Annotated in this window: 54 protein-coding genes; 35 read left to right on the top strand and 19 right to left on the bottom strand. The window is 60.3% G+C overall.

The genetic code is table 11. From position 1 onward, the window contains the following. Positions 1-218: 218 nt before the first annotated feature. Positions 219-1,040 carry a peptidoglycan DD-metalloendopeptidase family protein gene (locus tag LD28_RS0113910; protein WP_033137553.1) on the top strand — a complete coding sequence of 274 codons (822 nt, stop codon included), beginning with the start codon at positions 219-221 and terminating at the stop codon, positions 1,038-1,040. A 103-nt stretch (positions 1,041-1,143) separates the two neighbouring features. Here the strand turns inward: LD28_RS0113910 and LD28_RS0113905 are convergent, their stop codons facing one another. Next, a complete protein-coding gene (locus tag LD28_RS0113905) occupies positions 1,144-2,481 on the bottom strand; it encodes an MATE family efflux transporter (RefSeq protein ID WP_033137552.1) in 1,338 nt (445 codons plus the stop codon). Positions 2,482-2,636: 155 nt separating this feature from the next. Between LD28_RS0113905 and mscM the strand changes: the two genes are divergently transcribed. From mscM to LD28_RS0113855, 10 genes are all read left to right on the top strand, one after another. Further along, on the top strand, positions 2,637-5,918 hold the full coding sequence (gene mscM / locus LD28_RS0113900) for a miniconductance mechanosensitive channel MscM (protein WP_033137551.1): 3,282 nt from the start codon (positions 2,637-2,639) through the stop codon (positions 5,916-5,918). Between the two features lie 24 nt (positions 5,919-5,942). After that, on the top strand, positions 5,943-6,626 hold the full coding sequence (locus tag LD28_RS0113895) for a glycerophosphodiester phosphodiesterase (protein WP_033137550.1): 684 nt from the start codon (positions 5,943-5,945) through the stop codon (positions 6,624-6,626). 153 nt (positions 6,627-6,779) lie between these two features. After that, the gene (locus LD28_RS0113890) at positions 6,780-8,657 is read left to right on the top strand and encodes a methyl-accepting chemotaxis protein (protein WP_033137549.1); all 1,878 of its coding nucleotides are present in this window, start codon (positions 6,780-6,782) and stop codon (positions 8,655-8,657) included. A gap of 509 nt (positions 8,658-9,166) precedes the next feature. Next, positions 9,167-10,951 carry a fumarate reductase (quinol) flavoprotein subunit gene (gene frdA / locus LD28_RS0113885; protein ID WP_033137548.1) on the top strand — a complete coding sequence of 595 codons (1,785 nt, stop codon included), beginning with the start codon at positions 9,167-9,169 and terminating at the stop codon, positions 10,949-10,951. Continuing rightward, on the top strand, positions 10,944-11,678 hold the full coding sequence (locus tag LD28_RS0113880; RefSeq protein WP_033137547.1) for a succinate dehydrogenase/fumarate reductase iron-sulfur subunit: 735 nt from the start codon (positions 10,944-10,946) through the stop codon (positions 11,676-11,678). The genes frdA and LD28_RS0113880 overlap by 8 nt, the downstream gene beginning before the upstream one ends. A gap of 16 nt (positions 11,679-11,694) precedes the next feature. Next, complete coding sequence (locus tag LD28_RS0113875) at positions 11,695-12,093, top strand: fumarate reductase subunit C (RefSeq protein WP_033137546.1); 399 nt, start codon at positions 11,695-11,697, stop codon at positions 12,091-12,093. Positions 12,094-12,103: 10 nt separating this feature from the next. Beyond that, the gene (gene frdD / locus LD28_RS0113870) at positions 12,104-12,460 is read left to right on the top strand and encodes a fumarate reductase subunit FrdD (RefSeq protein ID WP_033137545.1); all 357 of its coding nucleotides are present in this window, start codon (positions 12,104-12,106) and stop codon (positions 12,458-12,460) included. Positions 12,461-12,713: 253 nt separating this feature from the next. Beyond that, positions 12,714-13,445, top strand: coding sequence for a nucleoside recognition domain-containing protein (locus tag LD28_RS0113865; protein ID WP_033137544.1), 732 nt, complete (start codon positions 12,714-12,716; stop codon positions 13,443-13,445). After that, positions 13,442-13,909 (top strand): YjiG family protein, encoded by a 468-nt coding sequence (locus LD28_RS0113860; protein WP_033137543.1) that lies wholly within the window; start codon positions 13,442-13,444, stop codon positions 13,907-13,909. Before LD28_RS0113865 ends, LD28_RS0113860 begins: the two co-directional genes overlap by 4 nt. A gap of 25 nt (positions 13,910-13,934) precedes the next feature. Next, positions 13,935-15,059, top strand: coding sequence for a M20 family metallopeptidase (locus LD28_RS0113855; protein ID WP_033137542.1), 1,125 nt, complete (start codon positions 13,935-13,937; stop codon positions 15,057-15,059). A gap of 93 nt (positions 15,060-15,152) precedes the next feature. On the opposite strand, the gene LD28_RS0113850 is transcribed toward LD28_RS0113855, so the two are convergent. The 3 genes from LD28_RS0113850 to LD28_RS0113840 form a co-directional block, all read right to left on the bottom strand. Next, entirely contained in the window at positions 15,153-15,938 is a 786-nt protein-coding gene (locus LD28_RS0113850) for a substrate-binding periplasmic protein (protein ID WP_033137541.1), read from the bottom strand. A gap of 55 nt (positions 15,939-15,993) precedes the next feature. Continuing rightward, entirely contained in the window at positions 15,994-17,220 is a 1,227-nt protein-coding gene (locus LD28_RS0113845) for a winged helix-turn-helix domain-containing protein (RefSeq protein WP_033137540.1), read from the bottom strand. A gap of 106 nt (positions 17,221-17,326) precedes the next feature. Next, a complete protein-coding gene (locus LD28_RS0113840; protein ID WP_033137539.1) occupies positions 17,327-17,920 on the bottom strand; it encodes a TetR/AcrR family transcriptional regulator in 594 nt (197 codons plus the stop codon). A 107-nt stretch (positions 17,921-18,027) separates the two neighbouring features. Between LD28_RS0113840 and LD28_RS0113835 the strand changes: the two genes are divergently transcribed. Together LD28_RS0113835 and LD28_RS0113830 are read left to right on the top strand one after the other, a co-directional pair. Further along, complete coding sequence (locus LD28_RS0113835) at positions 18,028-18,963, top strand: ABC transporter six-transmembrane domain-containing protein (RefSeq protein ID WP_033137538.1); 936 nt, start codon at positions 18,028-18,030, stop codon at positions 18,961-18,963. Positions 18,964-18,977: 14 nt separating this feature from the next. Continuing rightward, positions 18,978-20,366: an NAD(P)/FAD-dependent oxidoreductase gene (locus LD28_RS0113830; protein WP_033137537.1), complete on the top strand. Its 1,389-nt coding sequence runs from the start codon at positions 18,978-18,980 to the stop codon at positions 20,364-20,366. 30 nt (positions 20,367-20,396) lie between these two features. Here the strand turns inward: LD28_RS0113830 and LD28_RS0113825 are convergent, their stop codons facing one another. Next, on the bottom strand, positions 20,397-21,044 hold the full coding sequence (locus LD28_RS0113825) for a class I SAM-dependent methyltransferase (RefSeq protein WP_033137536.1): 648 nt from the start codon (positions 21,042-21,044) through the stop codon (positions 20,397-20,399). A gap of 130 nt (positions 21,045-21,174) precedes the next feature. Here LD28_RS0113825 and LD28_RS0113820 point away from each other — a divergent pair, with 130 nt between their 5' ends. The 7 genes from LD28_RS0113820 to LD28_RS0113790 all read left to right on the top strand — a co-directional run bounded on the left by LD28_RS0113820 (position 21,175) and on the right by LD28_RS0113790 (position 27,695). After that, positions 21,175-21,834, top strand: a complete 660-nt coding sequence (locus LD28_RS0113820; protein ID WP_033137535.1) for a thermostable hemolysin — start codon at positions 21,175-21,177, stop codon at positions 21,832-21,834. After that, entirely contained in the window at positions 21,831-23,297 is a 1,467-nt protein-coding gene (locus LD28_RS0113815) for an AMP-dependent synthetase/ligase (protein WP_033137534.1), read from the top strand. Before LD28_RS0113820 ends, LD28_RS0113815 begins: the two co-directional genes overlap by 4 nt. Next, on the top strand, positions 23,294-23,947 hold the full coding sequence (locus tag LD28_RS0113810; RefSeq protein ID WP_033137533.1) for an iron-containing redox enzyme family protein: 654 nt from the start codon (positions 23,294-23,296) through the stop codon (positions 23,945-23,947). The genes LD28_RS0113815 and LD28_RS0113810 overlap by 4 nt, the downstream gene beginning before the upstream one ends. Before the next feature lie 41 nt (positions 23,948-23,988). Continuing rightward, on the top strand, positions 23,989-24,858 hold the full coding sequence (locus LD28_RS0113805) for an SDR family oxidoreductase (protein ID WP_033137532.1): 870 nt from the start codon (positions 23,989-23,991) through the stop codon (positions 24,856-24,858). Position 24,859: 1 nt separating this feature from the next. Continuing rightward, positions 24,860-25,492, top strand: coding sequence for a tetratricopeptide repeat protein (locus LD28_RS0113800; protein WP_033137531.1), 633 nt, complete (start codon positions 24,860-24,862; stop codon positions 25,490-25,492). 83 nt (positions 25,493-25,575) lie between these two features. Continuing rightward, positions 25,576-26,262: a response regulator gene (locus tag LD28_RS0113795; RefSeq protein ID WP_033137530.1), complete on the top strand. Its 687-nt coding sequence runs from the start codon at positions 25,576-25,578 to the stop codon at positions 26,260-26,262. After that, complete coding sequence (locus LD28_RS0113790; RefSeq protein ID WP_033137529.1) at positions 26,259-27,695, top strand: ATP-binding protein; 1,437 nt, start codon at positions 26,259-26,261, stop codon at positions 27,693-27,695. The genes LD28_RS0113795 and LD28_RS0113790 overlap by 4 nt, the downstream gene beginning before the upstream one ends. A gap of 38 nt (positions 27,696-27,733) precedes the next feature. Here LD28_RS0113790 and rloA3 read toward each other — a convergent pair whose 3' ends face one another. Continuing rightward, positions 27,734-28,228 (bottom strand): retropepsin-like aspartic peptidase RloA3, encoded by a 495-nt coding sequence (rloA3, locus tag LD28_RS0113785; RefSeq protein WP_081959579.1) that lies wholly within the window; start codon positions 28,226-28,228, stop codon positions 27,734-27,736. Positions 28,229-28,609: 381 nt separating this feature from the next. Between rloA3 and LD28_RS0113780 the strand changes: the two genes are divergently transcribed. The 5 genes from LD28_RS0113780 to LD28_RS0113760 all read left to right on the top strand — a co-directional run bounded on the left by LD28_RS0113780 (position 28,610) and on the right by LD28_RS0113760 (position 33,681). Beyond that, on the top strand, positions 28,610-29,653 hold the full coding sequence (locus tag LD28_RS0113780) for a GMP reductase (RefSeq protein WP_033137528.1): 1,044 nt from the start codon (positions 28,610-28,612) through the stop codon (positions 29,651-29,653). Positions 29,654-29,854: 201 nt separating this feature from the next. Then, positions 29,855-31,069, top strand: a complete 1,215-nt coding sequence (gene earP / locus LD28_RS0113775; RefSeq protein ID WP_033137527.1) for an elongation factor P maturation arginine rhamnosyltransferase EarP — start codon at positions 29,855-29,857, stop codon at positions 31,067-31,069. A gap of 45 nt (positions 31,070-31,114) precedes the next feature. Continuing rightward, positions 31,115-31,681, top strand: a complete 567-nt coding sequence (gene efp / locus LD28_RS0113770; protein ID WP_033137526.1) for an elongation factor P — start codon at positions 31,115-31,117, stop codon at positions 31,679-31,681. Between the two features lie 133 nt (positions 31,682-31,814). Continuing rightward, positions 31,815-32,579 (top strand): DUF3530 family protein, encoded by a 765-nt coding sequence (locus tag LD28_RS0113765; protein WP_033137525.1) that lies wholly within the window; start codon positions 31,815-31,817, stop codon positions 32,577-32,579. A gap of 145 nt (positions 32,580-32,724) precedes the next feature. Continuing rightward, positions 32,725-33,681 (top strand): D-2-hydroxyacid dehydrogenase, encoded by a 957-nt coding sequence (locus LD28_RS0113760; RefSeq protein ID WP_033137524.1) that lies wholly within the window; start codon positions 32,725-32,727, stop codon positions 33,679-33,681. 95 nt (positions 33,682-33,776) lie between these two features. On the opposite strand, the gene LD28_RS0113755 is transcribed toward LD28_RS0113760, so the two are convergent. Next, positions 33,777-34,256, bottom strand: a complete 480-nt coding sequence (locus tag LD28_RS0113755) for a YMGG-like glycine zipper-containing protein (protein WP_033137523.1) — start codon at positions 34,254-34,256, stop codon at positions 33,777-33,779. 289 nt (positions 34,257-34,545) lie between these two features. Then, a complete protein-coding gene (locus LD28_RS0113750; protein WP_033137522.1) occupies positions 34,546-35,484 on the bottom strand; it encodes a LysR family transcriptional regulator in 939 nt (312 codons plus the stop codon). Positions 35,485-35,618: 134 nt separating this feature from the next. On the opposite strand from LD28_RS0113750, the gene LD28_RS0113745 reads away from it, so the two are divergent. From LD28_RS0113745 to dcuC, 3 genes are read left to right on the top strand one after another with little or no spacing between them, the layout of a single operon-like run. Continuing rightward, positions 35,619-37,418: an adenine deaminase gene (locus LD28_RS0113745; RefSeq protein ID WP_033137521.1), complete on the top strand. Its 1,800-nt coding sequence runs from the start codon at positions 35,619-35,621 to the stop codon at positions 37,416-37,418. Between the two features lie 16 nt (positions 37,419-37,434). Continuing rightward, positions 37,435-38,352, top strand: coding sequence for a ribonucleoside hydrolase RihC (gene rihC, locus LD28_RS0113740; protein ID WP_033137574.1), 918 nt, complete (start codon positions 37,435-37,437; stop codon positions 38,350-38,352). Positions 38,353-38,406: 54 nt separating this feature from the next. Further along, on the top strand, positions 38,407-39,768 hold the full coding sequence (dcuC, locus tag LD28_RS0113735; protein WP_033137520.1) for a C4-dicarboxylate transporter DcuC: 1,362 nt from the start codon (positions 38,407-38,409) through the stop codon (positions 39,766-39,768). Between the two features lie 79 nt (positions 39,769-39,847). Here the strand turns inward: dcuC and LD28_RS0113730 are convergent, their stop codons facing one another. Next, the gene (locus tag LD28_RS0113730; RefSeq protein ID WP_033137519.1) at positions 39,848-41,392 is read right to left on the bottom strand and encodes a sensor domain-containing diguanylate cyclase; all 1,545 of its coding nucleotides are present in this window, start codon (positions 41,390-41,392) and stop codon (positions 39,848-39,850) included. Positions 41,393-41,667: 275 nt separating this feature from the next. Between LD28_RS0113730 and LD28_RS0113725 the strand changes: the two genes are divergently transcribed. Continuing rightward, the gene (locus LD28_RS0113725; RefSeq protein ID WP_033137518.1) at positions 41,668-42,270 is read left to right on the top strand and encodes a nitroreductase family protein; all 603 of its coding nucleotides are present in this window, start codon (positions 41,668-41,670) and stop codon (positions 42,268-42,270) included. 41 nt (positions 42,271-42,311) lie between these two features. On the opposite strand, the gene LD28_RS0113720 is transcribed toward LD28_RS0113725, so the two are convergent. Together LD28_RS0113720 and LD28_RS0113715 are read right to left on the bottom strand one after the other, a co-directional pair. Beyond that, positions 42,312-42,989, bottom strand: a complete 678-nt coding sequence (locus LD28_RS0113720; RefSeq protein WP_050514330.1) for an HAD-IA family hydrolase — start codon at positions 42,987-42,989, stop codon at positions 42,312-42,314. 8 nt (positions 42,990-42,997) lie between these two features. Beyond that, positions 42,998-43,243 (bottom strand): hypothetical protein, encoded by a 246-nt coding sequence (locus LD28_RS0113715; RefSeq protein ID WP_033137517.1) that lies wholly within the window; start codon positions 43,241-43,243, stop codon positions 42,998-43,000. Positions 43,244-43,358: 115 nt separating this feature from the next. Here LD28_RS0113715 and LD28_RS0113710 point away from each other — a divergent pair, with 115 nt between their 5' ends. Beyond that, entirely contained in the window at positions 43,359-44,267 is a 909-nt protein-coding gene (locus LD28_RS0113710; protein ID WP_033137516.1) for a LysR family transcriptional regulator, read from the top strand. A gap of 91 nt (positions 44,268-44,358) precedes the next feature. On the opposite strand, the gene LD28_RS0113705 is transcribed toward LD28_RS0113710, so the two are convergent. The 5 genes from LD28_RS0113705 to LD28_RS0113685 all read right to left on the bottom strand — a co-directional run bounded on the left by LD28_RS0113705 (position 44,359) and on the right by LD28_RS0113685 (position 48,584). Then, complete coding sequence (locus tag LD28_RS0113705) at positions 44,359-45,297, bottom strand: sensor domain-containing diguanylate cyclase (protein ID WP_033137515.1); 939 nt, start codon at positions 45,295-45,297, stop codon at positions 44,359-44,361. A 198-nt stretch (positions 45,298-45,495) separates the two neighbouring features. Then, positions 45,496-46,197, bottom strand: a complete 702-nt coding sequence (locus LD28_RS0113700; protein WP_033137514.1) for an excalibur calcium-binding domain-containing protein — start codon at positions 46,195-46,197, stop codon at positions 45,496-45,498. Positions 46,198-46,329: 132 nt separating this feature from the next. Then, positions 46,330-46,896, bottom strand: coding sequence for a cysteine hydrolase family protein (locus LD28_RS0113695; RefSeq protein ID WP_033137513.1), 567 nt, complete (start codon positions 46,894-46,896; stop codon positions 46,330-46,332). A 102-nt stretch (positions 46,897-46,998) separates the two neighbouring features. After that, positions 46,999-47,394 carry a hypothetical protein gene (locus LD28_RS0113690; RefSeq protein ID WP_033137512.1) on the bottom strand — a complete coding sequence of 132 codons (396 nt, stop codon included), beginning with the start codon at positions 47,392-47,394 and terminating at the stop codon, positions 46,999-47,001. A 26-nt stretch (positions 47,395-47,420) separates the two neighbouring features. Next, the gene (locus LD28_RS0113685) at positions 47,421-48,584 is read right to left on the bottom strand and encodes an FAD-dependent monooxygenase (RefSeq protein WP_033137511.1); all 1,164 of its coding nucleotides are present in this window, start codon (positions 48,582-48,584) and stop codon (positions 47,421-47,423) included. A 265-nt stretch (positions 48,585-48,849) separates the two neighbouring features. On the opposite strand from LD28_RS0113685, the gene miaB reads away from it, so the two are divergent. The 5 genes from miaB (at position 48,850) to lnt (ending at position 54,545) form a co-directional block, all read left to right on the top strand. Beyond that, complete coding sequence (miaB, locus tag LD28_RS0113680) at positions 48,850-50,283, top strand: tRNA (N6-isopentenyl adenosine(37)-C2)-methylthiotransferase MiaB (protein WP_033137510.1); 1,434 nt, start codon at positions 48,850-48,852, stop codon at positions 50,281-50,283. A 54-nt stretch (positions 50,284-50,337) separates the two neighbouring features. Next, positions 50,338-51,411, top strand: a complete 1,074-nt coding sequence (locus LD28_RS0113675; protein ID WP_033137509.1) for a PhoH family protein — start codon at positions 50,338-50,340, stop codon at positions 51,409-51,411. After that, positions 51,408-51,872: an rRNA maturation RNase YbeY gene (gene ybeY, locus LD28_RS0113670; protein ID WP_033137508.1), complete on the top strand. Its 465-nt coding sequence runs from the start codon at positions 51,408-51,410 to the stop codon at positions 51,870-51,872. The genes LD28_RS0113675 and ybeY overlap by 4 nt, the downstream gene beginning before the upstream one ends. A gap of 95 nt (positions 51,873-51,967) precedes the next feature. After that, complete coding sequence (gene corC / locus LD28_RS0113665) at positions 51,968-52,852, top strand: CNNM family magnesium/cobalt transport protein CorC (protein WP_033137507.1); 885 nt, start codon at positions 51,968-51,970, stop codon at positions 52,850-52,852. A 148-nt stretch (positions 52,853-53,000) separates the two neighbouring features. Further along, positions 53,001-54,545, top strand: a complete 1,545-nt coding sequence (lnt, locus tag LD28_RS0113660) for an apolipoprotein N-acyltransferase (protein ID WP_033137506.1) — start codon at positions 53,001-53,003, stop codon at positions 54,543-54,545. 67 nt (positions 54,546-54,612) lie between these two features. Here the strand turns inward: lnt and nqrE are convergent, their stop codons facing one another. From nqrE to LD28_RS0113645, 3 genes are all read right to left on the bottom strand, one after another. Continuing rightward, positions 54,613-55,212, bottom strand: a complete 600-nt coding sequence (gene nqrE / locus LD28_RS0113655) for an NADH:ubiquinone reductase (Na(+)-transporting) subunit E (protein WP_033137505.1) — start codon at positions 55,210-55,212, stop codon at positions 54,613-54,615. A 202-nt stretch (positions 55,213-55,414) separates the two neighbouring features. Next, on the bottom strand, positions 55,415-55,807 hold the full coding sequence (locus LD28_RS0113650; RefSeq protein ID WP_033137504.1) for a hypothetical protein: 393 nt from the start codon (positions 55,805-55,807) through the stop codon (positions 55,415-55,417). A 276-nt stretch (positions 55,808-56,083) separates the two neighbouring features. Further along, on the bottom strand, positions 56,084-57,249 hold a 1,166-nt coding region (locus tag LD28_RS0113645), incomplete at its 5' end, for a DHHA1 domain-containing protein (protein ID WP_033137503.1).

Genomic DNA, 57,249 nt, shown 5'->3' with positions numbered 1-57,249 from the left:
CGACCACCACATAAAACCTGACGCAGCGCTGCACAAAAGAAGCGTCAGCCACGCCCCGCCTCTGGCTGCCCCGGCCATAACGAGGCACAATCTGCCCCCTCCCCCGGTCGCCATTGCCGTAGCCAACGTGTCGTGGTCACCTTTCGTGGTCCACCAATGCCGGACAAGGGGGTTGTCGTCCCGCCATCCCGGGCGTTTTAACATCGCGTGGTATCGTCATGAGAGTTGTTTGTTGTCTGTTGTTGTTACTGGCCAGCCAGTCGGCCCTGGCCGAGGGTTTTATCAGTCGCCTGCTCAACCATCCGGTGCCGGGTGGCGTTGCCGTGATCCCGTTGGGAGCTGAAGCAACAGCACCCACGGCCCGCTATCACGACAAGCCCGTGCTGGTGGTCCGTGAAGACAACCAGTGGATCGCCATCGTCGGCATCTCTCTCAAAAACCCGCTTGGGACCCAGCAGCTGACCACAGGTGATGGCCGCACTCTCAGCTTCACCGTCACCCCCAAGCACTACCGCGAACAGCACATCAAGCTCAAGAACAGCCGTCAGGTCAATCCGCTTGCAGAAGATATGACCCGCATCAACCACGAGCTGGCCGAGCAGACCCGAGCCTACCAGACCTTCAGCCCCAACCAGCCGAGCAACCTGATGTTCGACAAGCCGGTCAACGGCCCACTCTCCAGCCCGTTTGGCCTGCGTCGCTTCTTCAATGGTGAAGAGCGCAATCCCCACTCCGGGCTCGACTTCGCTGTCGGCGCCGGTACCCCGATCAAGTCCCCAGCCGCTGGCAAGGTGATCCTGATCGGCGACTACTTCTTCAACGGCAATACCGTCTTTGTCGACCACGGTCAGGGGCTCATCAGCATGTTCTGCCACATGTCGAAGATCGATGTGAAGCTCGGCCAGAGCCTGCCGCGCGGCGGCATTGTCGGGCGAGTCGGTTCGACCGGCCGCGCCACCGGCCCCCACATGCACTGGAACGTCAGCCTCAACGATACCCGGGTCGATCCCGCCATCTTTATCGGCGCCTTCAAGCCCTGAATCGGCAGAGCCCGTTAACAAAAAATCCTCTAACAAAAAGTCCGCTAACAAAACAGGCAGCCCATGGCTGCCTGTCTGCTATCTGCACGTCGTACCTGATTGTCTATCCGGCCAGCGCATGGGCGCCGGACTCCCGACGCATCGCGCGCCACATCACCAGCACCAGCAACGAGCTGCACGTTGGCAATGCCAGCCAGACCCCGGGCACACCCCACAAGGTCGAGAATCCCCACAAGAAGCCGCCGATCAGCACCAGCTTGCCGCCAGTGAGCAGGGAGGCGATGCGAGCCCGGTTGATAGCCTGAAAATAGGTGGCCCCCACCAGCAGCAAACCCTCCATCGGCAGCCCCCAGAAGTAGAGCCAGATCCCGAGGCTCGCCACCGGCAACAAGGTGGCGTTGTCCCCGGCAAACAGATAGACCGCCGCCTCCGGCCACAAATAGAGCGGGATCATGCCGCACAGAGCAATCCCCAACGTTACCCCGAGCGCCAGATTGCGGATCCGCAACACCCTCCGCCAGTGACCGGCCCCCGCGTTGAAGCTGGCGATGGGCTGGATGCCCATGGCGATCCCCTCGAACACCAGATAGAAGAAGGCCTCGGTGTAGCTGATCACCCCGTAGGCGGCCACATGCAGCGAAGTGCCTACCGCCAGCAGTGCCTTGTTGTGCAGCGCCAGCACTACCGACAGATAGAGGTACATCAGAAAACTGGAGATCCCGAGTCGCACCGTCTCGCCCATCAGCCGCAGATCGGGGCGCAGGGTGTCCCAGCCGATCCGCAACTGGCTGCGCGGCGTGAAGAAGTGCCACAGACAGGCGAGGCCCGTCACCGCCTGGGAGATCATGGTGGCCGTCGCCACCCCGGCAAGCCCGAACGGGAACACCACCATCAGCAGATAGTCGAGCAGCACGTTGAGCAGCCCCCCGACCACCATGATGATGGTGACAAACCCGGGGCGACCATCGTTGCGCAGCAGCGAGCTGAACGCCATCGACAGCACCGAAAAGAAGCCAAGCCAGGCGTAAGCCTGCAGATAGGAGAGACCGGCGGTGAAGATCTCCCCTTCAGCCCCCATCCAGGCCAGCATCGGCTCGCCATAGCGGATCCCGATAAAACTGAGCAGCGCCGAGGCCAGCAACACCATCACCAGCGCATTGCCGACGATATGGCGGGCTTTGGCCGGATTGCCTTGCCCCAGATAGAAGGAGACCAGCGACGAGGCCCCCATGCCGATAAGGGCACCCACCGCATAGAGCACGGCGCAGATGGGGTAAGCCAGCATCAGACCGGCCATGCCATCCTGACCCAGTACATGGCCAACGAAGATGCCATCGATGGTGACATAGATGCCGGTGATCAGCATGGCCGCCACGGTCGGGGTTACGTAACGCCAGAAAAGGCGAGATAGTGGGGCTGTGCCCAGATCAACAGCTGACATATTCGACTCGGTGGAGAGAGTGCGGCCGGGATCATAACGAAACGGCAGCCCGACTTCCTGCTATTTGTGTTATGAATCATTAATATAGACTTCTTTACCCGCCTCCCTGCCCTGTTTTAGGCTAGGGCCACCTCTTCTGAACGGAAACGAGCCTCATGTTGCAACGCCTGCTCACCCTCTTGCTGCTCTCCCTTATGCTGTTGCCGCCCACAGTGCGCGCCGACGATGCCATTGCCCAGGCTGAATCCCTGCTGCAGAGCGTGCCCAAGAGCGACACACCGGAAAACCAGAAGCTGCGGGAGAGCTACCAGCAGGCCCTGCAATTTGCCAGAGAGGCCGAGCGCTATCGGGAGCAGAGCAAAGCCTATCAGCAAATCCTCATCGACTACCCCAAGGAGTCGGCGCGCCTCAAGGATAGCCTGCACAACTATCAACCCGCCGCTCGCCCGCCGCTGGCGAGTCTCAAGGAGGAGGCGTTGCGCCAGGCCATTGGCCTGAGTAGCAACCGCCAGCTCAACCTGCGCAAGGAGCGGCAGGGGGTGATGGACAGTCTCAACCAATTGGAGAGTACCGGTCAGGAGTATCACCAGCGGGTGGACGATCTGCGCAAACAGCTGCAACTGACCCGCAGCCAGCTGGAGCGACTGAGCTTCAGCAGCGAATCGGATCGCCTGCAGGAAGCCCAGCTGCTGCTGACCAGAATGAAGGAGCAGAGTCTCTCTGACCGGATCCAGATGCTGGAGCTGGAGCAGCTCTCCGCCCAACAGCGCAACGATCTCGGCAAGCTGAAACTGCAGGAGCTCAATCTCGCCATCGCCGACGAGGATGAGTGGCAAGCCAGCCTGCTGACCCAGCAGAACCAGCTGCGGCGGGAGAAGACCGAGCAGGCGCTGGAGGAGAGCGAGCGGCTGCGCAAACAGCTCACCACCGACATGCCGCTGCTGCTGGAGCAGCAACAGCAGAATCAGGCGCTCTCCATCCAGCTCGGCACGCTGGAGGATCAGATTGAACGGGTGCAGGATGAGCAGCGCAGCGTCGACAAGAATCTGTTTGAACTGAATGAGCTGGTCAACTCGGTGCGCGAGCAGCTGGAGTGGCTGCAGATCAGTAATGCCTACGGCGAGAACTTACGCAGCAAACTCTCCGATCTGCCCGCCTACTTTCCCCTCGACAAGCTGGAGTCCGCCATCGTCAACGCCCGCATGGCCAAGTACCAGTACGAGAGCGAGCAGGATGGGCTCAAGGATACCCGTCAGCTGCGCGACAAGCTGATAGCCGAAGAAGAGGTGACGCTGGATCGACCGCAACAAGCGGTACTCGACAACCTGCTCAAAGCCCGTCGCCAACTGCTGACTCGGCTCAACGATGCCTCCGACACCCTCATTCAAGAGCAGACCCGTCTCAAGCTGCTCTACAGCCGCCAGAACAGCAAGATCGACGAGATCCGCGAAATAAGCGCCAGCCATCTGTTCTGGATGCCAGATGTGCGCCCCTTTACGCCACAGGTGATGCTCGGCATTCCCGCCGCACTGACCCTGGCCTTCAACCCGGACAACTGGCTGCAACTGCCCTATGCCATCGCCGAAAACAGCCCGCTGAGTCTTACCCTGGCCGGCATTGGTCTGCTGGTACTGGCCTGGAGCTGGTTCAAACTGGCCCGTCACCTGAACCAATACTGCGACCATATCGCGCCGCGGGTCGGCAAGGTAACCCAGGACAAATTCAGCCTCACCAGTCGTCTGCTGCTGCGCTCCCTGCTCGCCGCGCTACCGCTTCCCGCCATGGTGCTGATGGTGCGCGGCCTGCTTGAAGGGGCCTGGCAATACCCGTTTGCGGTGGCGGTGGCGCGCGGCCTTGGCGAGATCTGGTTTCTGCTGCTGGCGCTGGTGATGGCCCGCCATCTGACGCTGGAGCGGGGGATCCTGATCCACCACTTCCGCTGGCCTCGCGAACAGGTGCAAAAGGTGTGGGGCCAGTTTCGTACCCTGCTGCTGGTGCTGATCCCGAGTTTCTTCGTGCAGGGGATGGCCAACAGCTATCAGGAGCACGCCTTCTACGACTCCCTCGGCCGGATGGCCTTCATGATCGGCGCACTCTGGCTGCTACTCTTCTTCGCCCGCCTCAACCGGGAGCGGCTGCCGCTCACCTGGGGCCAGACCGACATGACCAAGCCTCATCTGCTACACCACTTCATCTGGAACAGCCTGATGCTGGCGCCGCTGCTGGCGGTGATCGGCGCCCTGTTTGGCTACTTCTATACCTCGCGCACCCTGCTGCGCCAGCTGGAGCTGAGCCTGTTGGTGGGGCTGGGTTGCCTGCTGGTCTACTATCTGGCCAGACGCTGGATGCTGATCCAGCGCCGCCGCCTCGCCTTCGAGCGCGCCAAGAGCAAGCGGGCCGAGATCCTGGCCCAGCGCGGGCGTGACGACAATCAGGAGGAGCTGAGTTCGGAGATCCCCGATGTGGTGGAAGAGAACGAGCTGGATCTCGATACCATCAGCGCCCAGTCGCTGGGACTGGTGCGCACCCTGTTGATGCTGGGCTTCACCATGCTGGTGGTGGTGCAATGGTCGGATCTCAACTCCGCCTTCAGCTTCCTCAGCAATATCGAGGTGTGGCAGGTAAGCAGCAAAATTGGCGGCATCGAGCAGCTCTCGGCCATCACCTTGCAGGATCTGATGCTGACCGCCTTCGTCTTCATTCTAACCGTGGTGACTGCCCGCAATCTGCCGGGGCTGATGGAGCTGACCCTGCTGCAGCACCTGAGCCTCTCCCCCGGAACCGGCTTTGCCCTCACCACCACCAGCAAGTATATGGTGATCCTGATCGGCGCCCTCACCGGATTCTCCATGCTCGGTATCGACTGGTCGAAGACCCAGTGGCTGGTCGCCGCCCTCTCGGTGGGTCTGGGTTTCGGCCTGCAGGAGATCTTCGCCAACTTTGTCTCTGGCCTCATCATCCTGTTTGAAAAGCCGATCCGGCTCGGTGATACCGTCACCATCCGCGATCTCACCGGTACCGTCACCAAGATCAAAACCCGGGCGACCACTATAGTGGATTGGGATCGCAAGGAGATCATCGTGCCCAACAAGGCCTTCATCACCGAGCAGTTCATCAACTGGTCGCTCTCCGACGCCATCACCCGGGTCAAACTGCGGATCCGGATCGGGCTGACCCGGGATCCGAAACTGGTACAGCGCATTCTGGAAGAATCAATACAGGCCTCGACGCTGGTGCTGGAGACACCGACCCCCGAGGTCTTCCTGATCGAATTCACCGACTCGGCGCTGATCTACGAGATCCGCCTCTACGTCAACAACATGGATCATCGGATGCCCATCACCCACGAGGTTCACTCGCTGGTGCTGGAGAAGATGCAGCAGCAGGGACTCCCCTTGCCCCATCAACAGATCGACATTCACCTGAGCCGGGGCTGACCCGCGAGGTAAAAGGAGCAGAGCATGCAGATTATTGCCCACCGAGGCGCCAGCGGTCTGGCGCCGGAGAACACCCTCAAGGCGATGGCCAAGGCGCTGGAGCTGGGCGCTGAAGCCATCGAGATCGACGTACAGGCGGCCGATGGCGAGTTGTGGGTCTTCCACGACCGGCGACTGGAGCGCTGCACCAACGGCAAGGGGGTGCTGACCGAGCAATCCCGCTCCTATCTGGAGCAACTCGATGCCGGTGAGGGTGAGGTGATCCCGACCCTGTGGCAGGTGATGGAGATCATCGCCGGACGCTGCGAGCTGCATATCGAGCTCAAGGGTGCGGATACGGCAGAGGCTGTCGCAGCCCTAACCAGGCGAGCAGAGGCGGAACTCGGCTTTACCGCCAGCCAATGGCTGGTCTCCTCCTTCCATCACCCGGAGCTGGCCCGATTTGCCGCCTTGCGACCCGATATCCGGCTCGGCGCCCTCACCGCCAACCTGCCGCTCACACTGACACAGTTTGCCGAAGAGCTGGGGGCCTGGTCACTTAATTGCGACGTGGATTTTGTAGATCAGTCGCTGGTTGCAGATGCCCATAGCCGTGGGCTCAAAGTGTTGGTTTATACCGTTGATTATCAAGAGGATTGTGACATGCTGAAAAGCATAGGAGTCGATGGCATCTTCACCAATCGGCCAGATCGTTTTCTGGTGCCATAAGGGCGCGATACGCGTATGGATAACCACTGATTTAGGCACTAACTTTAAATAGCTGACCGGGATACAAAGAGTTCAACTTCAGCCGATAAGAACAGGCTCATAACAATAACTAGATTCCACACACTTCAGACTGACGCTCACAAGGATGTAACTATGAACCTATCCATTAAAAACAAGCTTGCCCTAGCCATCGGAATAATCATCATGGTTATTACCGGCTTGCAGGTCTGGTACAACACCTCGCAGCTTCGCAGCGAAACCGAGCGATTGGTATGGAACAGTATTGATGAAAGCTCCATGGCTAACGTCAAGGGGATCTCCCGCTGGCTCGATGCCCGGATGAGCATTATATCCTCCACCAAGGAGGCCTTTGCCAAAGAACCAGAACCCATCAGCGCCCTGGCTCAGTCCATGAATTCAGGGGGGTTCGATCTGGTCTATGCCGGCACAACTGATGGCAAAATGCTCCAGAGCAAACCCACTGACCTGCCTGCCGGTTATGACCCGCGTCAGCGGCCCTGGTACAAAGATGCCATGGCTGCTGGCAAAATGGTTGTCACCGCCCCTTACGCTGATATCAGCACCGGTCAGCTGATCGTCACCATTGCCGAGCCGTTCCAGCGCGGCAATACCCAGGGCATCATCGCCGGTGACGTATCGATTAGCGCCCTTATCACAGATATTCTGTCGACCACCACCGAAGGCACCTACGCCATACTGGTTGACAGCAACGGTACGATCATCGCCCACCCGGATGCCTCTTTGTCTCTCAAGCCAACCACTCAGTTGGCCCCGGAAATGAACGCCTCCTACATCGATAAAGTCGCCCATGACGGCCAGATCAACGAACTGATTATCAGCGGCAAAAATATGGTGTATGACTTCAACCAGATCCCCAATACCAACTGGTATTACGGCATGATGGTAGACGCCGATACTGCCTATCAATCAGTGCAACGTATGGTGACCTCCGCCCTGATCCAGGGACTGATCACCATTCTTATCGTGGCTGGTTTCTCTTACGTTGCCATCAATGGCTCCCTCGCTCCGCTGAAAGTGCTGGGTGAGGCGATTGCCGATTTGTCGCGGGGTAACGGCGATCTGACCCGTCGCATCAAGATCGAACGGGAAGATGAGGTGGGCATCGTTGCCAAACACGTCAATACCTTCATAGACCGGATCCATGTGATGGTACAGGATATCTCCAACTCCTCCGGACAATTGAACCAGCAGGCCAAGTCCTCCCACAGCATGGCGGAAAAGGCCAATCAGGGGCTGGCACGCCAGCAAAACGAAATCTCCCAGATCGCCACTGCGGTGCATGAGATGTCAGCCACTGCGGTAGAGGTCGCTAGCAATGCCGAGCAGACGGCAGACGCAGCCCGCTCCTCCAGCAGCAGTTGCGAACATGGCAAACAGGTCATTGCCCGTAACCAGCGCTCCATCACCGATCTGGCCACCCAGGTAGAACAGGCGTCCAACATCATTCAGGAACTGGAGAAAAACGCGCAGGAGATCAACACCATCCTCTCCACCATTCAGGGGATTGCCGAGCAGACCAACCTGCTGGCATTGAACGCCGCCATTGAGGCTGCACGAGCCGGTGAACAAGGTCGCGGTTTTGCGGTAGTTGCTGATGAGGTGCGCGTCTTGTCACAGCGCACCCACAGCTCTACCGTCGAGATCCGCAGCATGATCGAAACCCTGCAGCGCAATACCCAGGGGGCAGTCAGCACCATGCACGAAGGGCAACTGTTGGCCCAAAACAGCGTAGATGATGCCAACAACGCCACCCATGCGCTGGAACAGATCACCGCCTCCATCAACCAGATCTCCGATATGGCGACCCAAATCTCCAGTGCGGCTGAAGAGCAGCGGGCCGTCACTGATGAGGTCAGCCGCAATATCCAGGCGGTGAAAGATGTGTCAGACGAGCTGGCTGTAGATGCAGACAGTTCACGCCATCTCTCTGAACAACTTAAAAATATTTCGGGTGAACTGAGTAATCAGGTTGGCATGTTCCGTATTTGAACATGATAGAAAAGGGGCCGTACAGGCCCCTTTAATTTTCTAAATTGCGCTTAATTATCAGTGAGTAATCTAATAATACCCGGATCCCGCCCTCACTATCCCCCCTCATCCAAGCTCTGATTTTTCAGTCACAGCCCCCCTCAAAACCACCGAGTTCGAATTACTTTTTCTCATCAACCTAACTAAACGACAATAATTATCATTAAAAAAATTTAATAAAAAACTTAAAATTTTTTTCTAGAGTACCTAAAAAGAGAGGTGATTCGCATTTTGTTGAAAGAAAACTACGTACAATCCAGACGTTAAAGTACTCGCAGCAAGGTGTTCGACTGCTCAATAACACCAAAAAATGACGAATATAACGACATTTTCATCCAGGGATTTGGGTGTTTTATAGAAAAATAACCAATAAAAATGGAATAAAACCAAGCAGTTTGACTTGCATCAAGCCTGAATTTTTTTCATAGAGCAAAATCGTGCCCAGCAAACCTATCCCTAAGGAGGCAGATGTGGATATTATCAAGACCGATGTGGCCATCATCGGTGCTGGCGGTACCGGCTTACGCGCCGCTATAGCTATAGCCGAATCACAGCCAGACCTGGACATCGCCCTGATTTCCAAGGTTTACCCGATGCGCAGCCACACGGTAGCTGCCGAAGGCGGCGCCGCCGGTGTCGTCCGTGATGACGACTCCCTCGAAAACCACTTCAATGACACCGTCTCCGGTGGTGACTGGCTGTGTGAGCAGGACGTAGTGGAATACTTCGTCAACAACGCGACCAAAGAAATGATCCAGCTGGAGCATTGGGGTTGCCCCTGGAGCCGCAAGCCGGATGGTAAAGCCAACGTACGTCCGTTTGGTGGCATGAAGGTTCCGCGCACCTGGTTCGCCGCAGACAAGTCCGGTTTCCATATTCTGCACACCCTGTTCCAGACCTCCGTCAAATACCCGAGCATCAAGCGCTTCGACGAGCATTTCTGCCTTGATCTGATCGTGGACGACGGCCGTGTCCAGGGCGTACTGACCTTCGACATCCAGAACGGTATCACCCGCTTCATCCAGGCCAAATCCGTGATCGTGGCAACTGGCGGCGCTGGCCGTGTCTATCGCTACAACACCAACGGTGGCATTGTCACCGGCGACGGCATGGCACTGGCCTACCGTCACGGCGTACCGCTGCGTGATATGGAGTTCGTCCAGTATCACCCGACCGGTCTGCCGGGCACCGGCATCCTGATGACCGAAGGTTGTCGTGGTGAGGGTGGCGTCCTGCTGAACAAGGATGGCTACCGCTACCTGCAAGACTACGGCTTGGGCCCGGAAACCCCGATCGGCCAGCCGAAGAGCAAATACATGGAACTGGGTCCGCGCGACCGCGTTTCCCAGGCATTCTGGCAAGAGCAGCAGAAAGGCCGCGTCATTCAGGGCCCGATGGGCGATGTAGTTCACCTCGACCTGCGTCACCTTGGCGAGAAGTACCTGAAAGAGCGTCTGCCGTTCATCTGCGAACTGGCCAAAGCCTACGTCAACGTGGATCCGGCCAAAGAGCCCATCCCGGTACGTCCGACTGCCCACTACACCATGGGTGGTATCGAGACTGACAACAAGTGTGCCACCCGTCTGGCCGGCCTCTACGCCGCTGGCGAATGTGCCTCCGTCGGTCTGCACGGTGCCAACCGTCTGGGCTCCAACTCTCTGTCCGAGATCGTGGTATTCGGCAAGCTGGCAGGTGAGCAGGCAGGTGAATTTGCCAAGACTCAGAAGCATGGCAACACCGAAGCGCTGGCCGCCAAAGCCGAGGCGCTCATCAAGCAGCACCTCTCGCTGATGGACATCGACGGTACCGAAAACCCGGCCGACATCCGCAATGAGCTGGGCATGTCCATGGAAGCCGGTGTCGGTATCTACCGTACCGAAGAGCTGATGCAGGGCACCATCGACAAGATCAACGAGCTGAAAGCCCGTTACAAAAAGGTCAAAATCAACGACAAGTCCTCTGTCTTCAACACCGATCTGCTGTACGCCATCGAACTGGGTTACATGCTGGACGTTGCCGAAGCCATGGCGCACTCCGCCATCAACCGGAAAGAGTCCCGCGGTTCCCACCAGCGTCTGGACGGTTATGAGGAGCGTGATGACGTGAACTTCCTCAAGCACACTCTCTCCTTCTATGCACCGGAAGAGTCCCCGACCATCGATTACTCCGATGTGAAGATCACTAAATCCCAACCGGCAAAACGCGTGTACGGTTCCGAGGGTGAGAAACAAGACGAGGCTAAGAAGAATGGCTGAGATGATTGAGATTGAGATCCTGCGCTACCGTCCGGAACAGGATAACGAGCCCTGGATGCAAACCTTCCAGGTGCCATACCAGAGAGAGATGTCTCTGCTGGATGCCCTGCAGTACATCAAGGATCACCTGGACTCTACCCTGAGCTTCCGCTGGTCCTGCCGGATGGCAATCTGCGGCTCCTGCGGCATGATGGTCAACGGTGTGCCCAAGCTGGGTTGCAAGGCGTTCCTGCGCGACTACCTGCCGGGCAAGATGACCATCGAGCCGCTCAACAACTTCCCGATCGAGCGCGATCTGGTAGTCGACATGTCCGACTTCATCGAGAAGCTGGAGAGCATCAAGCCGTACATCATTCCGTCCGAGCCACGCAGCCTGTGTGATGGCGAGTACATCCAGACTCCGGCGGATATGGCGAAGTACAAGCAGTTCTCCCAGTGCATCAACTGTGGCCTCTGCTACGCAGCCTGCCCGCAGTATGGCATCAACAAGAAGTTCACCGGTCCGGCGGCACTGGCTCTGGCCTATCGCTACAACGTCGACAACCGTGATGCCGGCGCCAAAGAGCGTATGCGCATCATCAGTCAGGACGAAGGCGTCTGGGGCTGTACCTTCGTGGGTTACTGCTCTGACGTGTGCCCGAAAGGCGTAGACCCGGCCGCAGCGATCCAGCTTGGCAAGGTCGAGAGCGCCAAGGACTACATGATCGCCATGTTCAAGCCAGATTGAGAGCAGGAATGAGACCATGAACAACACTGATAGCAAACGTAAACCTTACGTCCGCGAAATGAAGAAAGACTGGTGGCTGAAGAACGCCTTCTACACCGGTTACATGATCCGCGAAGGCACCAGTATCTTCGTCTCCATCTACGCCGTTGTGCTGATGTGGGGTCTGTTGCGTCTGGTTCAGGGTCAGGAAGCGTTCAACGGCTGGCTGGAATCCCTGCAAAGCCCGATCGCCATCCTGTTCCATGTCATCGCCCTGGCGGCGTGCCTGTTCCATGCTAAAACCTGGTTCGCCCTGGCGCCGAAAGCCATGCGTATGTTCCGTGGTGAAGAGCTGGTGCCGGAGAAGCCGATCGTACTCGCCCAATATGTGGCGCTGGCGGTGGTTTCCCTGCTTGTCCTGATCATCGTGGCCTGAGGAGAAAACAATGAGACGTTCTGACGAGCCAATTTACTGGGGTCTGTTTGGTGCGGGCGGTATGGTCGTTGCCATGCTGCTGCCTATCATTGTCCTCATCACCGGTCTGCTGGTACCCATGGGTATCATGGACGTGGAAACCATGAGCTACGATCGCGTTCACGCCTTCGCCAGCTCCTGGTGGGGTGCCTGCATCCTGCTGGTGATCATCGCCCTGCCAATCTGGCACGGAATGCACCGTATCTACCACGGTCTGCATGACCTGGGGATCCACACCACCAAGCTGCACCACTACGTGTTCTATGGCTTTGCCTTCCTGGTATCTGCCATCACCGTTGGCCTGCTGATGGTACTGGTACTCCAGTAATCAGCACGTGACTGATTGACCAAACCGGGCCTCGCGCCCGGTTTTTTATTGCCCCTCTCTTCTATCCCCGCGATTTATTCACTCAAACAATTCGATAAAAACCAGATTATCGTCCAATCACATGACGATCACCGTCACATAACCCCAACACATACCCCATCTGCAGTGAACCCTTTTGACCACCATCAATTTAGTGACATCTATATCAATTATAATTATTCAGATTAAATAATTATTCATATGGAGCTAACTAATGACAGACAAAACACGCTCGGTGAGCATAGGCAGTTACCTGGCACTGGCCTTCGCCGTGGTCTTCTTCTCCGGACTGCTGCAATCCGGCGAGTGGTATGGGGTATTCGATTTCACCACACTGAACGGCTCGTTCGGCACCATGGTGCAGAGCGTCAGCGAGAATGGTGACGGCATCAAGACCGCCATGACCGACATGCGCGGCAAAGGGGGCAATGGGGCGCGAGACGGCTTTCTGTTCGCCCTGACCCTGATCCCCACCGTGATGTTTGCCCTTGGCATGATCAACGTGCTGGAACACTACGGCGCGCTGGAAGCGGCCCGCAAGTTGCTGACCCCGCTGCTGCGCCCGCTGATGGGGATCCCGGGCAACACAGGCCTGGCGCTGATCGCCTCCCTGCAGAGTACCGATGCCGGTGCCGCCATGACCCGTCAGCTCAAGGATGAAGGGCTTATCACCAAGCGTGAAACCGACGTGTTCACCATGTTCCAGTTCTCCGCCGGTGCCACCATCGTCAACTTCTTCTCCTCCGGCGCCGTGCTCTTCACCCTGACACTGGCGGATGGCAGCCCGGCAGTCAGCTCCTCCATCGGTCTGGCAGTCATCGTGATGTTCGCCTTCAAGTTTGTCGGGGCCAACCTGTTCCGCGTCTATCTCAACATGACCGAAGGCAAGCAGACCGATAGCAGCAACCCCCAGCAGACCCTCACCACTCAGGAGCAAGCCAAATGAGCCAGGCCAACGTCAAAAAACCCATCGTCACCGATATCTTCGTCGAAGGGGCCAAGAAGGGCTGGGTCATCGCCACCACCTCCACCGTTCCCAACGTGCTGATGGCCTTCGTCATCATCAAGGCGCTGCAGATCACCGGCGCGCTGGATGCCATGGGCGCCATCTTCTCCCCTGTCATGGCCATATTCGGCCTGCCCGGTGAAGCGGCAGCCGTGCTGATCGGCGCCTGGATGTCGATGGGCGGCGCGGTCGGCGTGGTCATTACCCTGTTCGATCAGGGGATCCTCAACGGCACCCACATCGCCATTCTGGCGCCAGCCATCTACCTGATGGGCTCTCAGGTGCAGTACATGGGCCGCATCCTCGGCTGCATCGGCACCGAGGGGCGTTACATCCCCATCATGGTTGCCATCTCGGTACTCAACGCCTTCGGCGCCATGCTGGTGATGAACATCCTTCTCTGACCCGAACCTGATAGTGGAGCAAGCAATGACTTTTTCTCTGGATCAATACCTGACCGAACTGGCCCCGCTGATCAATCTGGATTGCGGATCCCTGCACCAGCCGGGCATTGCGGCAGTGGCCGACCTGATGGCCGCCAAATATGAGGCCATGGGCGGCTGGCAGATCAAGCGGGTCGACTGTGGCGCCGCCGGGGTCGGGCTGGAGATCCGCAACAAGCCTGATGCGGCGCAGATCGACGTAATGCTGATCGGCCATATGGATACTGTCTTCCCCCTCGGCACCGCCGCCGCCCGCCCGATGAGCATCGATGGTGAGCGCGCCTACGGCCCCGGTGTCTCCGACATGAAATCGGGGCTGCTCAACATCGTCTATGCCTTGCGTGAACTGCCCCGTGAAGTGCGCGATCGCCTGAGCATCTGCGTCTGCATGAACCCGGACGAGGAGATCGGCTCCCTTCACTCCAGCGACTGGCTGGCAGCGGTAGCCAAACAGGCGAAACAGGTGCTGGTGGCCGAAGCGGCCCGCGCCGACGGCTCGCTGGTCAAGGCGCGCAAGGGGATGGCCCGTTATCGCATCGACTTCACCGGCAAGGCGGCCCACGCGGGCAACGAGCCGCAGAAGGGACGCAGCGCCATCACCGAGCTGGGTCACTGGATCCTCGCCATCAATACGCTGACCAACTTCGAGAGCGGCACCACCCTCAACATCGGCATCGTCGAGGGGGGCAACGGCGCCAACATTGTGCCAGCCCATGCCAGCGCGGTGGTGGATGTCCGTTTCTGGGACAATCAGGAGTACCACCAGATCAACGATCATCTGCTGACCCTGGCCGAGCGTCCCCATCTGGATGGTGTCACCATCCAGCTGACCCGCGAGGCCCACAAACCGGCCATGGTGCCGTCAGAGGGCACTCAGGCACTGATGCAACTGGTGGAGGCGTGCGGCGCCGAATTGGGACTGCCGATCAGCTGGCAGGAGGTAGGAGGCGGCTCCGATGCCAACCTGACCGCAGCCCTCGGCATCCCCACCCTGGATGGTCTGGGACCTATTGGTGCCGGTTTCCACAGTGACGAGGAGTATCTCGATCTGACCAGCATTGCCCCGCGCATCGAGTTGCTACTGAAGGTGCTGACCCGCATCGCGGCCTGATGTGTTTCCCCATAAAACGGAAGAGCCAGCCGGTTTGCATCGGCTGGCCCTCTGTTCATCTACTCCTCCCTGAATGACAGCAACCCTTCGCTATTACTCCATCGGCGGCAAGAAGCGGCGCATCACCTCATCCGTATGCCCCCCTTCCTGAAATTCTACCAGCGCCTGATTGAGGGTGTTCACCAGCTCATGGGCGCGCGGTGAGCCCTTGCTCACCAGCAGATAGAATCCCTTGTGGCTGGGCAGGGCGAGATTGAGCAACCCGCTCTCGCTGCGGTAGATGCCAAGGCTGATGCCGGCCACCAAGGGTTCGATTTCGCTCGGCAGAAAATCGCAGCGATCCCGCTCCAGCATATCGAGCGCCTGCTGCAACTGCTTGACCCGGTGTGGCTCATGCGCCAGCCCGTAGGGGGTGTAGTTGTAACCAATCACCCCGCAGACCCGGGCGCGGTTGACCGTCTGCAGATCCGGTGGCTTGGGGTAGCGGCGCTTGAGATAGAAGAAACCGAGGTGGGTGTAATAGAGGGGCACGCTGTAGAAGGCAAACTCGGCCCGCTCCGGCTTGTAGCTGGCATCCCAGGTCAACTCGCACAGGCCATTCTGGCGATAATCCGCCAACTCCTGCTGGACCCGCGCCCAAGGCAGATAGCGGATCTGGTGCGATAGCCCACACTGTTGCAACGCATCGAGCACCAGCGTGGTGGCCGAACCGGTCAGGCGGCTGGTATCGGGCACCCCGTCCTTACGCTCCCAGTAGGTAAAGGGGGCCCACTCGTTGCCCTCCCCCAGACAGATCCGCACCGCAGGCGCCTGTCCCCACAGTGTCGGGGAGAGGGCGAGCAGGGCCAACCCTGTCAACCACGTCGCCGCTCGCTTCATCTCCCGCTCCCGAATTGTTTATCCCTCTTGCAGCTTAGTCCAAAAGGGATAGATCTCACTCGTTAAAGGCGCTTTGATGCCACAAAACCAGCAAATTGGCCGGAATTGCACCATAACGGAGCTGCGGGGTCTGGTGCCAGTCAGCCAGCTTTTGCAGGGCTTTCGCCAGATCCTGTGCAAGCTGGCGGGTCACTCTCACCCCGGCCTCCAGATAGAGGCTCTTGATCTCGAAGACTCCCTGCTGGCGATGGGCCTTGGCATCCATCCTGCCCACCAGCTTGCCACGATGGAGCAAGGGCAACACGAAGTAGCCGTACTGGCGCTTGGGGGCCGGGGTATAGCACTCGATGCGATAGTCAAAGTTGAACAGTTCACTGGCCCGTTTGCGATCCCACACCAGCGGGTCGAACGGCGAGAGAGCCGCAGTGTGCGTCGCCTTGAGGCTACCCGCCTGCGCCCTTGCCAGCTCATCGGCCAGAGATGCATGCACAAAGGCACCGTGCTGCCATCCCTCCACCCGCACCGGCAACAGTTCCCCCTCGTCCGCCAACTGATGGAGCAGGGCGTCGTATTTGCCGCGCCGCAGCCGGTAGTAATCTGCCACCCAGCCGGTTTTGACCAGCCCCAACGCCCGGCAGCTGGCGCGCACCATGTCCAGTTGCGCCTGCTCGACGCTCGGCAGATCCCGCGGGTCGTCCCACTCGGGGATGACCCTCTCGGCCAAGTCATAGACCCGCTGAAAGTTGCGCCGCTCCCGCACCATCAGCTGACCGGTGGTAAAGAGCACCTCCAAATGGCGTTTCTCCGGCTTCCAGTCCCACCAGCCATTGCCCTTCCCCTCTTTGCGCTCAAAGTCGGCCGCCCGTACCGGGCCATGCTGGCGAATGCGCTCGATAAGCTGGCCGATCTCCTGCTGATGGGTGGCCAGCCAGTTGGCCGAAAACTTCCAACCCATGGCGGCGGGGTCGAGCATCCGGTGGCGCAACAGCCGGTAATCCTCGCGGGGTACAAAACAGGCCTCGTGGGCCCAATATTCGAAGATCTCGCCGTCGGCCAGCAGTTGCTCCAGCCAGCGCGGTTCGTACTGTCCCAGCCGGCTGAACAGCACCAGATAGGGGCTGCGGGCCACCACCGAGATGGTATCGATCTGCAGCAGCGACATGCGGCGAATGGTGGCCAGCAGATCGGCCGGGGTCGCCTTGCTGCGACGGGGGGCAAGCAGCCCTTGCGCCGCCAGTTGCAGATGACGGGCATCTTGCAGTGACAAATGGGTAATCGACATCAACAACCGCTCCCTGGTATCTGGCCATCGCACGCCCGCGGAAGGCCAACAAAACCGGGGGAGGCCCCACGTAGGTATGCCTCCCCACCCTTTTTTGCCTACGCCGTTATGAGTGGGCCGGGGGCAAGACCAGCTGATTGACCACCAGCATGATCTCTTGATAAGTGGCCTCAACCGTCTCGGGGGTCGGCTCCAGAATCAAATCATCGGCATAGCCGTTGATGAGGGAGGTGATCTGGCGCGCCAGTCGTCCGGTATCAGCGGCCATGAAGTCGCCGCTGTCGATCCCCTTTTGCAGGATCTGCTCCAGCACCTCGCGCCATGCCTGAATGGTCTTGCGGTAACTCTCGGCAAATACCGGGTCGCGTAGCGACTCGTTCCATGCATCGAGATAGATGGCCCAGGAGGCATCCTGACTGGTCGGCAGGTTATCCCGCACGAACAGCGGCAACGCTTCACGAGCAGGCAGCGGCAACAGCCACTCCCGTTGCTCGGCTATCTCCTGACTGGTGAAACGCTCTACGGCGCAGAGGCAGAGCTCCTTCCAATCCTTGAAGTAGTGGTAGACGTGGCTGCGCGCCAGACCGGTGCGCTCGGCAATATCACGGGTTGACGATGCCGCCATCCCCTTCTCTCGAAACAGGGCCAGTACGGCCTCTATGATCATCTCTTTGCGCTGTTCTGCTGATGGGCGTGCCATCTGACCTCCTGCGATACCAATCGACCTGCTTGACTTTGAGCAGTCGCTCAAACAAACTTTGAGCACTCGCTCAAATTTAGCGTTTCCGACATCTTAGGAGATAACCCATGACAACACCAACCACTTCGGCAGCCAGTTGCGACGAGCAGGCTACGCCGTTGCCACACTCGGCCGGTCGTTCGCTGGGGACGATTGCGCGGGCCAATCCCCTCAAGCTGGCGGGCACCTTCTCGCTGGTGGCCCTCGAAAACATCTTGCTGGTGGTCTACCCCCTGTTCGCCGGTTTTGCCATCGACGCCATCGTCAAGGGACAGTGGTGGCAGGCCTCGAGCTACGCCCTCATCGTGCTGCTGTTCTGGCTGATCGGCGCTCTGCGCCGGGCGGTCGATACCCGCACCTTTACTCATATCTATGCGGCACTGGCGGTGCCGGTGATCCTGACCCAGCGTCAGCAGCAGGAGGGACAATCCACCATAGTGGCGCGGGTCACCCTGGCGCGGGAGTTTGTCGACTTCTTCGAGAAACATATCCCGATCCTGGCCACCAGCCTGATCTCCATCGTCGGGGCGGCCGTGATGCTGATGGTGATTGAGTTCTGGGTCGGCATCGCCTGCATGGGGGTACTGCTGCTGTTCGGCCTGCTGCTACCCGGATTTTCGCGCAAGAACCAGCTGCTGCATGAGCGGCTCAACGATCGGCTGGAACACGAGGTCAAACTGGTCACCCATGCCCAGTCCGCCAGCCTCTCCCGCCACTACCGCGCGCTGGCCTGGCTGCGCATCCGGATTTCGGATCGGGAGGCGCTCGCTTTTCTGGCGGTCGGCATCAGCGCCTCCCTGCTGTTCCTGCTGGCCATCACCATGCTGATGGCCCAGCCCCAGGTCTCGGCAGGCCATGTCTATGCGGTGATGACCTACCTCTGGAACTTCGTCACCAGTCTGGATGAGGGGCCCGGTCTTGCCGATCAGCTGGCCCGGCTGCGAGACATCGGCCGCCGGGTCAATACGGCGCAGCCAGCCAGCAACACCGAACAAGCAATCTGAACCCGGAGCAAAACATGAATCCGACCACCCTGTGCCAACGAGCGTTGACCATGTGCATCAGCTGTTTTTTCCTCGCCGCCTGCGGCCCCAAGATAAGCGACTTTGAGCCCAACACCAGCTACTGGTTCAAGGAGAAACCGGCAGAGGAGAGCGCCCCGCTGGCGCAAGACATGAAGGTGGATATCGCCATCGTCGGCGGCGGCTACAGCGGCCTCTCCAGCGCCTGGCATCTGGCCAAGGCCAATCCGTCGCTCAAGATCGCCATCTTCGAAGCCAAACAGGTGGGCAGTGGTGCCTCGGGCCGCAACGGCGGCATGGTGTTGCCGGGCTCCGAGGTGATGGATCTCGACGAGGAGGGGGAAGCGAGCAAGCGCCACTACGACCTCACCGTCGCCAGCATGCGCAAGCTGCAGGCGCTGGTCGCCTCAACCGGCGTCGAGGCCGACCTCAAGCTCGATGGCTATGTGGAGGCGATCCTCGATGAGGAGGATATCGCCGAGTACCGCGACTATGTGAAAACCGCCAATCGCCTCGGCATCCCGCTCCAGTACTGGAACGCCGATACCACCGAAGAGAAACTGGGCACCGATCGCTACGTGGGGGCTGTCTACGACCCCAATGGCGGTCAGGTTCACGCCATGAAGCTGGTCAATGCCCTGCGCAAGGCGGTGGAGCAGGCAGGCGTCACTATCTATGAACAGAGCCCGGTTCTCGGGATCAAGGAGGGCAAGCAGATCGAACTGAACGTAGCCGACAAGTACAAGGTGACCGCCGACAGCATAGTGCTGGCGACCAACGGCTATACCTCAAAACTTGGCTACTTCAGCGGGCGGGTCTTTCCGGTGCACGCCCAGAGCGCCGTCACCGAGCCGCTCACCAAAAAGCAACTTGCCGCCATCCACTGGCAGAGCCGGGTGCCCTACTATGACACCCGCAACATCCTGTTCCATCTGGTGTTGACCCCGGATAACCGCATCGTCATCGGCGGCGGCAATGCCGAGTACGTCTTCAACGACGGCCTCAACTACAAGGGCGACCTCAACCGGGTCAGCGAGATGATGATGACCGAGCTGGTGACCCTCTATCCGGCCCTCAAGGGAATCAAATTTGAGCAGGTGTGGGACGGGGTGCTCGGCATGACCGGCGACAGCACCGAAGCGGTGGGGGTGATGGGGGATCACCAGAACATCTACTACGCCCTCGGCTACAACGGCCACGGCATCAACCTCTCCTTCCTGTTTGGCGACATTGTGGCCAGCCTCTATCAGGGCAAGGAGCATCCCTGGTTCAACCACGCAGAGCAGACGCTGCCAATGTGGCTGCCGCCAGAGCCGTTCAAGTCAATCGGTGTCAAGTCGGCCCTGATGTACTACCAGTGGCAGGACAAGGGCTACAAGGAGTAGAGCCGGGCAAGAAACAGACGAAGGCACACCTCACGGTGTGCCTTTTTGCAATACCGCCACATCGGCGTGGGGGAAACTGAGCTCGGCCTGCCAGCTGGCGGCCAACAGCTGAAACGACGCCTCGGCAAAGAAGACGATATGGGTAGGATCGTGGCGGTAACGCCAGTTTTTGAACCGCTCGTCACTGAGCACCCGCTGGGTCTGCAGCACCAGCAGGCCGCCCGGTTTGAGGCAAGCCCACAACCGATCAAGCACAGCACGCGGCTCGGCGATATGCTCGATCACTTCGGTACTGGTGATGAAGTCGTACTGGCGCGTCAGCAACTCGGGAAAATCGGCGTAGAACTTGTCATACCCCGCCATCTGGTAACCCGCCTCGCCCCCCATCGCCACCAGCGCAGGACCCGGGCCACAGCCAAAATCGAGGCCACTGGCAGGTAGCGGCACCCGTGCCTGCACCTCGCCAAAAGCCCGCATCAGAAAGGTGCGATAACGGGGATCATCCACCCGGTTGTCGTGACCGTCATAAACCGCCTTCTCCGCCACCTCATCCAGATGATCGCCCGCATCCAGCCAGACCAGCTCGCACGCGAGGCAGCGATGATAGCGCTTGCCTGCCACCGGCAGGGGATAACTGCGATGGCTGGCACACAGGGGGCAGCAGACGGTGGATGACATGGTGGTTCCTCAACAGTGACAGCGGCGCAGATTGCCTGCCCGCCGCGTCACTGACAACTTTTTTTGCTCCTTAAGGGTTTCTTAAGTTTGCCCTTTTACTCTAAACCCATCAAAAGAGAAGGAGTCACCCATGACCACCGAGATCCAAGCCCCCTACCGGTTGATCCTGGCCGAATCAGAGCAGCAGGTCATGGCGCTGCAAGCCTATATCCAGGCCGCCTACACCCTCGAGTTCAACGCCCGCATCCCCCATTTTCTCCCCTGTCTGCTGGGGCTCTATCGGGCGGACGGGACACTGGTCGGTGCCTGTGGTCTCAATCATGCCAGTGAGGGGCCTCTCTATCTGGAACAGTATCTGGAGCAACCCATCGAGGCCGCCATCAACACCCGCCTTGGGGTCTATCCGGCACGCAACCGCATTATCGAAGTGGGCAATCTGGCCTGCAGCGAACCGGGCAATGCCCGCCTGATGTTTGCGGCGCTGTGTCGTCTGCTGTGTGAAAACGCCCTCGACTACGTGGTCTTTACCGGCACCGCCAAGCTGCGCAACAGCTTCACCCGTCTGCGCCTCAACCCGGTGGAACTGGCCCCCGCCCAGGCTCATCAGGTAGGTGAAGATGCCGCAGCCTGGGGCGAATACTACCGCTGCCAACCCAAAGTGATGGTGGGCGATATCAATCAGGGTCGTGAAGTCCTGGCCCAGAATAGCCTGCTACTCAACCTGCTGGCCCCCATGCCGACCCTTTTTAGCCATATCTGCATCAATAGCGACAAAAGGTGCGCCCAATGAACCTGTTCGACGTCATCGCCAAACACGCCAGCCAGATGCCGCAACAAGCGGCACTGCGCGACAGCCATCAGCTGCTGGATTACCAGACTCTGTGGCAGCAAATTCAACGGCTGGCCAGCCAGCTGGAACAGGCGGGGATCAGCCGCCTGGCCCTGCAACTGGATAACGGCCTGCCCTGGGCATTGATGGATCTGGCCTGTAGCAAGGCGGGGATCGTGGTCATCCCGGTCCCCCACTTCTTCAGTCTGGCCCAGCAAGAGTGGTTGCTGGAGAGCAGCGGCGCCGATGCACTGGTGGGACCGTGCCATCAGGGGTGGCATGCCGCAGAGCCCCTCAAACTGGTCACTGGTGAACTGCCGCTGTGGCGCCACACCCCGGCCAATCGTCCGGTGCTGCCCAAGGGCACGGCCAAGATCACCTACACCTCCGGCACCACGGGCCAGCCCAAGGGCGTCTGTCTGTCACTGGCCCAGATGATGGCGGTGAGCGCCGCACTGGCCGAGCGCGTCTCCCCGGCACAGGTAGAAAAACACCTCACCCTGCTGCCGCTGGCCACCCTGCTCGAGAACATTACCGGCCTCTATGTACCACTGCTGACCGGCGCCTGCAGCCGCATCCCGTCGCTGGCAGAGCTCGGCTTCACCGGTTCCAGCTCACTCAACCCGGCCATGCTGGCCCAGGCGCTGCTGCGCTGGCCAACCCACAGTCTGGTGCTGGTGCCCGAGCTGCTGCGCCTGCTGCTTGCCCTGTGTGCCAGTACACCGACGCTGATCCAGCAGCTCAAGGGATTGCGCTTTATCGCCGTCGGTGGCGGCAAGGTCGCCCCCGACCTTATCGCTCATGCTCGCCAAATTGGCCTGCCGGTGTATGAGGGGTATGGCCTCTCGGAGTGCGGCTCCGTGGTCGCCCTCAACAGCCTGAACGCTGACAAGCCGGGTAGCGTGGGCCGCCCCCTGACGCACTGTCAGGTCTCAATTGCCGATGATGGCGAGATCCTGGTGCGCGGCAATCCGATGCTGGGTTATCTGGGAGACGATGAGCCCAAGCCGGAGCAGATCGCCACCGGCGACCTGGGACATCTGGATGATGAGGGCTACCTCCATATCACCGGACGCAAGAAGAATGTCCAGATCACCGCCTTTGGCCGCAACTTCTCCCCCGAGTGGGTCGAGGCTGAAGCCCAGCTCTGTCCCGCCATCGCCCGTATCGTGGTCTTTGGCGATGGCCAGCCCGCCAACGTGGCGCTGATCCAGCCACTGCCGGGAGCCGAAGCCGACCTGCCCCGCCAAATTGAAGGATTGAACAGCCGTTTACCCGATTACGCCCGGCTGCACCACTGGCTGCCGGTCGCCCTGGATCAACATCCCGGGCTGCTGACCGCCAACGGGCGCCCTCGTCGCAACGAGATTTATCAACACTTTTCCCAGCAAATTAGCCAATGCCTTACAGGAGAATCGTCATGAGCTTCTATCAGACTCTGCAACAAGCCACTGCTACTGAGCGCGAGCACCTCTTCAATGCCCCCATCATCGAAGCTTGCCGCCGTGGTGACATCAGCCGTGATACCTATCTCGCCTTTCTGGCGCAGGCTTACTACCACGTGCGCCACACCGTTCCGCTCTTGATGGCGACCGGCGGCAAGCTGGGTCAGGAGTATGAGTGGGTACGCGGCGCCATTGCCGAATATATCGACGAGGAGTATGGCCATCAGGAGTGGATCCTCAATGATATCCGCGCCTGTGGCGGTGATGCCGAGGCGGTGCGCCACGGCCAGCCCGGGCTGCCCATCGAGCTGATGGTCGCCTTCCTCTATGACCAGATCCAGCGCGACAACCCCATGGGTTTCTTCGGCATGGTACAGGTGCTGGAAGGCACCAGTGTCGCCATCGCCCTCACCGTGGCCGACCAGCTGAAGAGCGGCCTCGGGCTGCCGCCACAGGCGATGAGCTATCTCAGCTCCCACGGCACCCTGGATCAGGAGCACCTCAAGTTCTTCGAATCCCTGATGGATCAGGTCGAGAGTCCGGCCGATCAGGCGGCCATCATTCACTCCACCAAGGTGGTCTACCGCCTCTATGGCGAGATGCTCTACAACCTCACCGCCACACAGTAAGCGGCAGAAAACACGCAGACAGCGAAAAGGGAATCCATACCATGAAGCTTGAAGGGAAACTCGTGCTGCTCACCGGCGCCAGCGGTGGCATCGGTGAAGAGCTGGCTCAGGAACTGGCCGCCCAGGGGGCACACCTGCTGCTGCACGGCCGCCGCGGCCCGGCACTGGAGCGACTCTGCAAAGCGCTGCCTAACCCCGAACGCCACCAGGTGGTGATCGCCGATCTCGGCTCTGCCCAGGAGCGGGCTCGTCTGTTGCAGCACCCCGCACTGGAGGAGGGGGTGGACATTCTGATCAACAACGCCGGTTGCAACCAGTTTGCCTGGCTGGAAGATCAGAGTGTGGAGCAGGTAGAGCGCCAGTTGCTGCTCAATATCGAGGCGCCGATCCAGCTGACCCGCGCCCTGCTGCCAACCATGCGCAAACCGGGGATCATCATGAACATGGGATCCAGTTTTGGCAGCATCGGTTACCCGGGCTACAGCGTCTACTGTGCCAGCAAATTTGCCCTGCGCGGCTTTAGCGAAGCGTTGGGACGGGAGCTTGAAGGGAGCGGCATCAAAGTGCTGCACTTCGCCCCGCGCGCCACCCGCACCAAACTCAACTCCGAAGCCGCCTACGAAATGAATGCTGCGCTCGGCACCCAGACCGACAGTCCGCAGGAGGTAGCGGAAGAGGCGATCATCGCGCTGTGCAACGAAACCCGCCGCAGTTGGCTCGGTTGGCCAGAGAAGCTCTTCGTGCGGCTCAACGCCCTGCTGCCCGGAGTCGTCGACAAGGCGCTGGCCAAACAGTTACCCATCATCGAACGTTATGCCCGTCATCTTCCATCCAGGACGGCAGAACCCGGCGGGAGTGCTCAGCCACAACCGGCATTGTCCCGCCCCATCCCGACCAAAAAGGAACCTTGATATGACCTTTGCGCTTAAATCTGCCACCTCATGTGCCATCGCCATTCTGCTTGGCTCATCCAGCGTCATGGCCGCGGACGATGCTCTCGCCCCCATTCAGCAACAGTGGGCGGTTTGCCAGTATCAGCAGACTGGCAAAGCCAAAGAGAGCTGCCTTGAAACCCTGAGTACCCAGGCTGAAGCGGCCAGTGCCAAGGAGCCCTTTCGCACCGACTTGCTGATCTGGTCGGCCATCGTCAAGAGTACCTGGGCTGGCGCCAAGGGTGGACTGGGAGCGCTGGGGCTGGTGAAAGAGGCCAAAGCCAAGCTGGAGCTGGCCATCAAACAGGATGCCAAGGCGCTGGAGGGCTCCGCCTACACCAGCCTGGGCTCGCTCTACTATCAGGTGCCCGGCTGGCCGGTCGGCTTTGGTGATGACGAGAAGGCCGAGCAGTTGCTCAAACAGGCGCTGACCCTCAACCCCAACGGGATTGACCCCAACTTCTTCTACGGCGACTTCCTGCTGGATCAGGGGCGCAAGGCCGAAGCCAAAACCTATCTCGACAAGGCGTTGGCCGCCCCTCCCCGTCCCGGCCGGGAAGTGGCTGATGCCGGGCGGAAAATGGAGATCCGCGAAAAGCTAGCCAAGCTATAAACCCCTACCGGATCAGAGATCTATTTAAACTCTGCCCACCAGCTTGCATACTGGTGGGCAGCGTCGTTTTGAGAGGAATAACAATGCGGATCCTGCTGGTGGAAGATGATGTGATGTTGGGAGATGGCATGCAGGATGCGCTGCGCCACAGTGGCTATACGGTGGACTGGCTGCAACAGGGGCTGCCCGCCCTGACAGCCCTCAAGTGCGACGAATTCGCCGCCCTGATTCTGGATCTCAACCTGCCCGATATCGACGGCCTCAGCCTGCTGCGCAAGTTGCGCCGTGAAGGACACCAGCTACCGGTGCTGATCCTCACCGCCCGCGATGCCCTCGACGATCGGGTGATCGGCCTCGACGCCGGTTCCGATGACTACATGGTCAAACCCTTCGCCCTGCAGGAGCTCAACGCCCGCCTGCGCGCACTGGTGCGCCGCAGCAAGGGGCAGGCTCAGGCCGTGCTGGAGTATGGCGACATCCTCATCTATCCCGAATCCCAGCAGGTCACCTATCAGGGGGAGGCTGTCAAACTCACCCCCCACGAATACAAGCTGCTGCAGGAGCTGGTCAGCCAGAGCGGACGGGTGCTGAGCAAGGATCAGCTGCAGCAGAGCCTCTATGGCTGGGATGAAGGGGCAGAGAGCAACGCGGTAGAGGTGCATATCCACCATCTGCGCAAGAAGTTCTACAGCGACCTTATCCGCAATATTCGCGGGGTCGGTTACATCATTCCTCAGCTTGATCAGGCCACCCGGAGCCCCACCAGATGAAACGCCCCCGCTCCATACGCCGTTTTCTGCTCACCGGCATCCTGACGCTGGTAGGGCTCAGTCTCACCATCAGCGCCGTGATCGGCTATTTGGAAGCGAGTCACGAGATGGAGGAGCTGTTCGATGCCCGGCTGGCCCAATCAGCCCGCATCACCAACCAGCTGCTGGGCCGCTATATGGCCCAGCAGGGGCAACTTCCGGCCAATGGCACCGTCTATCAGGAGTGGGAACAACAGAACCCCGACAACTGGCAGAAGGATGCCAGCCTCAACCTGAGCGGCGAGGATCGGGATACCACCCCCTATGGTCATGAGTTCGAGCGCAACCTCTACTTCCAGCTGCTCAATGAGCAGGGCAAGCTGCTGCTGCGCTCCCCGAGCGCCCCGGATCAACCGCTGGTCGCCCTGGCTCGCGGCTTTGATACGGTCGATAAAGGTCATCACCAATGGCGCACCTTCACGCTCTACAACGAGGATGCGCACACCTGGCTGGTCGTCGCGGAGCGGGACGACGAACGCAGCGAACTGGCCAGCAAGATGGCCACTCTCACCATGTTGCCACTGCTGCTCACACTCCCCTTCCTGCTGATCCTGCTCTGGTGGCTCATCACCCGCGGGCTGGCCCCCTTGCGCCAGTTGGCACAAGCGATCAGCGAGCGCCACCCGGCCAACCTGAGCCCGCTCAATCTCAAGAGCAGCGCCCATGAGCTGACCCCGCTCACCAACGAGATCAACCGCCTGATGCATGCCCTTGCCGAGACCATCGAGCGGGAGAAACAGTTCACCAACGAGGCAGCCCACGAGCTGCGCACCCCGCTGGCAGTACTGCGCATCCACAGTGAAAATGCCCTGGCAGCCGACGATGACGCCAGCCGTCAGCAATCACTGCACAAGATGCTGCAGGCCCTCGATCGCAGTGATCGGCTGATCCGCCAGCTGCTGACCCAGGCCCGTATCGACAACCAGCAGGGGCTGGTATTGACCGAGCTGGAGGTGGGCCATCTGCTGCAAGGCACTCTGGCGACCCTGGCACCCATCGCCCTCAAGAAGGATCAGCAACTGTCGCTGGAGTGTGAATTGCCGCTGCAGGTGATGGGGCAGGCCACCCTGCTCGACCTGCTGTTCAGCAACCTGATCGACAATGCGCTGCGCTACACCCAGCCGGAAGGCGAGATCAAAGTCCGGGTACAGCGGGAGGGAAACCGGGTGAGGGTGGATGTGAGCGACAATGGCCCCGGCATTCCCACCAGTGCCCTGTCGCGACTGTGTGAACGCTTCTTTCGGGTCAATCCCCAGCAGGGGGATGGCGTGGGTCTCGGCATGGCTATCGTGTCGCGCATTGCCCAGCTGCACGGCGCCGATCTCGATGTCCACAACCGGCCGGAAGGGGGGCTGGAGGTGAGTGTGTTACTCCCGCTTCCGCCGGCAAGATAAGCGATAAGCAAACAGCCCGCGATGCGGGCTGTTTGCTTTCAATGACACGCTGGCTGCACGGTAAAGGTTCGACTGGCATCCACCGGTCCCAGCTCCGCCAGCAGACGGCGACCCAGCAGCACCGGATAGATCATCTTGCTGCGATCCCGCAGGGTGAACCACTCCTCATACACCTTGTTCCCCAGACAGATGGACATGGTCACCGTTGGCCGCTGCTCCATGCCGCCCGCTCCGCGCACCGTTACACTGCGCTCAACCTGACGCTCGAACTGCTGCTTGACCAGCTTGCCGCTGTCGGCATCGGTCACCACCAGCATGAAGCGCACCCAGGGTTTTCCGTCACGCTTGAAGTGGACGAGAGAGCGCGCATCGAGGGAAGAGGTGAGCGCACCGGTGTCGAGTTTCATCTTCACCGCCACCCCGGAGGGTAAAATAAGTCCCTTCTCAATCCAGCCATAGCTGGTCGGCGTCTCTGCCAGCGCACTGCCACAGAGTGCCAGCATCAGGGTCATGCCCGCCATCATCTTGCCCATTTCACTGCCCCGCCTTGTCAATCCTGCGCCCAGATCTACCACAGTAGCTTTGGGGGTCAATCTGATTGATTTCAGTCACTTGGATAAAACCACATCCGCCACGACAGAGACGACAAACCGTGCCCGCCGAGAGGCTGAAAAGAGAGAAAACAGAGGGGAGAAAGGAGACACCAAAAGGTGCTGGATGAAGCTGATGGTCAACATCAGGTTGTGACGCCAAAGGCTACCACAACAATGAGTGAATTATCAGTCTTGTTCTGGAGGGATTTTTGCCTACACTGTTGTAAACCGGAGGCCCTGAAAACCACCGGTTTTTTTGCGCCTGCCGAAAATTGACCACTGCAAAAGTGACTTTCAACAAGGCTCAATAAGGAATTCGTAATGCGTATCGAAGAAGACTTGAAGCTCGGTTTCAAGGATGTCCTGTTCCGCCCCAAGCGCTCTACTCTCAAGAGCCGTTCCCAAGTCAGCCTGACCCGTCAGTTCACCTTCAAGCACACCCAGACTCAATGGCAAGGCGTTCCCGTTATCGCCGCCAACATGGATACCGTCGGCAGCTTCGCCATGGCCAGAACCCTGGCTGGCTTCGAGATGATGACCGCAGTACACAAACACTACAGCCTTGAGCAGTGGCAAACCTTCGTCAACGAAACCGATCCGGCCCTGCTGGGCCATGTGATGGTATCGACCGGCACCTCGCCGGATGACTTCGCTAAGACCCGCAAAATCCTCGCCATGTCCGAAGCGCTGCGCTTCATCTGTGTCGACGTGGCCAACGGCTACTCCGAACACTTCGTCGAGTTCGTGCGCAAAATCCGTGAAGCCTGCCCCAACCACGTCATCCTGGCGGGCAACGTGGTGACCGGTGAGATGGTCGAAGAGCTGATCCTCTCCGGCGCCGACATCGTCAAGGTTGGCATCGGCCCGGGCTCGGTCTGCACCACTCGCGTCAAGACCGGTGTGGGCTATCCGCAGCTCTCCGCCATTATCGAGTGTGCCGATGCAGCCCACGGCCTCGGTGGCCAGATCGTCGGTGACGGCGGCTGCACCTGCCCGGGCGATGTCGCCAAAGCCTTTGGCGGCGGCGCCGACTTCGTCATGCTGGGCGGCATGCTGGCAGCCCACGAGGAGTGCGGTGGCGAAATCGTTGATGTGAACGGCGAACCCTTCATGAAGTTCTATGGCATGAGCTCCTCCAGCGCCATGGACAAGCACGCAGGTGGCGTTGCCGAGTACCGCGCCTCCGAAGGCAAGATGGTGCTGCTGCCCTATCGCGGCCCGGTCGAGAACGCCGTGCGCGACATCCTCGGCGGCGTGCGCTCCACCTGTACTTACGTGGGTGCCAGCCAGCTGAAAGAACTGACCAAGCGCACCACCTTTATCCGGGTACGCGAGCAAGAGAACAACGTCTACGGTAAAGAGTAAAATTGGTTCATCTGCTTTAACCTCCAGCTTAAAGAGCTGAACAAAGCACACACCACCTTTATCCGGGTACGCGAGCAAGAGAACAACGTCAACGGCAAGGAGTAACCTGCCACAGACCGCCGTCACGCGCTGACGGTTAGAAGCCAATCCACCGGTGTGCTACCCTGCGCACCGGTTTTTTTGCATCTGGAACCCCGAGCCATGACCAGCCCCCTGCCCCCCTTTGACTGGGATATCTTCTGTTGCGTCGTCGACAACTTCGGTGACATCGGCGTCACCTGGCGGCTCGCTCGCCAGCTAAAGCGGGAGGGGAAGATCCCCACCCACGGCAATGACGTACAGGTGCGGCTCTGGGTGGACGATCTGGCAAGTTTCGCCCGCATCTGCCCCGGGCTCGACCCGGCGCAGGATGGTCAGTGGGTCGATGGGATCTATATCCAGCACTGGCATGAGACCCTGCCGACCGACATGACCCCGGCCAGGGTGGTGATCGAAGCCTTTGCCTGCGAACTGCCCACCCCCTTCATAGAACTGATGGCGAGCCAACCCAAGCCCCCCTGCTGGATCAATCTGGAGTACCTCTCGGCAGAGAGCTGGGTCGAGGATTGCCACGGCCTCGCCTCGCCACAGCGAGTTGGCAACCAGAGCCTCAACAAATACTTCTTCTTCCCGGGCTTTACCGCTAAAACCGGCGGCCTTTTGTGCGAGCACGACCTCATCACCGAACGGGAGCAGTGGCAGCAAGATGATGCGGGACTGGCAGCCTACTGGGCCAGCCTCGGTTTGCCGCCCAAACAAGAGAACGAGCTGCGGGTCAGCCTCTTTACCTACGAGAGCGATGCGCTGCAAAGCCTGGTCGAGAGCTGGTGCCAGAGCACCACGCCCGTCACCCTGCTGCTGCCGCTGGGGCGCTCACTGCAGGATGTGCTGCGCGGCGCAAACCTTGAAAGCGCCATCACCACCGCCAAGGCGGGGGATCTGCTCCACTCGGGCAACCTCACCATCAAGCTGCTGCCGATGACCGATCAGACCGGTTACGATCGGCTGCTGTGGAGCTGCGATCTCAATCTGGTACGCGGGGAGGACTCCTTCGTGCGGGCCCAGTGGGCAGCCCGTCCTTTCCTCTGGCACATCTACCAGCAGGAAGAGGATGCTCATCTGGTCAAGCTGGAGCAGTTCCTTGACCACTACTTATCTGACTTGTCAGATCTGGCCGATCTGCCCGCCGAGTGCGCCCAATGGCTGCGCCGGTTCAATCTGGCCCTCAATCGTGGCGAAGATTGCCGCGAACTTTGGGCCCAATGGCCCCGATATAGCGCTATTTGGCAGCAATATGGGCGAAGCTGGTCACAGAAGTTGCTCCGGGACGGGGATCTCGTCACGCGGTTGGTGAAATTTTTAGAAAGCCGTATATAATCTGGCAGTTTTTATCCGTCCGTTTCACGAACAGGAATTTTTTACATGAAAACCGCACAGGAAATCCGCGCTGGTAACGTAGTCATGATCGGCACCGAGCCGATGGTGGTTCAGAAGGCTGAATTCAACAAATCCGGCCGTAACTCCGCCGTGGTCAAAATGAAGCTGAAGGGCCTGCTGAACGGCAGCGCTACCGAGACCGTCTTCAAGGCCGACGACAAGCTGGACGTAGTTCAGCTGGAACGTAAAGAGTGCACCTACTCCTACTTCTCCGATCCCCTGTATGTCTTTATGGACACCGAGTACAACCAGTACGACGTAGAGAAAGACAACCTGGGTGACGTGCTGAACTACCTGGTAGACGGCATGGAAGACATCTGCGAAGTGACTTTCTACAACGAGAAAGCCATCTCCGTAGAACTGCCGACCACCATCGTGCGCGAAGTTGAGTACACCGAACCGGCTGCCCGTGGCGACACCTCCGGTAAAGTGACCAAGCCTGCCCGTCTGAAAGGCACTACCTACGAGCTGGCTGTTGCCGCCTTCGTAGAGATCGGTGACAAGATCGAAATCGACAGCCGCACCGGCGAATTCAAGCGTCGCGTCAACTAATTGAGCGCTTTGAATTGATTGCAAAAAAGCGAGCCACCGGCTCGCTTTTTTATTACCTGCGCATTGCCATTACACCGCCCGCCTTCAGAAAATCCCGCCGCCGCCGCTAACCCAGTTAACCGGGGAGCACACTATGGCCAGATTATCCTTATCACTGCTGTTATTGACCTTGCTGGCTGGCCATGGGGCAGAAGCGAGCGACGTCGCCCCCCCCGTCGCCGAGCCACTGCCCCTCGACCACTGGCAAGCCAGCGACTGGAAAGGGCTGCCCGATGCTACCCAGATCGACAAGCAGACGGTGCTGTTCGCCAAACACGACAGTGAAAACTATGTGGGGCTGGCCATTTTGCTGCCCGACTGGCAGCGCAGCGGCCAGCTGTGGCAACTGACCCGTGCCCTTGGCCAGCTGGGCTTTGATACCCTGCTGCTGCTCCCCTCTCCCCAACAGACCGAGCTCGACCCTGCCGCCGAGAAAAAAGCGAAAAACAGCGATGAATTTCGCAAGCAATTTGCCGAGCGGATCAGCAAGCTGGCCGATGCCAAGCTGCAAGAGGGGGGCTTCAAGCTGATCCTGGCACAAGGCACTGGCGCTGCCTGGACCGCCAACCTCATCGCCAGCGAGCAGTTGCCCGCCCCCGATGCACTGGTGCTGCTCGACGGCTTCTTTCCCAATCAGCAGAGCAACCGGATCATGGCCAAGGAGGTCGCACAGGCAGCCATTCCGACCCTGGATCTCTATCAGGAGGATGGTGGCCGCTGGCCACTCTTAGCCGCAGAGGTCCGCAGAAGCGAGAGCCGCCGCAGCAACAAGCTCAACTACCGCCCCTACGCCCTGATGGAGCTGGAGGAGACTCCCACCCGCATTCAGGGCTGGCTCAACCATCTGGGCTGGCTCTAAACCAGCCGCCACCATCGAGCAACAAAGCGCGCGCAAGCTCACATCTGCCGGATAAAGCCCAACCCTGGCACAGCGGCAGGCTGGCCCTGACTGCATCCTCTTTGGCATCATGACCCCTCGAACCTGAAAAATGGCAGGAAGATCCATGCAGCAAATCGTATTTCTCGACAGCGATACCCTGGATGCGGGCATCACCCTGCATCACCCCGACTTCCCCCATCACTGGCAGAGCTATCCGCGTACCGCCCCGGAACAGGTGGTCGAGCGGCTGAAAAACGCCAGCATCGCCATCATCAACAAGGTGCGGATCGGTGCCGCCGAGCTGGCCCAGCTGCCGGAGCTCAAACTCATCGCACTGGCCGCCACCGGCAGCGACAACGTGGATCTGGAGGCGTGCCGCGCCGCCAACGTCGGGGTGTGCAATATCCGCAACTACTCGGGCCCCTCGGTGCCGGAACACGCCATGGCACTGATGCTGGCCCTGTCGCGCAACCTCTTCTGCTGGCGCCAGTCGCTGCTGGAGGGGCGCTGGCAACAGAGCGGCCAGTTCTGCTTCTTCGACCACAACATCATGGATCTGCACGGCAAGCAGCTCGGCATCATCGGCAAGGGAACCCTGGGTCAGGCGCTCGGCGAACGGGCCAAAGGGATGGGGATGACGGTGCGCTACGCCCAGAGTCAGGTTGGCGCCAGCCATGATGAGGATCGACTGCCACTGGATGAACTGCTGCAAAGCTCGGATGTGATCAGTCTGCACTGCCCGCTCACCCCCTACACCCGCAACCTGATTGGCGAGCGGGAGCTGGGGCTGATGAAAGCGGGGGCTTTGCTGATCAACGTCGGCCGTGGTGGACTGGTGGATGAAGAGGCACTGCTGCAAGCGCTGGCCAATGGCCAGCTCGGTGGCGCAGGCTTCGATGTGGCGAGTGTCGAACCGCCGCCCCCCGACCATCCCTTGATGAAGGCGCTGCAATACCCCCACTTTATCCTGACCCCCCATGTGGCCTGGGCCAGCGAGGAGTCAATGCAGCGTCTCGCCGATCAGCTGATAGACAACATCAACGCCTTTGCCGCCGGTCGCCGCCAGCACCGACTGGTATGACCGCGCGATCTGATAAGCGCAAAGAGAGTGACCACACCATGAAAAACGGGGCCAACAGGCCCCGTTTTGCATCTTCAGAATGCCCTGCGCGCGCATCAATCGTCGTCGTGATCTCTGTGCTTTTTATGCTTCTTGTGCTTTTTGTGGTGTTTGTGATGGTGGTCGTCATCATCATCGTAATAGCGATCCTGGCTCTGGTGACCATCGCCGGTCTTGGCACCGATGGCCGAGCCGCTCGCCCCGCCAACCCCGGCCCCGATCAGCTGACCAGTATCACCGCCGACACTCTTGCCGATGGCAGCACCACCCAGCGCCCCCACCGCGCCGCCAAGGGCCGCTTCATTCTTGTTGCCCTTGTTAGCCGTCGCCGCACCACCGGCGGCACCACCCAACGCAGCCCCCACCAGCGCACCGGTATCACCACCCAGCTCCTTGCCGATCATGGTGCCCGCCACTCCGCCTGCGCCGCCCCCCAGAATGGTATTGAGGGTCTCGGAGGCGTGCACGGTCGTGCTGCCAGCCAGCAAGGCGCCCAGCAAAACCAGCGCGCGAATGCCACCGCTATTCATCTCCATGGATACTCCTGTCAAACCTGATTAATTTCCCCTGCACTATTAACCTGCACTATACAAACCGGCAAGCGGCAAGCCAGTGGAGGGATTGCGGTAGGTAGCTCTTCGCTTGAAACCCGGCAACAGGTGTGACTGGCAAGATCGAATTCAATCGCTTGAATAACCACAAGAAAATTTTCATTTCACAGGAATGGTGCAACCCTCGGCAATGCCGGGAGGCTGTCGCAGCCCCACCCCGACAGCTGACGATCGGACAGCTCCTGTCACCAGCACGGGGCTTGTGAGCGCAATCTCAGCAGTGCTGGCTGCCCAACTGCTCGATGATGGTGCTGCGCAGCAGAGCTCGCCCCTCGTCGATGCGGGTCGATCGGGAGAGTCCTTTCGCCCACATCAGCGCCAGCGTACGACTCAGCACCGGTTGATGCAGATCCACCACCTTGAGCTGGGGATCACAGAGATGGGCGGTATAGAGCCTGGGCAGGATGGCAATGGCCAGCCCCGAGCGTACCAGACCGTACAGGGTCTCGACATAGTCGGTGGTGTATCTGGGCTTTAGCCCGGGCAACTGGCTCTGGGCCAACCCGTGGACCTGTCGACTGACGTTGCCTCTGGCAAACAGGGCGATATCGCGGTGAGCCAGCAGCTGCCAACAGAGCATCTCCTCCGTTGCCAGCTGATCCTGTCGGTTGATCACCGCCACCAGCGCATCGTCCAGCAGCGGCGTGACCTCGAGCGAGTCGGGCAGATCGCCATCCAGCACGCCAATCCCCGCATCCAGCGACCCCTCGGCCAGCGCCTGCAGCAGGCCATCATTGGTGTGATCCTGAAACTCGACCCGCAAACCGGGAAACTGCTGCTGCAGACGAGCGGCCGCCAGCGGGAACATAAGGGCACAGGCCGACGGGATCAGACCGATGCGCAGGGTACCATCGCCCCCTTCGGCCATCACCTGCTGCATGTCGGCAAAAGCGGCGTGGGCCACATTGAGCAGCCCCTTGGCGTGGGGCAGGATCGCCTCTCCCTGCTCGGTCAGGGTGACCGCCTGCGCGGTGCGATGGAACAATTTGCCGCCAAGCACAGATTCAATCTGTCGCAAGGCGCTGCTCAGGGCGGGTTGACTGATGGCCATCTGGTTGGCCGTTTCGGTGAAGTGGCGCAGCTGGGCCAGAGTGACAAAATACTGGATCTGCTTGAGAGAGAGCGCAGGCAGACGGCGCCAGGGTTCAGACATGGAAGAGACAACCGGAGAAAAACGTTTGCAACAGCATAACCCTTTCTTATCCAGTTATAAATTCTTTGCGCTATGCATGGGCCAATCCTCTCCCTAAAGTGTGCCCATTATTCCCCTTGTCAGGCCTCTCCTTCATGTGTGAACAAGATGCATCCCTCAACTTGCGCCGCCGCGCCGTGCAGGCGGCCCTCGGCGAAGCGCCCTTCGATCTGCAGCTCACCAACGCCAACCTGATCGACATGGTGACCGGCGAGATCCGCCCCGCCGACGTGGGACTGGTCGGCCCGCTGATCGCCAGCGTTCACCCGGTCGGCACCTTCCAGCAGGCGAGCGAAACCCACGATCTGGCCGGTGCCTATCTCTCGCCCGGTCTTATCGACAGCCATGTCCATGTGGAGAGCTCCCACCTGACGCCGGAGCGCTACGCCGATGTAGTGGTCGCGCAGGGCACCACCACCATCTTCTGGGATCCCCACGAGCTGGCCAATGTGCTCGGGCTGGAGGGGGTGCGCTACGCCATCGACGCCAGCCGCAATCTGCCGCTGCGGGTCATCTGCGCCGCCCCCTCCAGCGTCCCCTCGACGCCGGGTCTCGAGATGTCAGGCGCCGACTTCCACGGCCCCGAGATGGCCACCATGCAGGAGTGGCCGGAGGTGGCGGGGATCGCCGAGGTGATGGACATGCAGGGGGTGCTGGGCGGCAGCGAGCGGATGACCGGCATTCTGCACGCTGGTTTGCAACGCAATGCCCTGATTGAGGGACACGCCCGGGGCCTCACTGGTCACCGGCTGCAAGCCTATCTGGCGGCCGGGGTCAGCTCGGATCACGAACTCACCTCAGCTGCCGATGCGCTGGAGAAGCTGCGGGCCGGGCTCACCCTCCAGCTGCGCGGCTCCCACCCCTATCTGCTGCCGGAGATCGTCGCGGCGCTGAAACAGCTGCCCCACCTCTCCTCCCAAATCACCCTCTGTACCGACGATGTGCCGCCCGACATGCTGCTGGAGAAGGGAGGCATGATTGCGCTGGTCAAACTGCTGGCTGAGCTGGGGCTGGCGGTACCCGACGTGCTGCGAATGGCCACCCTCAATGCCGCCATCCGTCTGCAGCGCAACGATCTCGGGCTGGTTGCCGCTGGCCGCTGCGCCGATCTGGTGGTGTTCGACAACCTCACCGATCTCAACCCGATCTGGGTCTACAGCGGTGGCCAGCGGGTCGCCCGCCATGGCGCCATTCTCAAACCCTCCGAGCCTGTCGCTGGTTGTCAGGCGCCGCGCGATACCATGCAGATCCCCCTGCGCACACTGGAGGAGTTCATCATCCGGGTGCCCGGGCTGACTGCGGGGCGTGCCCGCTTCAAGACCATCAAGGGGGCTCGCTTCACCCAGTGGAGTGAAACCGAGGTTGAGGTTCGGGATGGTCAGGTCATCGTGCCGACGGGATTTAGCCTCATCTCGGTGCAACACCGCCACGGCCGCCATCAGGCGGGCACCCGGCTGGCGCTGCTGGAGGGGTGGGGCGAGCTGCAAGGGGCCATCGCCACCAGCTACTCCCACGACTCCCACAATCTGGTGGTGCTGGGGCGCGACCCGCAAGAGATGATGCTGGCCGCCAACACCCTGATCGCCAGCGGAGGCGGCATGGCGGTCGTTCAGCAAGGTGAGGTGCTGGCCCACGTTGCCATGCCTATCGCGGGCATGCTCTCCGACCTGCCAGCCAGCGAACTGGCCGCCAGTTTCCACGCCCTGCGCAAAGTGAGCGGCAAGGTGGTGGAGTGGGAGCCCCCCTACCGGGTCTTCAAGGCCATCGAGGGGACCTGTCTTGCCTGCAATGCGGGGCCGCATTTGACCGATCTCGGCCTCACCGACGGCCTGACCCGCGAGATTGTCGATCCCTTCATCTGCTGCTGGCCCCACGATGCCAGCCAAGCCGATTAACCTCGAGGAGAACAGCGTGAACCCTGTCGCCATTATTCTGGATACCGACCCCGGCATCGACGATGCCGTTGCCATCGCCGCCGCCCTGTTTCATCCCGGGATCGAGCTGGCGCTCATCACCACGGTCGCCGGCAACGTCGATGTCAGCAAGACCACCTGCAACGCCCTGCGCCTGCTGCACTTTTTCGGCCAAGAGGTACCGGTGGCACAGGGGGCCAGCCAGCCCCTCGTGCGCCCTCTCGACAATGCCAGCCACATCCACGGCCACTCCGGCCTCGATGGTTACGAGTTTGCCGAGCCTAGGCAACAGCCGCTGCCAATCCATGCCGTCGAAGCCATGAAGGCCACCCTGCTAGCCAGCGAACAGCCCATGACGCTGGTGCCCATCGGGCCGCTGACCAATATCGCCCTGCTGCTCACCCAGCACCCCGAGTGTCGGGAGAAGATCGCGCGGATCGTGCTGATGGGCGGCTCGGCCGGTCGGGGCAACCACACCCCCAATGCCGAGTTCAATATTTACGTGGATCCGGAAGCGGCCCACATTGTCTTCAGCAGTGGCCTGCCCATCGTGATGTGCGGGCTCGATGTCACCAGCCGGGCCACCCTGACCGGCGAGATGATTGCGGCGCTGCCCGCCCTCAACCGCACCGGCGCCATGCTCCACGCCCTGTTCGGCCACTATCGCGGCGGCAGCATGCAGACTGGGCTCAAGATGCACGATCTCTGCGCCATCGCCTACCTGGTGCGCCCCGACCTCTTCATCACCCGGGCCTGCCATGTGGCCATCGAGACCCGGGGTGAGCACACTCTGGGCACCACCGCGGTGGATATCAACAACCGGCTCAAGCGACCGCCCAACGCCGAGGTGTGTCTCGATATCGACGTGCCCGGATTCAGGGCCTGGTGCATGGAGACCCTTGCCCGCGCCATCTGATCCCGAACCGCCAGCTCGCTGGCCCATTCCCATCAAGAAGAGAGTGTTGGAACCATGCTGGAAATAATTGTCAGCACCCTGATCCTGGTCGTCTGCGGCTATCTCATCGCCAAAAACTACGATGCCAAGATAGTGCTGTTTGGTGCCGGACTGCTGCTGATGTTTGCCGCCGTCGGACTGGGTCACCCGCTACTGCCTGCGGCGCAGAGCAGCGGCCTCAGCTGGCTTGACCCCTTCGTCCAGATCAAGCAGATCTTCATCAGCCAGATGGGCAATGTCGGCCTCACCATCATGGTGCTGTTCGGCTTCTCCAGCTACATGAGCCACATCGGCGCCAACGACGTCGCCGTCATGTTGCTGACCCGCCCCTTGAGCCGCATCCGCTCCCCCTATCTGCTGGTGCCGGTGATTTTCCTGCTAGGCAACCTGCTCTCCTTGGTGGTGCCGAGCGCTGCAAGTCTGGCTGTGCTGCTGATGGCCACCCTCTATCCGGTGCTCAAGGCGTCGAACATGTCCTCCCTCACCGCCGGAGCCGTCATTGCCACCACCGCCACCATCATGCCCAGCCCACTGGGGGCCGATAACGTGCTGGCCGCCCAGAAGCTGGGGATCCCGCTGGTGGAGTACATCGTCTCTTACCACGCCCCCATCTCGCTGCCGACGCTGGCGTTGATGGCGGTGGTGCACTACTTCTGGCAGAAAGCGATGGACAAGCGGCAGCAGGCGCGCGGCGGACTGGAGGAAAAAGAGGAGTCGCTCGCCGTGCCGACCGGGCTGCCGCCCGCCTACTACGGCCTCTTCCCGGTGCTGCCGCTGGTGCTGGTGCTGCTGTTCGGCATCTGCTTCACCCACCTCTCGCTCGGGTTGGTGGAGATCACCTTCGTCTGCCTGCTGCTCACCATAGGGGTGGAGCTGCTGCGCAAAGGCAATATCAAGGAGACCAGCAAGGAGTTCGCCATCTTCTTTACCGGCATGGGGACGGGTCTGGCTCAGGTGGTGTCGCTTATCGTGGCGGCCAGCATGCTGGTGGAGGGGCTCAAAGCCATCGGCATCATAGATACCCTGGTGGACAGTGTGAAGCACATCGACGGTGTCGGCTCCATCCTGATGTTCTTCTTCTCCGGCACGGCGGCGCTGATCGGGTTTATCAGCGGCAGCGGGCTGGCGGTCTTCTACTCCTTTATCAACATCATTCCCGAGATCACCGAGAAGGTCGGGGTCAACAGCGTGTCAGTGGCCCTGCCGATGCAGCTCACCGCCAACCTGATCCGCTCCATGTCGCCGGTCGCAGCGGTGATCATCGTCATCGCCTCGATCACCGGCAGCAACCCCATCGAGATCATCAAGCGCACCTCGGTGCCCATCATCTCGGGCATCCTCTGCTGCATGACCCTCTCCTATCTGCTGTTTAGCTAGGTCCTTGCCCACACACAGGCGATCAACGAGATTGCCTGTGTGCGGGGTATGAGAGGCTGTCGTCATCAGACACATATTGTCAGGATTGCTCCTTGCGGATCACATCGCCCCCTGACGAGAGATGCCAGCAATCCCGACCGCAGCCCTTGCTTTGATAGAGAAGCGCATCGGCCCGTTCAAACAACGCGGTGCAATCCTGCTGATTGCGGGCGCCCCCCGCACTCAGGGTGACCCGCCCCTTGAACTCGCGCCACTGCTGGCTGCGCACCCGGTAGAGCAGATGAGCCAGAGCGGCTTCCAGATCACTGCGTTCAAGTTGCACCAATGCGGCAAATTCATCGCCCCCAATCCGGTAGACCGCATGTTCGCCAAACTCTTCGGTCAGAATGTGGGCAACCCGAACCAACACCTGGTCACCAAAGGCATGGCCAAGGGTGTCATTGATCCCTTTGAAGCAATCCACATCGAACAGCAGCAGCCAAAAATGCAGCTCGGTCTGCTCAAGAGCCAGTTTGTGTTGTTCGAAAGCCCGCCGGTTCATGCTGCCGGTCAGAGGATCGCGCAGCAGCGCATCCTTATCTTTGAGAAAGGTGGCACGTACTTGATCTATTTCACTGAGACTGCGGTGTACAAACCAGGTACTTGCTTCTGCAACCGGCTCGGACGCTGCCGGATCCTGGACAATCCCACTCAGTGAACCGGATACCAATGCCTGCTCCTGACGAAATATCCGCACCAGAAAACCTATGCTGAGAAACCAGATCAGAAACAGTGATAACAGGGGCAGCACCACCATCAAAAGGGACTCTTTGAGGCCGTCACGAAAGACTGAGGGAGGTAAATAGATGTTGAGATCCCAACCAATGTCTTCCAGCTCACGCTTGAGATGAGTGCCATACCAGAGCACATCGAGGCCAAACCAGTTGTGTCCCCCCACCACGTTCCTCGCCTCTGTATCCAGCAGATCAAGATTGCTACCCACGATCAACTCATCGCTGCCGCGCAGGGTGAGATAGAGCGCAGCACGGTTGTTCCCTACTGTTCTTTTCAACGCCTGCTGCAATGTTTTGAATGACATATCCACCATCAGCAACCCCAGCAGGTGCCCCTTGTCATCCCGCACTCGCTTGACCAAGGTAAGGATCAGCTCTCTGGTGCTGTATTCGGGATAGGGGCCAAGCCAGACCGTCTCATCCCCTGGCATGGACAGCACCTTGTACCAGGGGCGCACCGAGGCTCGGTAACCAGCAGGTCGCCCCCACTCGGGATAACTGTTAATCAGGTCAAACTTTGGATTGTAAAAGTAGATGTAATGGCTGCTGCGCTTGATCTGATGAGCAATGGCCCAAATATGATTGTTGGCCGGTTCACCACGGGCAATCGCCTGTTTATCCAGAGAGGCTTCCAGCACTGCGATCTGCCGCTCATTGACCTGCACCATTTCATGGATCAATGCGGCTTCAACCGAGGAGGCCATATGGCCAAAGCCCGCCACCGTCTTGTCGATATCACGCACATAGCTGGCGGCCGCCAGGATCAATGTTGAAAGCAACACTAGGATCCCCAGCACAAAGGAGAGAGGAGCAAGTACGTAATAGCGTCTATTAAGGGGGAGCTGACTCACATCACATCCATAGACCAGATTGATAAGGACTGATTTTAGGGAGGAATCCACTATGGATTATTGATTGCCGTCAGATCTTAACGATTCAAATGAAAACACTCATACTTTGGCTATGAATCAATAATCCCGGGTCGAATATTAACCAACAGGAAAAAGCATCATCACTCTCGGTTAACATTCTGCTCTTGAGAGGGTGGTATAGTCTATAGCTTGAGCAACTGGGGGTGGCTGGCCACAAGGCGGGCGCCCGGTGACTATCACGCAAAGGAGATGTTATGAGCAGTCCGTTTATCGAACAGATCAAAGCACGTCGAACCATCTATGCCCTGGGCGACCAGGTGTCCCATACGCCGGAGCAGCTGACGGCCCTGATCCAGGATGCCATCAGGCACAGCCCCTCCTCCTTCAACTCCCAGAGCTCCCGCGCCGTCATCCTGTTTGGCGCCCAGCACCACAAGCTGTGGGATATCGTCAAAGCCGAGCTGAAAAAGATCGTGCCACCGGAAGCCTACGCCCAGAGCGAAGCCAAGGTGGATGGCAGCTTCCGCGCAGGCTTTGGCACCGTGCTGTTCTTTGAAGACACCGACGTCATCAAGGATCTGCAGCAAAAATTTGCCCTCTATGCCGACAACTTCCCCGTCTGGTCGGAACATGCCACCGGCATCGCCCAGTTCGCGGTCTGGACAACGCTGGCTCAGGAGAAGATCGGCGCCTCCCTGCAGCACTACAACCCCCTCATCGACGAGGCGGTGCGCAAGGAGTGGAACCTGCCCACCAGCTGGCTGCTGCGTGCCCAGATGCCCTTTGGCAGCATCAAGCAACCGGCCGGCGACAAGACCTTTATCGACGACGCCACCCGCTTCCGCGTCTTCAAGTAACTCTTGAGATAGCAAAACGCCCCCGTAGTTCGGGGGCGTTTTTATTGCGCCAGGCCGCGCTGATGGCGATAACTCATACCGCAATATGCGGCCGCAGCGCCTTCCCCAAGCGTTACCTTCACCTCGCACCAGTCGCGGATCACCGCCACCACTGCCGGATTGAGCGGCGCATCACCCCCTACCTGCACCACGGTGCAGCCTGCGCGCAAGGCACTCTCGATACCGGCCGGCGCATCCTCGAACACCAGACAGCGAGCGGGCAAAACGCCAAGCCGTTCGGCTCCCAGCAGATAGGGCTCGGGATCGGGTTTACCATTGACCACCTCTTCGGCCCCCACCAGCACGCTGGGCAGCGGCAAACCGGCACAACGCAGGCGATGGCGGGCAACCCGCTCACTGGCGGAGGTCACGATGGCCCAACGCTCTCGCGGCAAGCGGCGCAGCAGCTCGTCACACCCGGCGATGGCCTCGCCACCGGTATGTTCCATCTCCAGCTCGTCGAGCCGCACCGCCTCCCGCTCCACATCCAGTTGCGGGGCGAGCGCCCGGATCACCTCCCGCGAGCGCATGCCGTGGCACATCGCCAGCACCGGCTCGGGGGCAAGCTGATGATGCTGGCACCAGAGCCGCCACACCTTCTCCACATCACCGGTCGAGCAGACCAGGGTGCCATCCATATCGAGCAGCAGGGCGGATACTGACAAGGTGATGTTGTTCATGTCGACGCTCATACCTGTACCCCGGCCAGCTCGGGCGCAACACCAGAGAGCGCATCGGCAAAGGCCTGCTGCTGGGCTGCTCGCTCATAACAGGCGAGCGCCTGCTCGGCATTGCCAGCCCACACCTGCAACGGGCCGACCACAAACCCCTGTTGCAACAGGCTGGCGAGCAGCTCCCCCGTCTCCGGGGCTACCAATGGCTGGGCCAGCACCAGCGTGCCCTTGATCAAAAAAAGATAACGTTGAGTGGACATGATATGGCTCCTTGTTCCGGTTCGGAGGAGGGCGGTTCCCCCTTGCCAAGCCATTAGAACAAGGCGATTAGATAATTTATAATCAATAAATCGCCACTTTGGATAACCAATTGGAATGAAATTTGACTTGAGGCAATTGCAGGCATTTGTGACGCTGGCCGACACCGCCAACTACCGGGAGGCGGCCAGCCGCCTCTTTATCACCCAACCGGCCCTCACCAAGCAGATCCAGGGGCTGGAGCAGACGCTGGGCTGCACCCTGTTCAAACGGGGCCGCCACGGCGCCGAGCTGACGGCGCTCGGTGCCCAGCTGCTCACTCAGGCGAGTGCGCTGGTCGAGCACGGTCGGGAGTTCGAAAGCCATGCGCTGGCGGTGGCGAGCGGCGTGGCCGGTCGACTCAAGATTGGCTTTGGCCTGTCGAGCTTTGCGCTGGCACCCTCGCTGGTCGCCCGCTTCAAGCAGCAGGTCACGGACGTGATGGTTCATCTGCAGGATATGCCCTCCGCCATCCAGCAGGAGCAGCTGCTCTCCGGCCAGTTGCAGCTTGGCTTTATGCGCAGACCCCAGATGCCGCAGTTGCAGGAACACCGGCTGCTGATCGATCGGCTGGTACTGGCGGTGCCGACCCGAATGACCGAGCCAGACCCGGCCGCATTCGACGTCCAGCTCGCCCTGACCAGCCAGCCACTGCTGCAGATGGTGGGCCACCGTTGTCCCGGTCTCAGCCAGCAGATCGCCGGTTTTCTCGGCGCCAACCGGCTGACCGGCATGATCCAGGAAGCCGAAGATATCCAGACTCTGGTAGCGCTGGTCGCGGCAGGTATCGGCAATGCCATCCTACCGCGCAGCGTCAGCTTTATCGCAGGCCCCGATGTCACCCTTTATCCTCTCTTTGGCCCCTGCGCCGAGTGGGAGGTCAGCATGGTATGGAACCCGGACTTTGCCGATCCCATCCGGGATCACTTCGTCAGGCAGGTGATCGCCAGCCATCCCACGCCGGTCTCGGCCACTCCCGAGCGGTGATACCGACGCTCATGGGCGGCTACAACACCGGCGGCCAAAACAGTGCGCCCCCATCAAGGGGGCGCATGCAGAACAAGAGCAATAATCAGGATCAGCAGTTGGCGCAGTGACTGCGGTTTTTACCTTCCCCCTTGGCGTGATAGAGCGCCGCATCGGCCGCCGCCAGCAGCTCCCCTTCCCCCTCCAGCGGTTGTTCTGCCGTGTAGGTGGCAATACCAACACTGGCGCTGAGTCGCAGATCTCCCGCCACCACTATGTCGAGATCGTTGATGGCCTGGCGGATCTCCTCCCCAATTCGCAAGGCCGCCACTCTGTCGGTATTGCCGAGGATCAGCGCAAACTCGTCGCCGCCAAAGCGGCAGGGCAGATCGGCCGGACGCTGGCAGAAGGATTGCAACAGATGGCCAACCAGCTGGAGGGAACCATCCCCCATCTGATGGCCCAGATGGTCATTACAGGCCTTGAAGTTATCCAGATCCAGCATGATGAGAGAGAGCGGAGTATGTTCACGCATGCAACGCCGCCACTCGTTATGCAGAAAATTATCGAACTTCCGCCGATTGGCCAGCCCGGTCAGGGGATCGTGCATAGAGAGGTTGGCCACCTCCAGTTCCAGCAACTTGCGCTCGGTGATATTGATATGAGCGATGGAATAAAACTCGGCCTCGATGCCGATCACCGGGGCCACTCGCATCATAAACCAGCGCTGGGTGTCCACGCTGTGGCAGGGGTACTCCAGATAGAACTTATCCTGCTGATGACGGATAACCCGAAGGATCCCCTCCACCGCCGCCACAGCCAAAGGATCCGCTTCGCCGTCACACGCCCCCATGTAGTTGACCCCGAGCCAGTTATATCCCTTGGGCATGCCGTTTTGCTCAGCAAAGAGATCCCAGGCGAGATTGGTGTAGTGGATCACGCCATTCCGATCTATCACCGAGATCTGGTCTTCCAGCGAATCCAGCAGCGCAGCCAGATAATGGGCTCGCTCGGAGAATAGACTCCGAGACCTCTGTATATCGTCCACCATGATGGCCATCCTGTGGCAAAAGTGGCGCACCGCCACCTATTAACAATTAAGTCAGCAGATAGAGTAAAGCACCCAATTCCCACTTAGCCAACTGAGACCACAGCCCACGAGATCACACCATCCGGCAAGGTTTCAGGCCAGCGCCATGCACCGGATAAAAAGAGAACGAAATTTCAATATGTAATTGATAAATAATATTTAATTCTCACACCACTGATTTTCACAGGGGATGCCATCGCCCTCTCCATCCATTTTGGTATTCGGGCAATGTTGCAAAAACCAGGTTGCCTCCTCGCAGGAGGTCATCTGGGAGCAATATTCCCGGCCATCGCACTGGTAGCGTTGAGCCGGTTGCGATGAGACCTCACTGAAACTGCTGCCACTGCTGCTAACAGAGGGGGTCGGCAAGGGCGCCATCGACTCGGCCGAGAAGCGGGAGTAGATGGAAAAGAGGCCGGCGAGCACCAGCAGGGGGATCAGTTTGCCACTCCAACTGCTCTTGCGGCGCCGGGAGGGGTTAATCCGCTCTCTGGTCGCGGTGGGTCGTGGCGGCTGACTTGCCGCCCGCAATGATGGCGCCGCCGATGATGCGGCTGATATTGCTGCTGATGGTGCGGCCAATGACGCGCCCGACGGCCCTGCATCGGCAAGGGTGAGCGGGCGATCAGGGAAAAACACCTGTAGCGCCCTCGGTTTGCCATCCTGGCCACTGCCGATCAGATAAGTAACGCGCTCCCCCGGCTCGGGCACGCGACCATCTGATTGCAGCGCCGTGACATGCACAAACAACCTCGCACCACGCAATCCTGCGGTTGCCTGCTCGGCGCCATCTTGTTCCGGTGTAATAAACCCAAAGCCGCGCGCCTCGTTCCAGTTCGCGATCCGTCCCTGATAACGCATCTGTCCATCCTTGTTGCTATCCATGTGAGCACTATCTTGCCCGGCAATCATGTTGCCCAAAAGTGCTGCGGCCCGACAGGGGGCCGCAGACTAAATGTCAAAACAGTGATCGAGCGCAGCCAGCGTTAAGGATCAAGCCAGCTGGGACACCTTGATGATCTCGGCGATGCGACCCAGCATGCGCAGCGAGGTGTGGTGCTCAGTGGCATCTGCGGCGGCGCAGGCATCCTCCAGAATGGTGATGGCGTAGTCCCTGTCATGACCATCCCGTGCCGCAGCCTGAATAGCCCAGCTGGTGCTCACCCCGCACAGATAGAGGTGGTCGATGTGGTTGGCCCGCAGCGCAGGCTCCAGCGCCGTACCGTAGAAGGGGCTCACTCTGGGCTTGGCCAGCACCAGATCGCCGGACTGCACATCAAGATCGGGGTGAAAGTCGGTGCCGCTGTCACCAAGAGAGAGCGCGCCAAGCTGATGAGCCCGACCAAACATGGGGGAGCCCTTGGGTTGCAGCTGATAGCGGCCGTCAAAGCCCACCTTGATGAGCACTACCAGCCAGCCGTGAACACGGGCATGGGCCAGCGCCTGATTGGCATGCCTGATGGCGTTCTGCTCCAGCACATGGGCAGCCGAGACGGCGATGCGCCCATCGGGATGGGCAATATCGTTGATAAAATCGATCACCAGTAGCGCCTTGTTCATCCCTTCTCTCCCCAATCAAGTGGTTGATAGCCGACCCGTTATACCCACTTTTTCGCGCCAGCACAGCCCAGCCCGCCAACCTCGTTGGTATGGCCAGCCCGCTTATGCCTGAGCATCACCTGGGTAGAGGGTGACCACCAGATCGAGCCCCTGTTCAGCCAGCCCCAGCAGCTGTGCGGCCGGCAGCCGGTTTTGCAGGATGGGCGCTGCGCCTGACTGGTAACCCAGATCCATCTCCTTGCGCAGGCACCCCTGCCAAAGGGGCAAAACCGACTCGGGCAGCGCCGCCAAGATGGCGAGCAGGTGCGCTACAAGTTGTCGCGGCTCACTGTAATTGCCCTCTTCGGCGAACAGCTCCAGGCGTCCGTGCCACAGCCCCTCTTCCTGATGGAGCGCCAGACAATCCATCCCGCCCTGCACCAGCGCAGCAACCAGCGGCTGCAGATCCTGCGCGCTGGTCAGCTCCAGATCACCGTTGATAAAGTGACACTTTTCCATCTGCATCCTCCTATAGCGGCCTCTGGTTACACCAGTCCAAGCGCGTAGCGCAGCGCCATCTCCTTGAGCGGGCCCGCCTTGTCCGCCAGATTGAGGGCCAGATTGCGGGCCAGCTTGAGGGGGCCAATCTCGTTGCTGAACACTCCGTAGAAGAGATCCATCCCCGACTGCATCAGCAAGTTGTCGGGGCGACGACGGCGCTCATAACGGGTGGCGAGCGCCAGCTGATGCCAGTCGGCGCCAGCCCCTTGCAGCAGATCGACCCAGCAGGCCACATCCTTGAAGCCGAGGTTGACCCCCTGCCCCGCCAGCGGGTTGATGGTGTGGGCGGCATCGCCAAGCAGCACCACCCGACCGGCGTGGTAGTCGTTGGCGTGGCGGCGCACCAGCGGGAAGCTCCCTTTGCCGGTGACAGTGAAGCCGCCGAGGCGGCTTGGGAAGTGGCGGCGCACTTCGGTGGCGAGCCCCTCGTTGCTCATGGCAGCCAGCGCCCGGATACGGGCCGGGCTGTCATACCACACCAAAGATCCGTGCTGGCCGGGCAGCGGCAGGAAGGCGCGCGGGCCGCTCGGGGTGAACTGCTGCCAGGTGATATCTTCCTGTGCAAAGTCGGTGTCGATATTGATCAGCATGCAGTGCTGGCGGTACTCGAAGCGCGACACGCCGATGCCAGCCAGCTTGCGGGTATGGGATTCGGCGCCGTCGCAGGCAAGCACCCAGCGGGCGGCCAGCTCGGTGCCGTCATCCAGGGTTAGTACCGCCTCATCCGCACTCTGGCACAGGCTCGCCACCGCCGCCGGGGTGTGGGTCTGGATGGTAGGAAAATCCTCCATCCGTTTGAGCAGGGCGAGCTGCACCAGCCGGTTTTCGATGATGTAGCCAAGCTGGGGCAGGCCGAGATCGGCGGCGCTGAAGCGGGTGGCAAAGCCATCCAGCTCCCAGGTCTCCAGTCGGCGGTAGGGGCAGAGCCGCATCTGCTGCAGATGGTGCCAGGCGCCAGCCTGCTCCAGCAGCGCTACCGAAGCCTGACTGATGGCGGAGACCCGCAGATCCAGCGGCTGCTCCGGCGCGTAATGCTCCGGCAGGCTAGTTTCGATGACCCGCACCGAGAGGCCCTGGGCCGCCAGCAGACAGGCGGTGGCGGCACCCACCATGCCAGCGCCGACGATGGCGATATCACACTGTTCCATACATTTATTCCTGAAAGGGTGCGTCCGGCGACAGCGCCCGGACGTGAACCGGATGGCAGCATGATAGCGCAAGGGCGCCTGATAAACAGTGAGGCAAACGGGGAATTGCTGCGTCAAATCAAGGAGAAAGCGGATCGAGCCCGCGGGCGGCCGGTATCGGGTGAGCACCATTGCCAGCTGGATATTAGCTAGGCAGTATCCAGATTGCGGAGTAAAATGCGCGGTCCTTTGACCATGCCGATTTCAAAACAAGTCAAGAGAAGCAATGAGCAAGAAACTTCACATTAAAACCTGGGGTTGCCAGATGAACGAGTATGACTCGTCCAAAATGGCCGACCTGTTGGATGCCAGCAATGGCTACACCCTTACCGAAGAGCCCGAAGAGGCAGATGTCTTGCTGCTGAATACCTGCTCCATCCGCGAAAAAGCGCAGGAGAAGGTGTTCCATCAGCTGGGTCGCTGGAAAAAGCTCAAGGCCAAAAAGCCCGCTCTGGTGATCGGCGTGGGTGGCTGCGTTGCCTCTCAGGAGGGCGATGCGATTCGCCAGCGCGCTCCCTATGTGGATATCGTGTTCGGCCCGCAGACCCTGCATCGCCTGCCCGCCATGATCAAGGAAGTGCAGGAGGGCCGTGGCGCCCAGGTTGATATCGCCTTCCCCGAGATCGAAAAGTTCGACAACCTGCCCGAACCACGCGCCGAAGGGGCCACCGCCTTTGTCTCCATCATGGAAGGCTGCTCCAAATACTGTACTTACTGCGTGGTCCCCTACACCCGCGGTGAAGAGGTGAGCCGTCCGATGGATGACGTGCTCTACGAAATTGCCCAGCTCGCCCAACAGGGTGTGCGCGAAGTGAACCTGCTCGGTCAGAACGTCAACGCCTATCGTGGCCCGACCTTTGATGACGGCATCTGCACCTTCGCCGAGCTGCTGCGTCTGGTGGCCGCCATCGACGGTATCGATCGCATTCGCTACACCACCAGCCACCCGATCGAGTTCACCGACGACATCATCGAGGTCTACAAAGACACCCCGGAAGTGGTCAGCTTCCTGCACCTGCCGGTGCAGAGCGGCTCGGATCGCATCCTGACCATGATGAAGCGCCCGCACACCATCCTGGAGTACAAATCCAAGATCCGCCGCCTGCGTGCCGCCCGTCCCGACATCACCATCAGCTCCGACTTCATCGTGGGCTTCCCGAACGAGACGGACGAAGACTTTGAAGCCACCATGAAGCTGATCGAAGAGATCAACTTCGACATGAGCTTCAGCTTCATCTTCAGCCCGCGCCCGGGCACCCCGGCCGCCGACATGCCCGATGATGTCGACATGGAAGTGAAGAAAGCCCGTCTGGCCCGCCTGCAGCACGTCATCAACAATCAGGCGATGCAGATTGGCCGCGCCATGTTGGGCACCACCCAGCGCATCCTGGTGGAAGGGCCCTCCAAGCTCGACCCGATGCAGCTGTGTGGCCGCACCGAGAACAACCGGGTGGTTAACTTCGAAGGGCAACACACCCTGATCGGCGGCTTTGCCGACGTGGAGATCACCGAGGTTCGCCCCAACTCCCTGCGCGGCAAGTTCATCCGCGGCGAGAGCGAGATGAACCTGCGGATCGCCACCGCCCCGAGCGAGATCCTTGCTCGTCGTCCCGACAATGTGCCGGACGAACTGGGCGTGGCCGCTTTCACACCCCATTAATCCCCTCCTCCCCATTCGCTCGGCGGATGGGGAGCGCCTTGAGACGAGGATATTTTGAGCCGACACATCTCGACCCTGAATCTGCATCTGGAGCCCGCCGACAACCAGCGCCTTGCCAGCCTGTGCGGCCCCTTCGATGACAACATCAAGCAGCTGGAGCGCCGCCTCGGCGTCGAGATCAGCTACCGTGACAGCCACTTCCAACTGGTGGGCAAACCGGCCCAGCTGGATGCCGCCGCCGTCATCCTCAAGCACCTCTATGTGGAAACCCAGCCCCTCAAGGGTGGCAAGGTGACCGACATCACCCCCGACATGGTCCATCTGGCCATTCAGGAGTCACGGGTACTGGAGCAGGATGACGAACCGGCGCCGAGCATCCCCTACGGCAAGGAGGTGACGGTCAAGACCAAGCGCGGTCTCATCAAGCCACGCAGCCCAAATCAGGCCCAGTACATCGCCAACATCGTGCGCCACGACATCTGCTTCGGCATCGGCCCCGCCGGTACCGGCAAGACCTATCTGGCGGTCGCAGCGGCGGTGGATGCACTGGAGCGTCAGGAGATCCGCCGCATTCTGCTGACCCGTCCGGCAGTGGAAGCGGGGGAGAAGCTGGGCTTTCTGCCCGGGGATCTCTCCCAGAAGGTGGACCCTTACCTGCGCCCGCTCTACGACGCCCTGTTCGAGATGCTGGGCTTTGAGCGGGTCGAGAAACTGATGGAGCGCAACATCATCGAGGTGGCGCCGCTCGCCTACATGCGTGGCCGCACCTTGAACGATGCGTTCATCATTCTCGATGAGGCTCAAAACACCACCACCGAACAGATGAAGATGTTCCTGACCCGGATCGGCTTCAACTCCAAGGCGGTCGTCACCGGTGACATCACCCAGGTAGACCTGCCGCGCAACGCCAAATCCGGCCTGCGCCACGCGCTGGAAGTGCTGCAAGGGGTCGATGGTCTGTCGTTCAACTTCTTCGAGTCCAAAGACGTGGTCCGCCACCCGGTGGTGGCCCGCATCGTGCAGGCTTACGAGGCATTCGATGCCAAGCAGGCAGCGGAAAAAGCAGCCCCCATTTTTGGGAAAGAGAGCATCGGGAAAGAGAGCACCAGCAAAGAGAGCGAGCAATGAGCGTAACCCTGGATCTGCAACTGGCCAGCGCCAGCACTGACGGCCTGCCCACCGAAGCTCAGCTGCAAGGCTGGCTCGACGGCACCATTCTCGGCTTCCAGCAAGAGGCTGAAGTGACGGTGCGAATCGTCGACGAGGCGGAGAGCAACGAGCTCAACCTCACCTATCGCGGCAAGGACAAGCCCACCAACGTGCTCTCCTTCCCGTTCGAGGCGCCGCCCGGTCTGGAGCTGCCGCTGCTGGGCGATCTGGTGATCTGCCGTCAGGTGGTGGAACGGGAAGCACAAGAGCAGAACAAGCCCCTCATGGCCCACTGGGCCCACATGGTTGTGCACGGCAGTCTGCATCTGCTAGGTTATGACCATATCGAGGATGAGGAAGCCGAAGAGATGGAGCAGCTTGAGCGCGACATCATGCAGGAGCTCGGTTTTGCCGACCCTTATCTGAACGACGAAGAGTAAACAGCCGGACGGTCATCGACTTGAAACAGCAGGTGGCCATCCTTATATAACCCGAACAATTTCAAGTGTGTTTAAGCGAGTAACCAAGAGAAAAAATGACCGACGATCACCCTAGTACCGGCTCGCCGAAGAAAACCTGGCTCGACAAACTCAGCCAACTCTTCCAGGGCGAGCCAAAAGACCGCAATGATTTGGTAGACGTGATAGCCGATGCCGAAGAGCGAGACCTCATCGATCAGGACACCAAGGACATGATCGAGGGGGTACTCGAGATCGCCGAGTTGCGAGTACGCGACATCATGATCCCCCGCTCCCAGATGGTGACCATCGAGAAGTCCCAGCCGATCGACGAGATCCTGCCGGTCATCATCGAATCCGGTCACTCCCGCTTCCCGGTGATCAACGAAGACAAGGATCATGTCGAGGGCATTTTGCTCGCCAAGGATCTGCTCCCCTTCGGGTTTGGCGGCCATCACGCCAGCGAGCCGCTACAGCTCGAGAAAATCTTGCGCCCCACGGTGATCGTGCCCGAAAGCAAACGGGTTGACCGTCTGCTCAAGGAGTTCCGTGAAGAGCGCTACCACATGGCCATCGTGGTCGACGAATTTGGTGGCGTCTCCGGTCTGGTGACCATCGAAGACATACTGGAACTGATCGTTGGCGAGATCGACGACGAGTTTGACGATATCGAGGATGAGCCGGACGAAATTCGCCGCCTCAGCAAGCGGGTCTTCTCCATCAGCGCCCTGACCGAGATCGAGGATTTCAACGACTTCTTCGGCACCAAATTCAGCGATGAAGAGGTGGATACGGTGGGCGGTCTGGTGATGCACGCCTTCAGCCACCTGCCCAAGAAGGGCGAGGAGATCGAGCTGGACGGCTACCTGTTCAAGGTGATGCATGCCGACCGGCGTCGTCTGCAGCAGTTGCAGGTGAAGATCCCCGAGCACCACGCGGCGGCGCAATCCGAACCGCAGTAAGCAAATCCACTCGATGCCTGAAACAGCGCCCCGACTTCGGGGCGTTGTGCTGTCTGCAACCGGCATCGAGGCTCGCCGTTAACCCTCTTACAGGTTAAGATACCGGCCATTCGACCCCAGTTGCACACCAAGACGAGCACAATCGCCCGTGAAATCATCTCCCGTTACATCAAGAATCCTGTTGAGCCTCAGCGCGCTGGCCTGTGGCGCTATTGCCGTACTGGCCTTCTCCCCCTTCGGCTACTGGCCGCTGGTGATCCCCTCCCTGCTCGGCCTCTACGCCCTGCTGGACAAAGCCACGCCGAAACAGGCCGCCTGGCGCGGTTTTGGCTATGCGATGGGACTCTTTTTGCCGGGGCTATGGTGGATCCACGTCAGCATGACCGAATTTGGCGGTATCCCGCTGCCGGTCGCCTTCGTGCTGCTGGCCGGGCTCTCCGCCTATCTGGCACTCTACCCGACGCTCGCTTGCTGGGCCTTCGCCCGCTTCTTTGGCGGCCGTCACTGGAGCCGCTGGCTACTCGCCTTCCCGGCCCTGTGGTTGATGGCTGACTGGCTGCGCGGCTGGGTGATGACCGGCTTCCCCTGGCTCTGGTTTGGCTACAGCCAGATCGACGGCCCTCTCAAGGGCTTCGCCCCCATCCTCGGGGTACAGGGCATCACGCTGGCGCTGTTGTTCTGTGCCTCCGCCATCTGGCTGGTGTGGAAGTCCCGCTCCCCGCTCTGGCTGGCGGTGCCTGCCCTGCTGGTGGCCGGTGCCCACGGTCTGATGCAGCTCAACTGGGTCACCCGTGGCGAGCCGGTCAAGGTGGCGCTGGTGCAAGGCAATATCGCCCAGTCCCTCAAGTGGGATCCGGAGGCGCTGGCCCCCACGGTGCGCACCTATCAGGATTTGAGCCGCGAGAATCAGGATGCCGACATCATCGTCTGGCCGGAGTCGGCGATCCCGGCTATCGAGAAGGCGATGGGCCCCTATCTGGAGAATCTGGACAAGGCGATGAAGGTGAACGATACCGGCCTGCTGGCGGGGATCATCCACTACGACGAGCAGCAACAGCGCTTCTACAATACCGTGCTCGGCATGGGGGTACAGGATGCGGATGGCAAGGAGTCCTACTTCTACAACCACCCCAACCGCTACAACAAGTACCACCTGCTGCCCATCGGCGAGTTCGTGCCGCTTGAAGATCTGCTGCGCCCCATCGCCCCCTTCTTCAACCTGCCGATGTCCTCGTTCAGCCGGGGTGACGAAGTGCAGCCCAACCTGATCGCCAAGGGGCTCAAGTTCGCCGCGGCCATCTGCTACGAGATCATCTTCCCGGAAGAGCTGCGCCGCAACGTCAATGCCGATACCGACTTCCTGCTGACCGTCTCCAACGACGCCTGGTTCGGCACCAGCATCGGCCCCTGGCAGCATATGGAGATCGCCCGGATGCGCGCGCTGGAGCTGGCACGTCCGCTGCTGCGCGACACCAACACCGGCATCACCATCGTCACCGAAATCGATGGCAGCATCATCGGCCAGATCCCGCAGTTTGAAGCGGGCGTGCTGCGCAGCGAGGTGCGTCCCGCCCACGGCGAGACCCCCTACATGCGCTTTGGCAGCTGGCCCCTCTACGGCCTGACCGTGCTGCTGCTGGGTCTGGCGCTGGCGCTGCGTCCCAAGGCCCACCCCTGGGCCCGCGAGCTGTAAGGGCCATCCGCAATCCCCGATAAACAACGAGGCGCCCGCAGGCGCCTCGTTTTTTTCTGTCATCCCCTCACAGAGATATGCCGGAGAAGGACATAAAGCCAAGGGACATCAGCCCCGCCACGATAAAGGTGATGCCGATGCCTCGCAGCCCCTCGGGTACATCAGCGTACTTCAGCTTCTGACGCAGCCCGGCCATGGCGACAATAGCCAGCAGCCAGCCGAGCCCGGAGCCTGCGCTGTAGACCAGCGACTCGACAAAATCGTAATCCCGCTGCGCCATAAACATCACCCCGCCAAAGATGGCGCAGTGCACCGTCAACAGCGGCAGATAGATGCCGAGCGCCTGATAGAGGCTTGGAAAGTACTTGTCGAGCACCATCTCCATCACCTGTACCAGCGCCGCCAGCACCCCAATGTAAATGATGTAATCGAGAAATCCCAGATCGAATTCGCCGAAAAAGGTACTGCCTGCCCGCAAGATATGGCGGTAAATCAGGTTGTTGAGGGGAATGGCGATCACCATTACCACCAATATCGTCATACCGAGGCCGAAGGCAGTGTTGATGTTCTTCGAGACGGCCAGAAAGGTACACATCCCCAGAAAGAAGGCCAGGGCGAGGTTCTCGACAAAGATCGAGTGAATAAACAGGTTGAGGTAGTAGTCCATTGGGTGTGCTCACCAGGTGTTTGCGCAAAGAGAGAAGTCTGCCTCTGGCCGATGGCCAGCAGCATGGACGAAACAACAGAAAGCGCGGACGCAACACCGGACGATAGACCGCTGGCAGCAGGTGTCAGCCTGCCCCGCCAGTCACTCAGGAGCGTTCAACAGCAGTGTGAAAACCTAGATGTGCATCCGCCAGCAGGGTGAGCTAGTCGCCGTGACAGAAACGATATTGCAGGTGGCGGCAGAGCAGCAGCCGTCGGTGCAGATAACCGAAGTAGCCGGGGAGCTGCCTGACATAGACGAGAGGGAGAACCAGTAGCAGACCGCAGAGCAGGCCAAGGATATCGTGCTGGAACCAGGCCAGCACCATCTGATAGCGCTCGGAGTGAGTGGCCCCTTCCAGCCGCCGCCCCTGCTCGAAGCTGAGTCGCCACTGGGAGGCAGGAGGGAGACTGACACTGTTGGCCAGTCCCTGATCGGATTGCTCATGCAGTTGCATCGAGACCCTCTGCCCCGCCGACACCTGATGAGGCGTTGCAGTGATCCCTACCGCAGCGAAAGCGGCAAACCACAGCAGGCTGGCGATAGCGAGGGCCATCGCCCAGGTCGATAGTCGGCCAGAAGGCAGCAAAGCGTCAGTCCCGTTCAAACAACAAAATGATGCGGGGATGAATGTATCACAACGCCTCTTTTTCTTGAATTTGAAACCGTACAAACCGACATAAAACGAGACTAAAAACCCTCTTACTCAGAAAGCCAGCAATTAAAAACCAACATAACAAAGCGGTAGCGTCACCCCTGGCCCACAGTAAAACGGCCACCCGAAGGTGGCCGTCGTCAGCGATGTCAGCGACAAAGCAGCGATGCTACCGGCTCAAAGACCGGCCGCCTCCAGATGCTCCACCAGCAGCTGCACGCTGCGGTTGCCGCGCCACTCGTTGACATCGAGCCGGTAGACCAGCCGCACCCGCTTGACCGAAGCATCGGGCCAGCGCTTGAGATCGACGCCAAAGGCGATGGCATCCACCGCGTGACCGGAATCGGTGGTCAGCATCATCTTGAGGTGCTTCTCCCCCACCAGCCGCTGCTGCACCAGCACAAATTCGCCGTCAAACAGCGGCTCGGGGAACGCCTGCCCCCAGGGACCGGAGGCGCGGATCAGCTCCGCCAGCTCGAGGGTGAGCTCATCCGGCAGCAGCTCGCCGTCGGTGAGCAGCACCCCGGTCAGCAGCTCGGGGGTTACCAGCTCGCTGATGACCGCCTCGAAGGCCCGGCCGAAGGCTTCGATATTGGCCTTGGGCAGGGTCAGCCCCGCAGCCATGGCGTGGCCGCCAAACTTGCCCATCAGGCCGGGGTGGCGGGTGTCGAGCAGTTCCAGCGCATCGCGCAAGTGCACCCCGGGGATGGAGCGGCCGGAGCCCTTGAGCTCGGTTTCGCTACTCTCGGCAAAGGCGATGACCGGGCGGTAGTACTTCTCCTTCACCTTGGAGGCCACCAGCCCCACCACCCCCTGATGCCACTCGTTGCGGTGCAGCACAATGCCCGACGGCACCTCGCCATCGCGAAAACGGATCTGCTCCAGGGTGGCGAGCGCCTCCTGCTGCATCCCCTGCTCGATCTCCTTGCGCTCCTGATTAAGGCTGTCCATCTCGGCCGCAAGCTGGCGCGCCAGATTGAGATCATCGCTCAGCAGACAGGCGACCCCGAGGGACATGTCATCGAGGCGGCCCACCGCATTGAGGCGCGGCCCCAACGCAAAACCGAGGTCGGCGGCGGTGAGGCGACGACCATCGCGGCCCGACACATCCACCAGCGCCTGAATACCGGGGCGGCAGCGGCCGGCCCGGATCCGCTGCAAGCCCTGATGGACCAGAATGCGGTTGTTGCCATCGAGCGCCACCACGTCAGCCACCGTGCCGAGGGCCACCAGATCGAGGTAATCTGCCACATTGGGGGTGCGCAGCCCTTGCCGTTCGTACCAGCCGAGCTGGCGCAGATGGGTGTTGAGAGCCGCCATCAGGTAGAAGGCCACCCCCACCC

Source organism: Aeromonas finlandensis, assembly GCF_000764645.1.
In the GTDB taxonomy this organism is placed as follows: Bacteria; Pseudomonadota; Gammaproteobacteria; order Enterobacterales; family Aeromonadaceae; genus Aeromonas; species Aeromonas finlandensis.
Note: the sequence above shows the minus strand (reverse complement) of the source record. Positions and strands in the feature narration are given on the sequence as shown.

Bases quoted from the DNA above. Each gene is read 5' to 3' on its own strand.
- LD28_RS0113910 (WP_033137553.1), top strand. From the start codon at position 219: ATGAGAGTTGTTTGTTGTCTGTTGTTGTTACTGGCCAGCCAGTCGGCC.
- LD28_RS0113905 (WP_033137552.1), bottom strand. From the start codon at position 2,481: ATGTCAGCTGTTGATCTGGGCACAGCCCCACTATCTCGCCTTTTCTGG.
- mscM (WP_033137551.1), top strand. From the start codon at position 2,637: ATGTTGCAACGCCTGCTCACCCTCTTGCTGCTCTCCCTTATGCTGTTG.
- LD28_RS0113895 (WP_033137550.1), top strand. From the start codon at position 5,943: ATGCAGATTATTGCCCACCGAGGCGCCAGCGGTCTGGCGCCGGAGAAC.
- LD28_RS0113890 (WP_033137549.1), top strand. From the start codon at position 6,780: ATGAACCTATCCATTAAAAACAAGCTTGCCCTAGCCATCGGAATAATC.
- LD28_RS0113880 (WP_033137547.1), top strand. From the start codon at position 10,944: ATGGCTGAGATGATTGAGATTGAGATCCTGCGCTACCGTCCGGAACAG.
- LD28_RS0113875 (WP_033137546.1), top strand. From the start codon at position 11,695: ATGAACAACACTGATAGCAAACGTAAACCTTACGTCCGCGAAATGAAG.
- frdD (WP_033137545.1), top strand. From the start codon at position 12,104: ATGAGACGTTCTGACGAGCCAATTTACTGGGGTCTGTTTGGTGCGGGC.
- LD28_RS0113865 (WP_033137544.1), top strand. From the start codon at position 12,714: ATGACAGACAAAACACGCTCGGTGAGCATAGGCAGTTACCTGGCACTG.
- LD28_RS0113860 (WP_033137543.1), top strand. From the start codon at position 13,442: ATGAGCCAGGCCAACGTCAAAAAACCCATCGTCACCGATATCTTCGTC.
- LD28_RS0113855 (WP_033137542.1), top strand. From the start codon at position 13,935: ATGACTTTTTCTCTGGATCAATACCTGACCGAACTGGCCCCGCTGATC.
- LD28_RS0113850 (WP_033137541.1), bottom strand. From the start codon at position 15,938: ATGAAGCGAGCGGCGACGTGGTTGACAGGGTTGGCCCTGCTCGCCCTC.
- LD28_RS0113845 (WP_033137540.1), bottom strand. From the start codon at position 17,220: ATGTCGATTACCCATTTGTCACTGCAAGATGCCCGTCATCTGCAACTG.
- LD28_RS0113840 (WP_033137539.1), bottom strand. From the start codon at position 17,920: ATGGCACGCCCATCAGCAGAACAGCGCAAAGAGATGATCATAGAGGCC.
- LD28_RS0113835 (WP_033137538.1), top strand. From the start codon at position 18,028: ATGACAACACCAACCACTTCGGCAGCCAGTTGCGACGAGCAGGCTACG.
- LD28_RS0113830 (WP_033137537.1), top strand. From the start codon at position 18,978: ATGAATCCGACCACCCTGTGCCAACGAGCGTTGACCATGTGCATCAGC.
- LD28_RS0113825 (WP_033137536.1), bottom strand. From the start codon at position 21,044: ATGTCATCCACCGTCTGCTGCCCCCTGTGTGCCAGCCATCGCAGTTAT.
- LD28_RS0113820 (WP_033137535.1), top strand. From the start codon at position 21,175: ATGACCACCGAGATCCAAGCCCCCTACCGGTTGATCCTGGCCGAATCA.
- LD28_RS0113815 (WP_033137534.1), top strand. From the start codon at position 21,831: ATGAACCTGTTCGACGTCATCGCCAAACACGCCAGCCAGATGCCGCAA.
- LD28_RS0113810 (WP_033137533.1), top strand. From the start codon at position 23,294: ATGAGCTTCTATCAGACTCTGCAACAAGCCACTGCTACTGAGCGCGAG.
- LD28_RS0113805 (WP_033137532.1), top strand. From the start codon at position 23,989: ATGAAGCTTGAAGGGAAACTCGTGCTGCTCACCGGCGCCAGCGGTGGC.
- LD28_RS0113800 (WP_033137531.1), top strand. From the start codon at position 24,860: ATGACCTTTGCGCTTAAATCTGCCACCTCATGTGCCATCGCCATTCTG.
- LD28_RS0113795 (WP_033137530.1), top strand. From the start codon at position 25,576: ATGCGGATCCTGCTGGTGGAAGATGATGTGATGTTGGGAGATGGCATG.
- LD28_RS0113790 (WP_033137529.1), top strand. From the start codon at position 26,259: ATGAAACGCCCCCGCTCCATACGCCGTTTTCTGCTCACCGGCATCCTG.
- rloA3 (WP_081959579.1), bottom strand. From the start codon at position 28,228: ATGGGCAAGATGATGGCGGGCATGACCCTGATGCTGGCACTCTGTGGC.
- LD28_RS0113780 (WP_033137528.1), top strand. From the start codon at position 28,610: ATGCGTATCGAAGAAGACTTGAAGCTCGGTTTCAAGGATGTCCTGTTC.
- earP (WP_033137527.1), top strand. From the start codon at position 29,855: ATGACCAGCCCCCTGCCCCCCTTTGACTGGGATATCTTCTGTTGCGTC.
- efp (WP_033137526.1), top strand. From the start codon at position 31,115: ATGAAAACCGCACAGGAAATCCGCGCTGGTAACGTAGTCATGATCGGC.
- LD28_RS0113765 (WP_033137525.1), top strand. From the start codon at position 31,815: ATGGCCAGATTATCCTTATCACTGCTGTTATTGACCTTGCTGGCTGGC.
- LD28_RS0113760 (WP_033137524.1), top strand. From the start codon at position 32,725: ATGCAGCAAATCGTATTTCTCGACAGCGATACCCTGGATGCGGGCATC.
- LD28_RS0113755 (WP_033137523.1), bottom strand. From the start codon at position 34,256: ATGGAGATGAATAGCGGTGGCATTCGCGCGCTGGTTTTGCTGGGCGCC.
- LD28_RS0113750 (WP_033137522.1), bottom strand. From the start codon at position 35,484: ATGTCTGAACCCTGGCGCCGTCTGCCTGCGCTCTCTCTCAAGCAGATC.
- LD28_RS0113745 (WP_033137521.1), top strand. From the start codon at position 35,619: ATGTGTGAACAAGATGCATCCCTCAACTTGCGCCGCCGCGCCGTGCAG.
- dcuC (WP_033137520.1), top strand. From the start codon at position 38,407: ATGCTGGAAATAATTGTCAGCACCCTGATCCTGGTCGTCTGCGGCTAT.
- LD28_RS0113725 (WP_033137518.1), top strand. From the start codon at position 41,668: ATGAGCAGTCCGTTTATCGAACAGATCAAAGCACGTCGAACCATCTAT.
- LD28_RS0113720 (WP_050514330.1), bottom strand. From the start codon at position 42,989: ATGAACAACATCACCTTGTCAGTATCCGCCCTGCTGCTCGATATGGAT.
- LD28_RS0113715 (WP_033137517.1), bottom strand. From the start codon at position 43,243: ATGTCCACTCAACGTTATCTTTTTTTGATCAAGGGCACGCTGGTGCTG.
- LD28_RS0113710 (WP_033137516.1), top strand. From the start codon at position 43,359: ATGAAATTTGACTTGAGGCAATTGCAGGCATTTGTGACGCTGGCCGAC.
- LD28_RS0113705 (WP_033137515.1), bottom strand. From the start codon at position 45,297: ATGGTGGACGATATACAGAGGTCTCGGAGTCTATTCTCCGAGCGAGCC.
- LD28_RS0113700 (WP_033137514.1), bottom strand. From the start codon at position 46,197: ATGCGTTATCAGGGACGGATCGCGAACTGGAACGAGGCGCGCGGCTTT.
- LD28_RS0113695 (WP_033137513.1), bottom strand. From the start codon at position 46,896: ATGAACAAGGCGCTACTGGTGATCGATTTTATCAACGATATTGCCCAT.
- LD28_RS0113690 (WP_033137512.1), bottom strand. From the start codon at position 47,394: ATGGAAAAGTGTCACTTTATCAACGGTGATCTGGAGCTGACCAGCGCG.
- LD28_RS0113685 (WP_033137511.1), bottom strand. From the start codon at position 48,584: ATGGAACAGTGTGATATCGCCATCGTCGGCGCTGGCATGGTGGGTGCC.
- miaB (WP_033137510.1), top strand. From the start codon at position 48,850: ATGAGCAAGAAACTTCACATTAAAACCTGGGGTTGCCAGATGAACGAG.
- ybeY (WP_033137508.1), top strand. From the start codon at position 51,408: ATGAGCGTAACCCTGGATCTGCAACTGGCCAGCGCCAGCACTGACGGC.
- corC (WP_033137507.1), top strand. From the start codon at position 51,968: ATGACCGACGATCACCCTAGTACCGGCTCGCCGAAGAAAACCTGGCTC.
- nqrE (WP_033137505.1), bottom strand. From the start codon at position 55,212: ATGGACTACTACCTCAACCTGTTTATTCACTCGATCTTTGTCGAGAAC.
- LD28_RS0113650 (WP_033137504.1), bottom strand. From the start codon at position 55,807: ATGGCCCTCGCTATCGCCAGCCTGCTGTGGTTTGCCGCTTTCGCTGCG.